The 57,671-nt window shown below is 42.8% G+C and carries 54 protein-coding genes and 1 tRNA gene (2 of these 55 cut by a window edge); 24 read left to right on the plus strand and 31 right to left on the minus strand.

The window, feature by feature from the left end; translation table 11 throughout:
- Window positions 1–239, plus strand: partial view of a tRNA dihydrouridine synthase gene (locus V6252_RS10125; protein WP_341610312.1) — the final stretch only. 796 nt of this gene lie to the left of the window's left edge; 239 of the gene's 1,035 nt are visible here — the last part of the coding sequence; its start codon lies off the left edge, out of view; it ends in the stop codon at window positions 237–239.
- 45 nt (window positions 240–284) lie between these two features.
- Here the strand turns inward: V6252_RS10125 and V6252_RS10130 are convergent, their stop codons facing one another.
- Both V6252_RS10130 and V6252_RS10135 read right to left on the minus strand, forming a co-directional pair.
- Window positions 285–713, minus strand: a complete 429-nt coding sequence (locus tag V6252_RS10130; protein WP_406947838.1) for an MAPEG family protein — start codon at window positions 711–713, stop codon at window positions 285–287.
- An 11-nt stretch (window positions 714–724) separates the two neighbouring features.
- Window positions 725–1,138 carry an OsmC family protein gene (locus V6252_RS10135; protein WP_341610314.1) on the minus strand — a complete coding sequence of 138 codons (414 nt, stop codon included), beginning with the start codon at window positions 1,136–1,138 and terminating at the stop codon, window positions 725–727.
- Window positions 1,139–1,613: 475 nt separating this feature from the next.
- Between V6252_RS10135 and V6252_RS10140 the strand changes: the two genes are divergently transcribed.
- The gene (locus tag V6252_RS10140) at window positions 1,614–2,132 is read left to right on the plus strand and encodes an RNA pyrophosphohydrolase (protein ID WP_057761956.1); all 519 of its coding nucleotides are present in this window, start codon (window positions 1,614–1,616) and stop codon (window positions 2,130–2,132) included.
- Between the two features lie 91 nt (window positions 2,133–2,223).
- On the opposite strand, the gene V6252_RS10145 is transcribed toward V6252_RS10140, so the two are convergent.
- Together V6252_RS10145 and V6252_RS10150 are read right to left on the minus strand one after the other, a co-directional pair.
- Window positions 2,224–3,045 (minus strand): NRDE family protein, encoded by an 822-nt coding sequence (locus tag V6252_RS10145; protein ID WP_341610315.1) that lies wholly within the window; start codon window positions 3,043–3,045, stop codon window positions 2,224–2,226.
- Window positions 3,046–3,154: 109 nt separating this feature from the next.
- Window positions 3,155–4,807, minus strand: a complete 1,653-nt coding sequence (locus tag V6252_RS10150; RefSeq protein ID WP_341610316.1) for a DUF4139 domain-containing protein — start codon at window positions 4,805–4,807, stop codon at window positions 3,155–3,157.
- A gap of 412 nt (window positions 4,808–5,219) precedes the next feature.
- Between V6252_RS10150 and urtA the strand changes: the two genes are divergently transcribed.
- The 8 genes from urtA (at window position 5,220) to V6252_RS10190 (ending at window position 14,186) form a co-directional block, all read left to right on the plus strand.
- Entirely contained in the window at window positions 5,220–6,572 is a 1,353-nt protein-coding gene (urtA, locus tag V6252_RS10155) for an urea ABC transporter substrate-binding protein (protein ID WP_341610317.1), read from the plus strand.
- A 352-nt stretch (window positions 6,573–6,924) separates the two neighbouring features.
- Entirely contained in the window at window positions 6,925–8,613 is a 1,689-nt protein-coding gene (gene urtB / locus V6252_RS10160; RefSeq protein ID WP_394125097.1) for an urea ABC transporter permease subunit UrtB, read from the plus strand.
- 10 nt (window positions 8,614–8,623) lie between these two features.
- Complete coding sequence (gene urtC, locus V6252_RS10165; protein ID WP_341610319.1) at window positions 8,624–9,694, plus strand: urea ABC transporter permease subunit UrtC; 1,071 nt, start codon at window positions 8,624–8,626, stop codon at window positions 9,692–9,694.
- 44 nt (window positions 9,695–9,738) lie between these two features.
- Window positions 9,739–10,548 carry an urea ABC transporter ATP-binding protein UrtD gene (urtD, locus tag V6252_RS10170; RefSeq protein ID WP_341610402.1) on the plus strand — a complete coding sequence of 270 codons (810 nt, stop codon included), beginning with the start codon at window positions 9,739–9,741 and terminating at the stop codon, window positions 10,546–10,548.
- 78 nt (window positions 10,549–10,626) lie between these two features.
- Window positions 10,627–11,325, plus strand: a complete 699-nt coding sequence (urtE, locus tag V6252_RS10175; RefSeq protein WP_341610320.1) for an urea ABC transporter ATP-binding subunit UrtE — start codon at window positions 10,627–10,629, stop codon at window positions 11,323–11,325.
- Window positions 11,326–11,646: 321 nt separating this feature from the next.
- On the plus strand, window positions 11,647–12,531 hold the full coding sequence (lgt, locus tag V6252_RS10180; protein WP_057761969.1) for a prolipoprotein diacylglyceryl transferase: 885 nt from the start codon (window positions 11,647–11,649) through the stop codon (window positions 12,529–12,531).
- Window positions 12,532–12,679: 148 nt separating this feature from the next.
- On the plus strand, window positions 12,680–13,549 hold the full coding sequence (locus V6252_RS10185) for a thymidylate synthase (protein WP_341610322.1): 870 nt from the start codon (window positions 12,680–12,682) through the stop codon (window positions 13,547–13,549).
- 64 nt (window positions 13,550–13,613) lie between these two features.
- Window positions 13,614–14,186 (plus strand): dihydrofolate reductase, encoded by a 573-nt coding sequence (locus V6252_RS10190; RefSeq protein WP_341610323.1) that lies wholly within the window; start codon window positions 13,614–13,616, stop codon window positions 14,184–14,186.
- 134 nt (window positions 14,187–14,320) lie between these two features.
- On the opposite strand, the gene uvrC is transcribed toward V6252_RS10190, so the two are convergent.
- Entirely contained in the window at window positions 14,321–16,165 is a 1,845-nt protein-coding gene (gene uvrC / locus V6252_RS10195) for an excinuclease ABC subunit UvrC (protein WP_341610324.1), read from the minus strand.
- 154 nt (window positions 16,166–16,319) lie between these two features.
- Window positions 16,320–17,843, minus strand: a complete 1,524-nt coding sequence (locus tag V6252_RS10200; RefSeq protein WP_290176746.1) for a DUF3360 family protein — start codon at window positions 17,841–17,843, stop codon at window positions 16,320–16,322.
- Window positions 17,844–18,355: 512 nt separating this feature from the next.
- Between V6252_RS10200 and V6252_RS10205 the strand changes: the two genes are divergently transcribed.
- Window positions 18,356–18,916 carry a DUF4442 domain-containing protein gene (locus tag V6252_RS10205; protein ID WP_201572241.1) on the plus strand — a complete coding sequence of 187 codons (561 nt, stop codon included), beginning with the start codon at window positions 18,356–18,358 and terminating at the stop codon, window positions 18,914–18,916.
- 239 nt (window positions 18,917–19,155) lie between these two features.
- On the opposite strand, the gene rplS is transcribed toward V6252_RS10205, so the two are convergent.
- From rplS to rpsP, 4 genes are all read right to left on the minus strand, one after another.
- Window positions 19,156–19,578 carry a 50S ribosomal protein L19 gene (gene rplS / locus V6252_RS10210; protein ID WP_057761981.1) on the minus strand — a complete coding sequence of 141 codons (423 nt, stop codon included), beginning with the start codon at window positions 19,576–19,578 and terminating at the stop codon, window positions 19,156–19,158.
- Between the two features lie 205 nt (window positions 19,579–19,783).
- Complete coding sequence (gene trmD, locus V6252_RS10215; protein WP_102092093.1) at window positions 19,784–20,548, minus strand: tRNA (guanosine(37)-N1)-methyltransferase TrmD; 765 nt, start codon at window positions 20,546–20,548, stop codon at window positions 19,784–19,786.
- Window positions 20,549–20,625: 77 nt separating this feature from the next.
- Window positions 20,626–21,159, minus strand: coding sequence for a ribosome maturation factor RimM (gene rimM, locus V6252_RS10220; protein ID WP_101205950.1), 534 nt, complete (start codon window positions 21,157–21,159; stop codon window positions 20,626–20,628).
- Between the two features lie 165 nt (window positions 21,160–21,324).
- Entirely contained in the window at window positions 21,325–21,594 is a 270-nt protein-coding gene (gene rpsP, locus V6252_RS10225; protein WP_021812802.1) for a 30S ribosomal protein S16, read from the minus strand.
- Window positions 21,595–22,011: 417 nt separating this feature from the next.
- Between rpsP and V6252_RS10230 the strand changes: the two genes are divergently transcribed.
- Entirely contained in the window at window positions 22,012–23,487 is a 1,476-nt protein-coding gene (locus tag V6252_RS10230; protein ID WP_341610328.1) for an ATP-binding protein, read from the plus strand.
- A 38-nt stretch (window positions 23,488–23,525) separates the two neighbouring features.
- Here the strand turns inward: V6252_RS10230 and V6252_RS10235 are convergent, their stop codons facing one another.
- The 13 genes from V6252_RS10235 to V6252_RS10295 form a co-directional block, all read right to left on the minus strand.
- On the minus strand, window positions 23,526–23,705 hold the full coding sequence (locus tag V6252_RS10235; RefSeq protein WP_341610330.1) for a hypothetical protein: 180 nt from the start codon (window positions 23,703–23,705) through the stop codon (window positions 23,526–23,528).
- 204 nt (window positions 23,706–23,909) lie between these two features.
- Window positions 23,910–25,607: an ATP-binding protein gene (locus tag V6252_RS10240; protein WP_341610331.1), complete on the minus strand. Its 1,698-nt coding sequence runs from the start codon at window positions 25,605–25,607 to the stop codon at window positions 23,910–23,912.
- A gap of 329 nt (window positions 25,608–25,936) precedes the next feature.
- Complete coding sequence (locus V6252_RS10245) at window positions 25,937–26,653, minus strand: response regulator (RefSeq protein WP_057761994.1); 717 nt, start codon at window positions 26,651–26,653, stop codon at window positions 25,937–25,939.
- A 600-nt stretch (window positions 26,654–27,253) separates the two neighbouring features.
- Entirely contained in the window at window positions 27,254–27,670 is a 417-nt protein-coding gene (locus V6252_RS10250; protein ID WP_057761996.1) for a F0F1 ATP synthase subunit epsilon, read from the minus strand.
- A gap of 114 nt (window positions 27,671–27,784) precedes the next feature.
- Window positions 27,785–29,218 carry a F0F1 ATP synthase subunit beta gene (atpD, locus tag V6252_RS10255; RefSeq protein ID WP_057761998.1) on the minus strand — a complete coding sequence of 478 codons (1,434 nt, stop codon included), beginning with the start codon at window positions 29,216–29,218 and terminating at the stop codon, window positions 27,785–27,787.
- Window positions 29,219–29,256: 38 nt separating this feature from the next.
- Window positions 29,257–30,138 carry a F0F1 ATP synthase subunit gamma gene (gene atpG, locus V6252_RS10260; protein WP_102093132.1) on the minus strand — a complete coding sequence of 294 codons (882 nt, stop codon included), beginning with the start codon at window positions 30,136–30,138 and terminating at the stop codon, window positions 29,257–29,259.
- Window positions 30,139–30,354: 216 nt separating this feature from the next.
- Window positions 30,355–31,899 carry a F0F1 ATP synthase subunit alpha gene (atpA, locus tag V6252_RS10265; protein WP_057762002.1) on the minus strand — a complete coding sequence of 515 codons (1,545 nt, stop codon included), beginning with the start codon at window positions 31,897–31,899 and terminating at the stop codon, window positions 30,355–30,357.
- A 93-nt stretch (window positions 31,900–31,992) separates the two neighbouring features.
- Complete coding sequence (locus V6252_RS10270) at window positions 31,993–32,616, minus strand: F0F1 ATP synthase subunit delta (protein WP_057762004.1); 624 nt, start codon at window positions 32,614–32,616, stop codon at window positions 31,993–31,995.
- 13 nt (window positions 32,617–32,629) lie between these two features.
- A complete protein-coding gene (locus V6252_RS10275; protein ID WP_101205956.1) occupies window positions 32,630–33,100 on the minus strand; it encodes a F0F1 ATP synthase subunit B in 471 nt (156 codons plus the stop codon).
- Window positions 33,101–33,217: 117 nt separating this feature from the next.
- Window positions 33,218–33,466 (minus strand): F0F1 ATP synthase subunit C, encoded by a 249-nt coding sequence (atpE, locus tag V6252_RS10280; protein ID WP_010197960.1) that lies wholly within the window; start codon window positions 33,464–33,466, stop codon window positions 33,218–33,220.
- A gap of 33 nt (window positions 33,467–33,499) precedes the next feature.
- A complete protein-coding gene (atpB, locus tag V6252_RS10285) occupies window positions 33,500–34,366 on the minus strand; it encodes a F0F1 ATP synthase subunit A (protein WP_101205957.1) in 867 nt (288 codons plus the stop codon).
- 676 nt (window positions 34,367–35,042) lie between these two features.
- Window positions 35,043–35,441, minus strand: a complete 399-nt coding sequence (locus V6252_RS10290) for an ATP synthase subunit I (RefSeq protein WP_057762011.1) — start codon at window positions 35,439–35,441, stop codon at window positions 35,043–35,045.
- 289 nt (window positions 35,442–35,730) lie between these two features.
- The gene (locus tag V6252_RS10295) at window positions 35,731–36,624 is read right to left on the minus strand and encodes a metal ABC transporter solute-binding protein, Zn/Mn family (RefSeq protein ID WP_341610333.1); all 894 of its coding nucleotides are present in this window, start codon (window positions 36,622–36,624) and stop codon (window positions 35,731–35,733) included.
- 210 nt (window positions 36,625–36,834) lie between these two features.
- Here V6252_RS10295 and V6252_RS10300 point away from each other — a divergent pair, with 210 nt between their 5' ends.
- The 6 genes from V6252_RS10300 (at window position 36,835) to gluQRS (ending at window position 42,512) form a co-directional block, all read left to right on the plus strand.
- The gene (locus V6252_RS10300; protein WP_341610335.1) at window positions 36,835–37,413 is read left to right on the plus strand and encodes a Fur family transcriptional regulator; all 579 of its coding nucleotides are present in this window, start codon (window positions 36,835–36,837) and stop codon (window positions 37,411–37,413) included.
- A gap of 72 nt (window positions 37,414–37,485) precedes the next feature.
- The gene (locus V6252_RS10305; protein WP_341610336.1) at window positions 37,486–38,283 is read left to right on the plus strand and encodes a metal ABC transporter ATP-binding protein; all 798 of its coding nucleotides are present in this window, start codon (window positions 37,486–37,488) and stop codon (window positions 38,281–38,283) included.
- A gap of 104 nt (window positions 38,284–38,387) precedes the next feature.
- A complete protein-coding gene (locus V6252_RS10310; RefSeq protein ID WP_341610337.1) occupies window positions 38,388–39,191 on the plus strand; it encodes a metal ABC transporter permease in 804 nt (267 codons plus the stop codon).
- Window positions 39,192–39,503: 312 nt separating this feature from the next.
- A complete protein-coding gene (locus V6252_RS10315; protein WP_341610338.1) occupies window positions 39,504–40,343 on the plus strand; it encodes a metallophosphoesterase in 840 nt (279 codons plus the stop codon).
- A gap of 492 nt (window positions 40,344–40,835) precedes the next feature.
- Window positions 40,836–41,273, plus strand: coding sequence for an RNA polymerase-binding protein DksA (dksA, locus tag V6252_RS10320; protein WP_057762021.1), 438 nt, complete (start codon window positions 40,836–40,838; stop codon window positions 41,271–41,273).
- A gap of 243 nt (window positions 41,274–41,516) precedes the next feature.
- Window positions 41,517–42,512, plus strand: coding sequence for a tRNA glutamyl-Q(34) synthetase GluQRS (gluQRS, locus tag V6252_RS10325; protein ID WP_341610340.1), 996 nt, complete (start codon window positions 41,517–41,519; stop codon window positions 42,510–42,512).
- A 133-nt stretch (window positions 42,513–42,645) separates the two neighbouring features.
- Here gluQRS and V6252_RS10330 read toward each other — a convergent pair whose 3' ends face one another.
- Window positions 42,646–43,842 carry an FtsW/RodA/SpoVE family cell cycle protein gene (locus tag V6252_RS10330; RefSeq protein WP_182176715.1) on the minus strand — a complete coding sequence of 399 codons (1,197 nt, stop codon included), beginning with the start codon at window positions 43,840–43,842 and terminating at the stop codon, window positions 42,646–42,648.
- A 280-nt stretch (window positions 43,843–44,122) separates the two neighbouring features.
- Window positions 44,123–45,547, minus strand: a complete 1,425-nt coding sequence (gene murD / locus V6252_RS10335; RefSeq protein WP_341610343.1) for a UDP-N-acetylmuramoyl-L-alanine--D-glutamate ligase — start codon at window positions 45,545–45,547, stop codon at window positions 44,123–44,125.
- A gap of 668 nt (window positions 45,548–46,215) precedes the next feature.
- Between murD and V6252_RS10340 the strand changes: the two genes are divergently transcribed.
- The 4 genes from V6252_RS10340 (at window position 46,216) to V6252_RS10355 (ending at window position 50,932) form a co-directional block, all read left to right on the plus strand.
- Window positions 46,216–47,715: a SulP family inorganic anion transporter gene (locus V6252_RS10340; protein ID WP_341610345.1), complete on the plus strand. Its 1,500-nt coding sequence runs from the start codon at window positions 46,216–46,218 to the stop codon at window positions 47,713–47,715.
- Window positions 47,716–47,889: 174 nt separating this feature from the next.
- On the plus strand, window positions 47,890–48,744 hold the full coding sequence (locus V6252_RS10345) for a universal stress protein (RefSeq protein WP_102092102.1): 855 nt from the start codon (window positions 47,890–47,892) through the stop codon (window positions 48,742–48,744).
- Window positions 48,745–49,223: 479 nt separating this feature from the next.
- The gene (locus V6252_RS10350) at window positions 49,224–49,562 is read left to right on the plus strand and encodes a P-II family nitrogen regulator (protein ID WP_010197981.1); all 339 of its coding nucleotides are present in this window, start codon (window positions 49,224–49,226) and stop codon (window positions 49,560–49,562) included.
- Between the two features lie 107 nt (window positions 49,563–49,669).
- Window positions 49,670–50,932, plus strand: coding sequence for an ammonium transporter (locus V6252_RS10355; RefSeq protein ID WP_057762031.1), 1,263 nt, complete (start codon window positions 49,670–49,672; stop codon window positions 50,930–50,932).
- A gap of 192 nt (window positions 50,933–51,124) precedes the next feature.
- On the opposite strand, the gene V6252_RS10360 is transcribed toward V6252_RS10355, so the two are convergent.
- From V6252_RS10360 to V6252_RS10370, 3 genes are all read right to left on the minus strand, one after another.
- Window positions 51,125–51,508: a DUF2147 domain-containing protein gene (locus tag V6252_RS10360; RefSeq protein WP_191114376.1), complete on the minus strand. Its 384-nt coding sequence runs from the start codon at window positions 51,506–51,508 to the stop codon at window positions 51,125–51,127.
- A gap of 261 nt (window positions 51,509–51,769) precedes the next feature.
- Complete coding sequence (locus V6252_RS10365; RefSeq protein ID WP_341610347.1) at window positions 51,770–52,033, minus strand: hypothetical protein; 264 nt, start codon at window positions 52,031–52,033, stop codon at window positions 51,770–51,772.
- A 71-nt stretch (window positions 52,034–52,104) separates the two neighbouring features.
- Window positions 52,105–52,953, minus strand: coding sequence for a DNA/RNA non-specific endonuclease (locus V6252_RS10370; protein WP_341610348.1), 849 nt, complete (start codon window positions 52,951–52,953; stop codon window positions 52,105–52,107).
- A 174-nt stretch (window positions 52,954–53,127) separates the two neighbouring features.
- Between V6252_RS10370 and V6252_RS10375 the strand changes: the two genes are divergently transcribed.
- Window positions 53,128–53,218 (plus strand) — tRNA-Ser (locus V6252_RS10375).
- Between the two features lie 348 nt (window positions 53,219–53,566).
- Here the strand turns inward: V6252_RS10375 and V6252_RS10380 are convergent.
- Together V6252_RS10380 and V6252_RS10385 are read right to left on the minus strand one after the other, a co-directional pair.
- Window positions 53,567–54,883 (minus strand): DUF3100 domain-containing protein, encoded by a 1,317-nt coding sequence (locus V6252_RS10380; RefSeq protein ID WP_341610350.1) that lies wholly within the window; start codon window positions 54,881–54,883, stop codon window positions 53,567–53,569.
- A 78-nt stretch (window positions 54,884–54,961) separates the two neighbouring features.
- Window positions 54,962–56,125: a M20 aminoacylase family protein gene (locus V6252_RS10385; protein ID WP_341610351.1), complete on the minus strand. Its 1,164-nt coding sequence runs from the start codon at window positions 56,123–56,125 to the stop codon at window positions 54,962–54,964.
- 571 nt (window positions 56,126–56,696) lie between these two features.
- Between V6252_RS10385 and V6252_RS10390 the strand changes: the two genes are divergently transcribed.
- Window positions 56,697–57,416 (plus strand): hypothetical protein, encoded by a 720-nt coding sequence (locus tag V6252_RS10390; RefSeq protein ID WP_341610352.1) that lies wholly within the window; start codon window positions 56,697–56,699, stop codon window positions 57,414–57,416.
- Window positions 57,417–57,511: 95 nt separating this feature from the next.
- Here the strand turns inward: V6252_RS10390 and V6252_RS10395 are convergent, their stop codons facing one another.
- A protein-coding gene (locus tag V6252_RS10395) for a hypothetical protein (RefSeq protein WP_341610353.1) crosses the window boundary here: on the minus strand, window positions 57,512–57,671 show its 3' portion. Its footprint extends 152 nt past the window's final position; the window shows 160 of its 312 coding nt (coding positions 153–312); its start codon lies off the right edge, out of view; it ends in the stop codon at window positions 57,512–57,514.

Consider the following 57,671-nt stretch of genomic DNA (forward strand, 5'->3'; position numbering starts at 1 on the left):
AAAGTACTAACAGCGTAGAGAATACGGCTACATTGTTATGGCAAGATTTGATTGCGCATCAGATTAAGTTCTTGGAAGGTGAGGCAAAGAACGATGTGGTGTTAGTCGGACGCTATAAGCAATGGTTAGGGATGCTCACCAAAGGCTATGTTGAGGCACAAACAGTGTGGGAAAGTATCAAACGAGAGAAAAATAAAGCGGTGATTATTAGCGCACTACAAGCAAGCGTACGAAATTAATCACCTGCTTGTATTTGAGCATTTTGGCAGTTACGGATATTTTTACTAGACGCTGACTCGTATCGCTAAATAAAATAGCATTAGACAGCATGCCATTGATAATACCCAGAGGATAGAGCGGAACATTGCCAAATTAGTAATATACGCCACACAAAAACCAATTCGTATCATCACATACAGCCAAGCCAATACGTTGATAATCGACTGCGGTACAAAGAAAAGCATAGCTACCAATACTGCTGCCAAGAATACTGGCAAGGTTTCATAGCTGTTTTGTTGTGCTGCATTAGCACGTGCTGCCATGCCTGTCGCATTTTGAAAAAATTCGCGAGGATGTGCATTATTTCTGATTCTAAAGCCACCAGATACTTTTGCAACGATTGACACCGCCCATGGCAATAGACTTGCTACCACCATGGCCAAAATGGCAGACGCCACTTTGTCAGTTACCAACTCAAAGAATGCACTTATCATTATATAAGTCCCTAGCCTGCAACCACTTCGAAATCATGGGTGATATTGACCCCACCTGCTACTAACATACGGCTGGCAGAACAGTATTTTTCTGCTGATAACTGGATGGCTTTTTCGACTTGTTTTTCTTTGACCTCTTGACCAGTGACAACGAAATGCATATGAATATCAGTATAGACCGCTGGTACAGTTTCAGCGCGCTGGGCGGTTAGCTCACAACGTACATCCGTCACTGCTTGGCGTGATTTCTGCAAAATCTCTACGACATCATAACTGGCGCAACCACCTAGTCCTAGCAAAATCAGCTCCATCGGGCTTGAGCCTTTTTCTTTATCAGCATCGATTTGTACATTATGTCCTGATGGTGACACGCCCATAAAGGCTTTGTTCTCTTGCCATATGACGCTTGCTTTTGATTCTGACATTGTAGATGTTCCTTATTTTAAATGGCGTATTGCCTATTATTATTGTGTGAATGATATATTGCCAAGCTAGTGTAGCATAAGCCAAAGCAAGATTTTATAGGCTCATTGTTTTGCTGCTAACTCACCAGTGAAATCTGTACTTTTATCACTTTATACATATCGAAATAGTGGAGTTCGATAGTTTACTGAATAATCGTATGTCCATACGCCTATTACGACTCTTCAACACTTGCCTAAAAACGCTTTATAAAAATCTACAAAAGTTTGCTTATAAATAGTTGATTTTAAAAGGTAAAACTCGTGAAACATTTTATAGCAAAATACTGTTACACATTTTGCTTGTTTCTTGGTTTAATAACGGTAATGAATCTTGTTTTGAGCGAATATCGATAACAATCACCTTATAATAATTACGATTGCTGTCACGGTTTCAAGTCAAAACAAGCTATTTTTAAACAAATTAAAAGGTTTAGTCATGATAGATGCAGACGGCTTTCGCGCCAACGTCGGCATCATCTTGGCAAATACACAAGGGCAGGTTCTGTGGGCAAAACGTATTGGTCACAACGCTTGGCAATTTCCGCAGGGTGGTATCGACCGCGGGGAGACGCCGATGGATGCAATGTATCGCGAGCTCTGGGAAGAGGTCGGCTTACATCCGCGTCACGTAGACTTATTGGCAGTCACGCAAGACTGGTTGCGCTATCGTTTGCCAAAACGTTATGTACGTCATGGTCAGCATCCCTTATGTATTGGGCAAAAACAAAAATGGTTTTTGCTACGCTTAGATGAGCCAAATACTCAACATATCCGCTTTGATGAAGGGAAACCTGAATTTGACCATTGGCAATGGGTCAGCTATTGGTATCCACTCGGACAAGTGATTCACTTTAAACGAGGCGTTTATCGTCGTGCCTTGCAAGAATTGGTACGCGAACTCCCGCTAAAGCAAGAGCTGATCATTCCTGAGCAAAATAATCATTTGCTTATGTAGTGAATCACTTAATAGTACAATGCAAAACACCCACGATAGTAGCTAGAATGTTAGCAATTACCGTGGGTGTTTTTTTATTATCTATTAACGCTCACTTTGAATGATTATCAAACTCTCGGCTAATAATATTAGCAATACAATCCGCATCGTCCTCTTTGCGCAACGTTAAGATGCTTTGAGTGCGAGTACCATACGTAGGTTTGCTGGTTTTGGTATCGCCAAAAGCGACAGGTTCAATATAAACAGACGATAACATCTGCTCCACTTCAAATGCTACGCCAGTAATAGGCAGTTTATCTTCTGGTGCTTTGGTACTATCTGACAAGACATTAAAAGCCGCCGCTTGCCAGTACGCAGGCGAGCTATCCTCCGCAATCAATGGCAGCACTTCTTGACGTAGTCGCCCGCGCAACCGCTCTGTCTTAAACCAACTGTCCTCTGGTTGTCCGTTAGAAATAACATGCAGACCTGAATATAATGGCGTGGGTGCATGACCACGATTATTGACGATCACAGCTTGCACAGCGTCACCAATGATCAGATTAAAACCCGCATAATCCTGCAAATCAATCTGCCGTGCAAAATCCATTGGACTTAAAGCCCCTGTTAAGAACTCAGTGACCAGTGCACCACGTGAGTGCTCATCACTGCTTGCTTGCACCCCATCACGAAAGTTCAACACCGCAGCCCAACGACCATTTTGTTCATAATACTCTGAACTCTGCGCTGGTGACGCTTGCTGATGAATGCCTAACCACGTGCCACCGCTTTGCTTATCACGTCCAGCATAAATAGGTTGGTCAGACCACTGGTGGAGCTGCTCAGTTGGGCGCTGCAAAAACTCATCACGGTTAGACAGTAGTACTAGCGGTAACTCATCAAATAATTGCCAAGCAATAGCGACAATACACATAGCTTTCCTTTTATAATAATTTTCTGTTATGTGGGTAACTCTTAATAAAGGCAAAGATATTATTTCAGACTTTACCTATTAATAAGGTAGCACTTACAGGCAGTACTTATTAATTGCCAGTTAGCAATTTATTTGCAGGATAACTGATTTGAGAGGTTGAACGTATTACTTGTGATTGCTTACTTGGTAAGTCAAATTCCCACGCTACCATGCCTTGATTGTCATTCCAATCTTGCTCAGTTACAGGCGGCGTATGAGTCACCGCAACTTTTAAACTATCGTCACGACTGATAGGCTCACTGCCCAGTACTTGCAAGCGTACGCTACGATTGTGCTGATTGGTAAATTGATAGGCTTTGGTGGTCGTCAGTGTTTGCGTACGGTTTAGCACACCTTTCTCACCTTGCTTATCTTCATTGGTCAGCTCTTTTACGAGCATATTTGAGTCACGACCAAATCCAATCCCCTGCTCTTTTAGCACTTGATAATTATAACGTGACTGACCTACATAGTTGTCATCACGGTACAACTGTAGCGAACCATCGACCCAGTCCGGTGTCAAAAACGGCGCTGACGCATACCAGTAGGCGGCAGTCTCAACACTTGGCGTACTGCGAATCCAGAGCTTACTATTACCTGTCTGCTCCCCAATCACTGTTCGTACGCGTCTCCCGTCACTCGGAATACTGACCAACTGCGGTAAACGATACTCGATGATGCCATTCTTGTTTTGGCTACTGACCGCAAAATTAGGTAGCGGTGCCATAGCTGCCCCTGCTCCTTTGTTATAAGCAGGCTCTTCCATCATAACAGGGGACGCATCCATCATAGGTAGCTCACGTCTTACTCGAGCATCTTCGCTCTCTTCATACAATGACAGACGCTGCACATACGGCAGTTGCCCCGTCGTACTTTGATTGGGATTAACGGTACTAAGTGTTAGTGGTACGTTTGTCCAGTTCTCGCCAGTTTGCTGAGCAATAATCGCAGAGGCTGTGATACTTAATTGGTCACTATTTGTGTTTAGACGAGCTTGATACGCAGGCTCCCAACCTGCACCTTGCACTTGATAATGCAACTTAATACTAGTTGGCGAGCGGCTTGCCGTACGTACACTCACCTGTGTCACCTTGTTAAAGGTCGATGTCGCGCTGCCTGCCATCAGTTGATTAAGTACGTCTTGGGCACGCGCTTGTCGCTGTTGAATCTCTAAAATTCTTTGGTTAATACTGGTCGCTTGAGTTTCTATATCGCGGGCATTATTGGCAATCGTGCTATCTGTATTGACTTGCGTGGCTTTGGTCAAATTCTGCAAGTAAGCCTTTGCTAACCGTGCCGCTTCTAACTCAGCATTGATATTGGCTAGGGTATTTTGTTGGGTCTGTACTTTGGCGTCACCTTGATATTGGCACTGGGCTGCCTGCTCACCTGTCAACTCTTCAATACTAACTTCCCCAACGTTGACACTACCTGTCGCTTGTACACTTAGACTTTCTTTATCCATATAAGGTGATAAGCACGAAAACACCACCGTTTGCTCACCGCTACCTGTGACTGGCAATGCGCGCGTCACGCTCGCCAGCCCTTGATAAATAGTCACTTGCTCTACGCTACTGGTTGCTGCTTGCGCCGAAGACAATCCCAAGACGGCACTACTACTAAGTACAAATGGAAGAATAGCAAATTTAGTTATTTGATTAAGCGGCAGTAATACGCTGCCATGGCCTGTTGAGACAGATGACTCTATTAATTGTGCGTTCATATATCATTCCTTAGCAGTAAAACCCCTCACGGCAGCCACGCATTGGCTCAACGCGCAAAATAGTAACTATCTTAGAGATATTACCGTAGCCGTTTTACAGGTCTTTGGCAATAAATGCTTTTGGCAAACAGCATTTTTAGTAAATAGCACCTTTAGCGATAAATCTCTTCATATGGCATCTGTTCAGTCTTAACAATTTGGTTTTTAATATTGCACCATTTTTTTGTTCCTCTCCCCTTTATGGTGCAATTTATTAACCATCCTGCACTAAATTAATGAATATATTAATCAGAACTTAATTATTGCTCAATTATTACTCGATTATTGGCTTTTTTAACTTGGCACGGAACTTGAACTCTTAATAGGTGTTCAGGAACATTATTTTACCTTTTGTATTTATTAGGAGATGTCCATGTTTTCGTTACCAATTTTAGCCAACACTCAAGTAGTAGACCCTCAATCACACGGAAAAATTAAATCACGTTTATCGTTACTAGCGGTAGCCGTCGTTGGCAGCTTAAGTCTTATTGGTTGTCAAAAACCTGCTGAAACTACGGCATCAACAGAGACAACCGCTGAAACCAGCACAGAAACGACCACCGAGCCTGCTGCTGATGGCGACACTATCAAAGTCGGCATATTACATTCGCTATCTGGCACCATGGCCATCTCTGAAACCTCTCTAAAAGATACTGCGTTGATGACGATTGATGAAATCAATGCCAATGGTGGCGTGCTCGGTAAGCAGCTAGAACCGGTCGTCGTCGACCCTGCTTCTGATTGGCCATTATTCGCTGAAAAAGCACGTCAGCTACTCACTCAAGATAAAGTAGATGTTATCTTTGGTGGTTGGACATCAGTATCACGCAAATCCGTGTTGCCTGTAGTTGAAGAGTTGAACGGGTTGATGTTCTATCCAGTACAGTACGAAGGACAAGAGCAGTCAGAAAACATCTTTTATACTGGTGCGGCACCAAATCAGCAAGCTATTCCGGCAGTAGAGTACTTGATGAGTGAAGAAGGCGGCGGTGCAGAGCGCTTTGTGTTGTTAGGTACTGATTACGTTTATCCACGCACCACCAACCAGATTTTAAAGGCATTTTTGAAATCAAAAGGCGTGGCTGATGCAGACATCATGGAAGAGTACACGCCATTTGGTTTCAGCAATTATCAAACCATCGTATCTAACGTTAAAAAGTTCTCAACGGGCAAAAAGACCGCGGTTATCTCGACCATCAATGGCGACTCAAACGTTCCGTTCTATCGTGAGCTTGCCAACCAAGGTATCAAAGCGTCAGATATTCCGGTCATGGCATTCTCAGTCGGTGAAGAAGAGCTACGCGGTATCGATACCAGTCTGCTACAAGGGCATTTAGCGGCGTGGAACTACTTTATGTCGATCAAAAACCCAACCAACAGTGCCTTCACCAAACGCTATAAGCAGTATGCATTGGACCAAAAACTACCAAATGCTGAAAAAGTCGTGACCAATGATCCTATGGAAGCCACCTATGTCGGTATCAACATGTGGAAGCAAGCTGTCGAAAAAGCAGGTACGACTGATGTTGATAAAGTACGTATTAGCATGGCGGGACAAACGTTCGATGCACCTTCTGGCTACACGCTAAAAATGGATGAAGAAAACCATCACCTATGGAAGCCTGTCATGATTGGTCAAATTCGTGCCGACGGACAGTTTGATACAATTTTCAAAACGCCAGAAGTTATCCAAGCCCAGCCATGGAGCGAGTACATTCCTAAATAGGCTATCCCTAAATAAATCAGTACTGAAAAGCACGTATATAGCAACTGAATAGTAGGCGGATGGATAAACGATACCAATAACCGTCCTAACGCCTACTTTTCACACTTATTCTTAACTTTTAAATAACACCAAACCTTATCAACTCTTCTATCGCTTAATCCTTTAAGTAGTAGTGGCTAAGGGTTTGTTGTCTGTGAAAAACAGGGAGCCGCACATGCAGCACCATACTTTACGCCCGTTTGTAGGGCCAACATCGTCCAAAAATGGTAATAACCCACAAGCATCAGCCAGTGAAGTCATGCCGTATGCGGCTCGTTTTTCAATTTATGCGCCTCTGCGATTACTTGCATTGATGGCATTATGCATAACAACATTCACCACCACGGCGTATGCGGATCATAATGGTCAGGTACATGACCACGATACGGATATCGCTCATAGTGAGCAATCCTTGGTCACACCTGTCAACGTAGCCACTTCCACTCAAGCTAGCACCTCAAGTATTTCAACAGCAACTACAAACTCAGATGATGCCATTCAACAATTTGTGGCAGGTGATTTTAGTAAACGCCAAGCCATGCTAAGTGATTGGCCAGGATCCGTTGAGAGTTTAGATAGTTTGGTTGAATTTATTGCCAATGATGAGCTATATCAAGGCAACGGTGGGCAAACGTATCTACTGAATAAAGATGACCAGCTGTTTACTTATCCTGATAAAAAAGAGACTGATGATTGGCCAAGTGATTTATCACAAATCACCCTGACCAATGCCCTACGTTCAGCGCTCATCTTTGGTCAAGCTAAGGTGAAACTAGCATCTGACAAGCCCGCACAGCGCCTACAAGCTGTAGAGATTTTGGCCGATAATATTGACCAAGTAGATCCATCTATTATCACCTCTGCTGCAGCAAATGAGGACAGCGCTAAAGTCAAAAAGGCACTAATTGCTCTACAGGCGCGTATTGATTTCAAAAACGGCGACCTGCCCACTCAGATTGCAGCGGTCAATCTACTTGCAGATAGTGATAACCCACAAGTTTTGGTCGATATTGAATCTGCCCTCGCTGCGGATAACTTAGATGCCTCGCTCAAAGCTGCACTTATCGATGCTGAATCTAGCGTGTCACGCCGTATCGAGATCAGCACATGGACGGGACATATCTTTACTGGTATGAGTACCGCCAGCATTTTACTGCTAGCGGCACTTGGTCTCGCCATTACTTTTGGTTTGCTCGGCGTCATCAATATGGCGCATGGTGAGCTAATCATGATTGGCGCGTATACCACTTATATGGTTCAAAATTTCTTTCAAGCTTATATACCGAATATGGCAGGTTGGTATTTGCTTGCTGCTATTCCGGCTGCTTTTTTAGTTAGTGCCATCATCGGTATGATTATTGAGCGCATTGTCATTCGCCCACTATATGGTCGTGAGCTAGAAACCTTATTGGCGACCTTTGGCGTCAGTCTGATTCTGATGCAATTGGTACGGATGATTTTTGGTGCGCAGAACGTTGAAGTCAGTAACGTGGCATGGCTCAGCGGTGCCTATCAGGTGTCATCAAGCCTCGTACTGCCTTACAACCGTATTGCCATTATTGGTTTTACCGTCATCGTCGTGGCACTCTTGGTGTACTTACTCAACAAAACCCGCTTTGGATTGTTTATACGAGCTGTCACCCAAAACCGTCAAATGGCACGTGCTGTCGGTATCCCCTCTGCACGTATTGATATGATGGCATTTGGGTTGGGCTCTGGACTGGCTGGTATGGCTGGCTGCGCCCTTGCCCAAGTCGGCAACGTCGGTCCTGATCTGGGTCAAACCTACATCATTGATACCTTTTTGGTCGTCGTTGTTGGCGGGGTCGGACAAGTATGGGGCGCAGTATTGGCCGCCTTGGGACTAGGTGTGAGCGGTACGGTACTTGAGATTGGTATCGGTGCAGTATTGGCTAAGATTGTGTTGTTGGTTCTTGTGATTCTGTTTATTCAGAAACGGCCACAAGGTTTATTTGCACTCAAAGGCCGCTTTGTCGAATAAGGAGACTTCTATGATACTGACCAAATTACTGTCTGATACGCCGCGTAGTGCTGTTTTGATTGGCTTATGTTTTGCCATACTACTCATACTGCCTTGGCTACATCTTATGCCGGAGACTTCAGCTTTTCACCTTTCAGCCTACTGGATTACCCTGATTGGCAAAATCATGGCTTTAGCCATGGTCGCTTTGGCACTAGATCTCGTCTGGGGCTATGCCGGTATTTTGAGCTTGGGACATGGCTTGTACTTTGCTTTGGGTGGTTATGCGTTTGGCATGTACTTAACACGTGAGACAGCAGGTGACGCACTTCCCGATTTTATGCGTTTCTTGAGCTGGACCGAGATGCCATGGTACTGGGCGGGCACGCAGCACTTTTGGTGGGCTGTCGCACTGGTCGTATTAGTGCCTGGCTTGGTTGCGTTTATATTTGGTTTCTTTGCTTTCCGCTCCAAAATCAAAGGCGTTTATTTTTCTATCATCACCCAAGCCATGGTCTATGCAGCAGCCTTGCTGTTCTTCCGTAATGAGACAGGCTTCGGCGGTAACAACGGTTTTACTGGTTTTACCACCTTACTCGGCTATGACATTACCGCTGCCTCTACCCGCTCAATGCTGTGTTTTGTCACGGCCTTAGCATTGTTAGTCTCTTATATGGGTTTGCGTCATTTAATGAACCAACCTTATGGGCGAGTACTTGGTGCGATTCGTGATAGCGAGAACCGCTTGCAGTATCTAGGCTACCGTACATTATGGTACAAGCTATCCGCTTGGGTGCTGTCCGCAGTCATCGCTGGTATCGCAGGTGCGCTATACGTACCGCAAGTAGGCATTATCAATCCGAGTGAAATGAACCCAGTGAACTCAATTGAGATAGCCGTCTGGGTAGCGACTGGTGGTAGAGGAAGCTTAATTGGCGCTATCTTAGGTACTGGTGTGGTGAATGCTGTGAAAACCTACTTTACGGTCGCCTACCCTGAGTTTTGGCTATTGATATTAGGCGGGCTATTCGTCGTCGTGACGTTGTTTTTACCCAATGGCATTATGGGCTTGTTCGATCGATTCAAAAAGGAGAAACAATAATGCTAAATGATAAATCACCATCGACCGAACAATCGACCAAAGCGCTGTCTGAATATGATCATACTGATGGACGTGACGGTCTCAGTCACCCCAAAAAATCAGGCGTCGATTTTAGCCATGGTATTGCTCTGTATTTAGAAGATGTGAGCGTTTGGTTTGATTCGTTTCGCGCACTCAACAACCTGTCGCTCTATATCGAAGAAGGCGAGCTACGCTGTATTATCGGCCCCAACGGCGCGGGTAAAACCACGCTAATGGATGTCATTACAGGTAAAACCCGCCCTACGGAAGGCAGCGTGTTTTTTGGTCAGACTCATAATCTTGCCAGCTTATCTACCGAAGAAATTGCCGAAGCGGGTATCGGCCGTAAGTTTCAAAAACCTACTGTCTTTGAAAATTTTACGGTGATGGATAATCTGTTACTTGCCGCGCCAAAAGACAAACGTGTGGTCAAAAGCTTGTTTAATAAACTCAATGCCGATACTCGCGATACCCTCGACTCGACCCTACAACAAATTCGCCTGATCGACAAAATCAACAAGCCAGCTGGTTTGCTCTCACATGGGCAAAAACAATGGTTAGAGATTGGCATGCTACTGATGCAAAGCCCCAAGCTTATTTTGCTTGATGAGCCCGTAGCAGGTATGACCGATGCCGAAACAGAACATACCGCTGAGCTGTGTCTACGGCTTAAAAAGAACCATACATTAGTAGTAGTCGAACATGACATGACCTTTATCAATGCCATCAGTGAAAAAGTCACAGTATTGGCACAAGGGGCGATTTTGGCCGAAGGTACGTTAGCTGAAGTGCAAGCCAATGAAGCAGTGATTGAGTCCTACTTAGGTCGATAGACGAACGAATCATCTAGACGAGCCAAACGAATATTCCCTTTGAAATATTAGAAAAGTTTTAGAGTTTAGGAGACAGCTATGTTACAAGTTAACGATATCAATCAATATTACGGCGGGAGTCATATTTTACGAGATGTCTCGTTCACAGCGCCTGTAGGCGCGTGCAGCGTGGTACTTGGACGTAATGGCGTGGGCAAAACTACGCTACTTAAGTGCCTGATGGGGATACTACCGATTAAATCAGGAGAAATTTTGCTTAATGATAAAGACATCAGCAAGATGTCTCCAGAGCAACGGGTACGAGCAGGTTTAGCTTATGTACCACAAGGACGCGATATTTTTTCGACACTGACTGTAGAAGAGAACATATTAATTGGTATGGCAAAGTTTTCACGCAGTAAGGCCAAACACGTTCCCAAACATCTATACGATATTTTTCCAGTACTCGATGAGATGAAGCATCGGCGCGGTGGTGATCTGTCTGGTGGTCAGCAGCAGCAGCTTGCTATCGCCCGTGCCCTAGTCTCCGAGCCGACTGTGCTCATTTTAGATGAGCCAACTGAGGGTATCCAACCTTCTATCATCAAAGATATTGGCCGAGTTCTACGAGACCTAGCAGATAAAGGTGATATGGCCATTGTACTGGTTGAGCAGTTCTATGAATTCGCCGAAGAGCTAGCTGACAATTACACGGTACTATCACGTGGTAAAGTAGTCTCGCAAGGCGCAGGCGATACAATGGTCGAAAATAACGTACAAGATCTGGTCGCCATCTAACTGCATTTACTTAGCTATATTTGCTTAACTGCGTTTATTTACGAACACTTGGTAGTGACCTCTTAAAACAACAGAAAACACGGTTTTATCTCAAGCTGCTAGCTACCAAGATTACATATCATCACGAAAACACTCCTTAATTAAAGTCACTTTTTTCACCTCACTTCTTATCTTTTTTGACGCTTAGCCTATACATTCTGTACCATCTCAAAAACTCAAATTACTCATATACTCTGATTGGCACCAGAGCAATTATGTATGCCCAGCGAACGAAATTTGCTATTATAGTCAGCATTTTATTATCAATATTATGATGCCCTTATGATGATTCATCCTCAGTACGATCCTGTAGCATTAGCAGTTGGACCTGTCGAAGTCCATTGGTATGGGCTGATGTATTTGTTGGCATTTGCCGCCGCCTACGGACTGGCATGGTATCGCAGTACCAAGCGTGAAGGCTGGACGACAGATATGGTCTCTGACCTAGTGTTCTTTGGCGCACTTGGTGTGATATTAGGTGGCCGTGTCGGCTATGTATTGTTTTATCAGTTCGGCGAGCTGCTTCAAAACCCTGCCTACCTCTTCAAAGTCTGGGAAGGCGGTATGTCATTCCATGGCGGCCTGATTGGTGTCATGTTGGGTATGCTGTATTTTGCCCGCAAATATAAAAAGACACCTTTCCAAGTGCTCGATTTTGTCGTTCCCTGTGTGCCAACTGGCCTATTATTCGGACGTATTGGTAACTACATCAATGCCGAACTATGGGGCCGCGTCTCTGACGGTGGCTATAACTGGTTGACCTACTTCCCGCAGGCCGCTAGTGTTGATATGCAGCAGCTACAAGCCAACCCTGCGCTACAAGATCTGATGACTGAGGTCAATGGTCAGTACCTGTTGCCCCGTCATCCATCGCAATTGTATGAAGCCCTTGCAGAAGGTCTACTGTTGTTTCTATTCTTGTGGTGGTACTCATCGAAGCCCCGTCCTCGTATGGCAGTGACTGGTGTCTTTATGCTTGGTTATGGCTTTAGCCGCTTTATCATTGAGTTTTTCCGCCAGCCAGACATCGACCAAGGATTCATCTTGCTGGGTTGGATGACCAAAGGTCAGATACTGAGTGCCCCAATGATAATTATCGGTCTGTTCTTGATCGGTTACGCTTACAAACGCGGCATCTACGACTGGGGTAAGCAAGCTGCTTACTAAGCCTACCTTTTTGTGATAAAGGTTGAGGACTTAAAATAGGGTAAGCTGTCAAAACGCTTATCCTAGCAATACTTTCAATAATGACAGTGTATATATCGACTACCCATTTAGCCTGTATGTACTGTCAGCAGTAACTAAAGAGCATTTTATGATCAATGGTACCCAAAGTAATAACGAGCAAGGCTATTTAGATTTGCTACGCCACGTTCTCGACAATGGCACCGAAAAAGGCGATCGTACTGGTACGGGTACGCTTAGCCATTTTGGCGCGCAGCTACGCTTTGACTTAGCAGAAGGCTTTCCACTGCTAACAACCAAAAAGGTTCACTTTAAATCTATCGCTTATGAGCTATTGTGGTTTTTAAGTGGCAGCACTCATGTTGACTATCTACAACAGAATAACGTTCGTATCTGGAATGAGTGGGCAACAGCAGAACAGACCGCGCGCTTTAACAGACCTGCTGGTGATTTGGGTCCTATCTATGGTCATCAATGGCGTAACTATGGCGCGACCAAAAATGAAGATGCCAGTTACAACGCTGATGGCGTCGATCAAATCGCACAAGTCGTTGAACAGATAAAGACTAATCCGAATTCACGCCGTTTGATTGTTTCTGGCTGGAATCCAGGTGAAGCAGAGCAAGTAGCCCTACCACCATGTCATACGTTATTTCAGTTCTTTGTCGCAGACAATAAGCTGTCATGCCAGCTGTATCAACGTTCTGCTGACTTATTCCTAGGCGTGCCTTTTAATATTGCGAGCTATGCACTATTGACTCATATGATCGCGCAGGTGTGTGGTCTAGAAGTTGGAGAGTTTGTTTGGACAGGTGGTGATTGTCATATTTATCAAAACCACCGTGAGCAGGCCGAGCTACAGTTGACACGCTCGCTATATAAATTGCCGATATTGTCTTTGAACCCTGAAGTAAAGGACATATTCGCGTTTGAATACGAAGACATTAATGTCAATGACTATGAGTCGCACCCTGCTATCAAAGCCAAAGTTGCTGTATAAAGTTAGTCTGGTTAACTACGCTAAATAAAAGCAAAATTTAAGAATACAATAAAAAGGATATATTATGAGCTATGCCCATACCGAAGTTGCCCAAATCGCTGCTATTAGTAGCAATCGATGTATCGGCAAAAACAATGAGCTACCGTGGCATATCTCAGCAGATTTGCAACATTTCAAAAGCATGACGACCAAAGAAAACGATAGTAAGATTCAAGGTATTGTGATCATGGGTCGTAAGACATTTGAGTCAATGGGTAGCAAACCATTACCAAAGCGTGTGAGCTTCATTGTCACGACACAGATGGACTATGCTGAGACAAATGGTCTCGCAGATAGCAGCAATGCTTATGTGGTACACAATCTAGACGATGCTCTGACACAAGCAGCTAGCCTTGCTCATGGCGCGCATCTCGATACGATTTGGGTGATTGGCGGCGAGCGAGTATTTAGCGACGCTCTGATGTACACCGACCGTATTGAGCTGACTCATGTAAATACTGATATTGCTGACGGCGACGCATTTTACCCTGAGCTGCCAGAACGCTTTAAAGTAGCAGACGAATCTGAGCAAATGCACGATGAGAAAAGCGATTTAAGCTTTAGATTTACCACTTATAAAGTAGAAACTGATAAGTAGTAAAAGCCTATTAAAAAAGGGGCAGTCTTGGATAATTTTACTTATCTGAAATTGCCCCTTTTTTTAATCTTCATACAGTCGTATTTATAGACAATGAAAAAGATAAAAACTGCTGCTTGATAATATCTAATCCATTACTCATGCAATACTTTATAAACCGTTTTTGCGAGTACTGGTCCGATACCTTGTACGCCTGCCAACTCCTGCTGTGAAGCGCCTAATAGCTGCTGCATACCACCAAAGTGATTGAGCAAGTCACGACGACGTTTTTCACCCAGTCCCGGTATTACCTCTAGCACTGATGATGAGCGACGCTTATCGCGTTTTTTACGGTGAGCGGTAATCGCAAAACGATGCGCCTCATCACGAATATGCATCAGTAAGTGCAATGCTTTGCTATCCATTGGCAGATCTAACGGCTCATGATCGATAAAGTGCAATACCTCAAGCCCAGCCTTGCGCCCTTCCCCTTTTGCCACACTAATGAGCAAGGTGTCACCAAGAATACCCAACTCAGTTAATACTTCTTTGGCAATACCAAGCTGACCTTTACCACCATCAACCAATAGCAAATCCGGTAACGGCTGCTTCTTATAACGTCGAGTCAGTACTTGTTTCATCGCCGCATAATCATCGCCACCTTGGATATCATGGATAGCATACTGACGGTAATCGCGACGGCGCGAGCCACCTTGGTCAAATACCACGCAGCTACCAATGGTCGCCTCACCCATCGTATGGGAGATATCAAAACATTCAATGCGATCAATCGTCCGATCTGTGACAGTCGCCAATACGTCTTTTAGCGCACCAAATCGTGCGTGCAGCTCTAGATAATCGCCAAGCTTGGTTTTTAGTGCATTACTGGTATTCAATGTGGCTAAGTCCAGCCACTCTGATCGGTGCTCACGTACATTGGTCTTGATGACTACTTTATTGCCAAAATGCGTTGCCAATGCTTCACTCAATGCCACCTGATCTGGTATCTGATGGCTCAATATGATTTCGGCAGGCAAATCATCGGTCACTTGGAAATAAAATGACGTAATAAAAGCCGATAAATTATCTGCTAACGACTCACTACTGTCCACATCTGGGAAATAATTTTTTCCGCCTAGTACACGGCCGCCACGTACCGTCAGCACATTCACACAGGTCATGCCAGCTTGACTGGCAATCGCAATCACATCTGCCTCACCTTGTACGGTATAGACCGCTTGCCTTGCTTGTACTTCACGTAGCATGGACAGCTGATCGCGATAAAATACCGCCTTTTCAAAATCTAGTGCTTCAGCTGACGCTTCCATCTTTTCAATCAGCGTACTATGAATATCACTAGAGTCGCCTTTTAAAAAACGGATGGTATTATTCACATCCTCTGCATACTCTTCTGGCGATACCAAACCGACACAAGGCGCACGGCAACGTTTAATCTGATACTCAAGGCAAGGACGCTGACGCTGCTTAAAAAAGGTATTGGTACATTGACGCATTTGAAACATCTTTTGCATTAACACCAATGTTTCTTTTGCCGCATGTGCAGAGGGAAACGGGCCAAAGAATCGACCTTTTTGGTGATTGCCTTTGCCGCGACCGTAAGCCAACCGTGGATAAGGCTTATCGGCTGAGATAAACACATAAAGATAGGATTTATCATCACGCAGCAGCACATTATAGGGCGGACGATGCTCTTTGATTAGATTCTGCTCGAGTAATAGCGCTTCGGTCTCACTACGCGTGATAATAGTCTCAATGTTATGAATCCGCGCCACTAGCGCCCGCGTCTTTGGATGATCAATCGTCTTGGCAAAATAGCTATTTACCCTGCTTTTTAGCGACTTAGCTTTACCAACGTATAATATATCGCCGTTCTTACCCAGCATCTTATACACCCCTGGCAAGTTAGGCAGGCGTTTAATCAGATGCTTAAGACGGGCTTTTTTATCATCGACAGGACTCGATTCTGAGACATTAACCATAGAATTTATTGCTCTTAAAAACCTTAGTAATACTGCTAGTTATGGGGCGGGAGTCATTGTTTTACAAGCCAATTATTATCGCAGTGCTACCAATAAAAAAGCCAGCTTTCGCCGGCTTAGTTTGTTCTATTATCGTTTATTCAAACACATACTATTAATGACGGAAGTTTGCCATCAGTGCTGGAATACCCGGCAGCATACCAACGATAGCCATCACGCCTGTCAGTACCACAAACATAATACCCGGTATGATCCAACGGCTCATTTTAGTCAAATTAGCACTACGTTCTTTAGAGCCAATCAAGCCCAAGTTATCAAGCAATAACGTGAGCGACCAACCAAAGGCTGGATTAACCAATGCCGACGCGAATACCACGATAGCAGCAGACTGCGTGGTTTTACCTTCACGCGTCATCTCCATACCAGCTTCTAGTAATGGAATAAATACCCCAACGATCAAGGCCACACACATCACTGGTTGCCAAATGGCCAAATCCATCGGATAGCCCCAAACCCCTGCGATAATACAAAACAATGCCGTCAATAAAGCGCCAGCAGGAATAGGACGTTTAGCAATCGCTGCAGGAACAATATACGTTCCCCACGATGACGCAAAGTTGGCGCCGCCCAATACAGAGCCGACTACCTGACGAAATGAAGCACTGGTCATCGTGTCATCGATATCCATAAGCACTTTTTCAGTACGTTTAGGATAGCTGATTTTTTGGAATACCTGATGGCCCAAGAAATCTGGCGACCACATTGCCACGGCCAAAATAGCAAACGGCAGTACTACAATGAAACTTTCAATCGTCGGCAGACCTAACATCCAACCTGTGTTCTCGCCCCACCAATACATTGGATTCATGTTTGGTAGACCTGGTGCTGTTTTGAACTCAAAAGGTGCGCCCAATGCAAAGGCAAGACCACCACCTAACACACAGCTTAGCGGAACCGCGAGCCAGCGTTTTTGCCAATGCTCAAGCAATGCATACAGCAGGATAGTCGCCAGAATAATAAAGAAAGCGATATGTGACATGCCAATCCCTTCTGCCCAAGCAAAGAGATTTTTGACCTGTGATGTAGTACCGATAAAGCCCAAGTAAATCAAGAGGCCACCGCAAACACCTTTACTGGTCAAATTAGCAAGCAGACTCCCCCCTTTACTAATCGCAAGGAGCAGACCAAAAGCACCGATAAGCAAACCAAAGGCCATCGGGTGCCCACCAGCTGCTACCACAATAGGAATCAGAGGAATAAGTGGGCCGTGAGTACCAGCAAGGTTGGCTGTCGGCAATAAAAAGCCCGAAAATAAGATAATAAAGAAGGAGACGATCAATAGCTCATAGCGCACGTTTTCTAAGACAAACGCATCACCTAAGCCGAGTGGACCTGCAAAGGTTGCTGCAATGGCGCCCACCATAACAACTTTACCGATGGTCGCGGCCATTGCTGGAATAGTATCTTCGTATTCAAAACGGTAATCACGGAATGGTAAATTAGGACGCCAGCGTTTCGGCTGCATGATTTGTAATTCATGGTTTAAGTAAGCGTCACGACTGTCGAAGCTAGAGCTGGGCTTATGCAAATCTACATAACTGCCTTGTACTTGATTGTCGTGGTTTATGTTCGAGGTCGGCGTATTAGACCCTGAAGAGGGGGTCTGAGGGTTACTCATCACATTTCCTTGTGTCGATTACGTCTTTGATTGACTACACACGCTCTGCTCTAATGTTATAGACCAAAGCGCCTATTACAAACTGCGAACTATTGTATGCCAAGACTTAATGAAATGCGAACCTAAAACCATTTAAAGATACTATGTATCTCATTATAATATATAAACTAAAGTTTCTATTTAAGACAAAATTAACCTTAATAGAAAACCATGAGGAAAAAATCTCTCTTTTATAGACTTTGAATTAGAATAAACGACCTTTTTATTGATAATGATTTACATCTAGATGATTTTTTATCACATAGATGAATAGCAAAGATAGTTATAATAAATAACGATCGTTACCTGTAAGTGGGCATAAATATGTCATTTTGGTTACGCTTTAAAGCTAGCAGGCTGAGTACTTTTTAATTATGATAAATAATTTTTATCGATTTATTTCTCAGTGACACTGTTTAAAACCGCATTATTGATACAATCAAAAAATTGAAAAAAGGCAATAGGACAAGTTTATGAGTGTATTACCAACCAACCTTGAGACTTTGAAACGTCGGGCCAAGCAAAGCATCATGCCATTGCTGACACCGCATTTATTAAAGCTGCGCCTTAATACTTATGCACCATACATTGGCGCAGGTATCAAAATCGATCATATCAGTCTCGATCAAGGTTTGTGCGTAGTAAGCATGGGATTAAATACTCTGAACAAAAATATCGTTGGTACTCAGTTCGGTGGTAGCTTATATTCGATGGTTGACCCTTTTTATATGCTTATGTTGATGCATCAATTGGGTAGCAATTACGTAGTGTGGGACAAAAGCTCGCACATTGATTTTGTTGCGCCTGGCAATAGCAAAGTCACTGCGCGCATGAAAATACCTAGCTCTGAAATCATTACCATTCAAGAGTTGGCAAAAGAAGGCGAAGCAGTATTCCGTGAGTATAAAGTCGACATCGTTGATGAGCAGCAAAAGCTCATTGCAACCGTTACTAAGACTTTATACATTAGACTGCGCAAATACAGTAAGTCCAAAGAGCAAGTAAATCGCATTGATACATTTGATGCTCAATAAGCTTTAGCTTATAACTGGCACTATTAAAGCTGATAATATCGGAGCTGATAAAACTCAAATTATTAATGCTATACATACAAAAACCCCAATCTAGCTTGCGCATAGATTGGGGTTTCGTCTTTTTTGGTATGGCCCGCTTATTTATAAATAAACCTATGAATAAGGGCTTGTATCTACTATTACCTTGTCTTGAGCCAATCCTAACATTATAGGACTAACTCAAAACGGCAAACTTGTGCTTAGATACCAGGTGCAGTATCAACTGCATCAGGTACGCCAGCGTCAGTTTTTTTCTTAGCAACTGGACGAGCACCAAGTTTTTCGCGGATACGTGCTGATTTACCAGAGCGCTCACGTAAGTAGTATAGTTTCGCACGGCGAACAGCACCGCGACGTTTCACTTCGATGCTCTCGATGATTGGTGAATGCAATTGGAATGCACGCTCAACGCCAACGCCGCTTGAGATTTTACGTACGGTAAACGCTGAGTTTAAACCGCGGTTACGCTTAGCAATTACAACGCCTTCAAAAGCCTGTAAACGCTCACGCTCACCTTCACGTACTTTTACTTGTACCACAACGGTATCGCCGGGTGCAAAGCTTGGGCGCTCAAGCAATTGAGCGTTTTCGATGACCTGAACCAATGGATGCTTGTTGCTCATGAGAGTTATCTCCTCACATTAGATAATAGAGGCTTGACGCATATCACCTGTTTGTAATAATTAATCGCATCTCTTTATAGTGAGACACAACGTAAATGGGTTATAACCAACGGCCACTATGCTATGACTCGTTTTATTATTGCTCAAAATTCTGTTTCTTAACTGTTTATCAAACTTAGTAACTATAAAGTCAGAGTTTAAAAATCTACTTTTTATCTGCTTTGGCCAATGCTTTCAACCACTTTGCTTGCTCTACCGTTGGGGTAAACGCTTGCCACAAGTCTGGACGACGCGTTTGCGTACGACTGACTTGCTGACTAAAACGCCACTTAGCGATATTGGCATGGTGACCTGAAAGTAATACCTCAGGAACCGCCATACCCGCAAACTCATGCGGCTTAGTATAGTGTGGACAGTCAAGCAAGCCATCGACAAAAGAGTCTTGCTCTGCTGACTTATCATCACCCATGATATCGGGCAGACGACGTATCACACTATCCATCAGCACCATTGCTGGCAACTCGCCACCAGTCAACACGTAATCACCTAACGATACTTCCATATCGACATATTGTGACAGTAAACGCTCGTCGATACCTTCATAACGACCGCATAATAAAATCATGCCATCGTAATCAGTCATATTGACTACGCTACTCTCACTAAGCGTCTGTCCTTGCGGCGACATATAAATCACCGGACAGTGCTCACTATCGACACGGCAACCATGTTGACTGGCACGCAATCGTGCATCCTCAATGGCTTTCGATAATGGCTCAGCCATCATCACCATCCCAGGACCACCCCCATAAGGGCGCTCATCAATACGGCGATAGTTATCGGTGGTATAATCACGTGGATTAATGCATTCAATCGTAACTTGCTCTTGAGTCACTGCTCGGCCCGTGATTCCAAATTCACGAATCGTGGCAAACATCTCAGGAAAAATACTAATTACGGCAAAATACATCTGATGTCTACTTGCGTTAAGGCTAAAACAATCGGTGTAAGTAATAACAACGTCTGACTAAAAAGCCAGAAACGCTATCAGTAATCACTCGGCCATGCCACAAGCACTGTTTTTTCAGTCATATTGACTTCTATTACAGTTTGCTTATGCCATGGAATCAGGCGTTCTTCATTGTCTAAACTGTCTGAATTTGCCGTTACACGCATGATGTCATGGGCACCGGTTTCAAACATTTCAGTGATATTACCTAGATACTCATCCTGCTCGTTCATCACGCGCAGACTGACCAAATCCGACCAATAATATTCGTCTTCAGCTGTTTCAGGTAGGACGTTTTGTTCAACCCAAACGGTAACACCGTTCATAGTCTCAGCAACATTACGATCAGGAATCTGCTCAAATTGAGCCACAATTCCTGTTCCTTGCTCACGCCAAGCCTTCACAGTCAAAGGCTTCATGCCAGTGGCAGTTTTCATCCACCACGGCTTCATGTCGAATATCGCTGTACGGTCATCCGTATCACTGAATACCCAAAGCCAGCCTTTAATGCCGTAAGGCTTCTTAAGCTGACCAATTTTCATAAGGGCACTAGCGTTTGGAACAGATGACATAGCAGCTAACCTAACAATGATTAAAACAGCAATTGCAAAAACAATTGCGTCAAAAGCGATAAACAGTTAATGGCGCACCCTGGTCAGACCAGTTACGCTATGTATTCTAAAGTCTACTGAGTCATATCATAGTTTTGCTACGAACGTCTCAGTAACAACCAAAACTTAAGCAGTTGCTTCAGTTTGAGCTGCAGACTTGTTGTAAGCTTTTGCTAATGAAGCAACGCGATCTGAAGGTTGTGCACCTTTTGCGATCCACGCATTGTACGCTTCCATGTTTAGGCGTACTGCTTCTTCAGACTCTTTAGCGAGTGGGTTAAAAAAGCCGATGTTTTCAATATAGCGACCGTCACGCGCGCGGCGTTGATCAGCAACAACTACTTGATAAAATGGGCGTTTCTTGGCACCGCCCCGTGCTAAACGAATAACAACCATGTGAATTCTCTCTTTCGCAGGTATACCAAAAAGGGCATAATTATATCACAGTCTTTATTTGTTGAAAACATAAACTGTGCATATTTAATTATTTATTAACAATAGCTTAAATGTCGACCTAAGTAAAATATAACTGATGATAATGGCTTATTTTTATAGTTTTTCTATAGATTACTATCGCTTTCTCTGAAAAATAGATGATTGTTAAATACGTTTATCCTTAAGCTTAACTTTATATCTATTCCAATAACTATTTGGCTCGCTCGTCGATTGCATACTGTATCAGTACTATTTATTGGTTATGCTATTCTATGATATATCGCTATAGATTGATGCACGGACTAGCTTTAAGACAATCATATTTAGAGAACTACACGCTATATCACAATAACTTTTCTTTTACTCTGTTGGACACATATGATTTCCCCAAACCCAAAGCCGCGTCGTAAAGGTTGGCTGCCACGCTCTTATTCCAACACTTGGCTAACGACCTTGATGGTTGCCTTTATCGTGCTTATCAGTGTGAGCTTATCAATTCTGTTCTTTTGGCGCAGTCTGTATCTGCCAGAGCTAAAAAACCATGCGCGTTATTTGACTAGTGAGTTGCAGCTGATCAATAGCGTTAATAAAGACTGGCAAAGTCGTCCCGAAGTACGCCAATGGATTTACCAGCACTCTCATGTCGTCGTGGTGAATAACCCTAGTGACTTCCCAGAAGTCGCTGACAAGCCATTCGTGAGCTTTTTTACTGACGTACTACAACGTGAAATCGGTGCGCAGCTCGGTCGCCCTGTAGAGGTCTATTTTAAATTTAAGCCAACGCCGCAGCTATGGGTACAAGATAGCCGTGATAACAGTTTTTGGGTACGTGAGCCAGTCGTTTACTATTCACAATATAGCCCAACGTTATTGGTGCTATTTTTGATTGGCCTGCCTATCCTATCGTTACTAACGATTATTCTATTAGCGCGTCAGTTAAATCGCCCACTACGCTACCTACAACGTGCAGCTACTAACTATATTAGGCTTGGTCATGCAACCACTCTGCCAACGCAAAAAGGCCCCACAGAGATACGTCAAGTTAATATGGCCTTTAACCGACTGTTTACGACATTGAACCAAGCTCAAAAAGAGCGAACTATTATGCTCGCGGGCATCTCACACGATTTGCGTACACCGTTGACACGTATGCGCTTAACCGCAGAAATGCTACCAGATGACTTCTTTCGTGAAGGGCTGATTTACGATATTGAGGATATGGATGCTATTTTGGAGCAGTTCATCTCTTTTATGAAAGATGGTTCTGATGAGCCAGTCAGCCTGACCAATCTAGATACCATATTTAATGAAATCATGGTGCAGTTTGCGCCAATGAAGTTTGTATATGAGTCAGAATGCGACAAGGTCGTTCCCGTACGTCCATTATCCATTAAGCGTCTGATTATCAACTTGGTCAATAATGCCAATCGTTATGGAAAGCCACCTATTTATTTATCGGCGACGGTTGTACCAACATTTATAGAAACTGTCGAAGACGAAGATACGGATGTGGTCAGCGAAAATGTGGTGAACAAAGAAGCTCAAGAACAGTTAGTGATTTGTGTACGAGATTGCGGTGATGGCGTCGCTGACGATCAATTAGAGCGGATTATGCAACCGTTTGAACGTGGAGAGACGGCACGGACTACTCAAGGTAGCGGACTAGGTCTTGCGATTGTTGATCGTATTGCACGATTACATCATGGTACCGTCGAAGCCATTAACCACCCTGAAGGTGGGCTACAAGTATGCGTACGCATTCCCCTACTCTCTAAAGTCGCTGGAGATACTACATTGGCGGCTGACGTAGAAAAGGTATCTGAGGTAGACAGTACGATGCCAAATTCAAAATAGCAATGAGACTTTAATCTGAATAAGCAAAGAGGTCAACGCTAGTCTTTGCTACCAATAGCCGGCGAAATATACTCAGCACTGTTAGTAAAAGCTAGTGGCTGGGTAATTTCAGCCTGAGCTGCTTGTAGTGTTTGGGTCGTTGATGGCTGTTTTAAGAATAAATAATAGCCTAGCGTAATGGCATTCAACACTACCAAGCCACCAAATAAATATGGCATCCTATGCCCTCCTATGACATTGTCCAACTGTCTTAAAAATAGCGACGAGCGCGTCACCTAGCTATAAATCTGTATCCTGTTATACCATTAAAATGGCGATGATTGTCTTTAGTATCATGACTAATAATTATGGCCTAGCCTGATAATTTAGTCTGATGATTTAGTCTGATAGCTTGCTCTTATAGCTTAGCCCTATAACTTGGTCTAATCTGACAACTTAGTATCGAAGTCGCGCTCGCTTTTCTCCTGCGTCAATTCATCAGCAGCAAGAATCTGCGTCAATGGTTTAATAGGCCATGTCATCACAAACCTTGCACCGCCTAACTCACGACTCTCATCTACTTTCATACTACCATTAAACCAAAAGGCGATACGCGATACAATAGACAAGCCTAGACCATAGCCACCTGACGCGCGTGTACGGCTGTCATCTAAGCGTGAGAATGGAATGAATACTTTTTCACGATCTGCTTCAGGAATACCATGTCCATCATCTTCGACACTAACGAAGGCATTACCTTTTTTGACACCAGCACTAATGATAATGGTTGTTTCTGCATAGCGTAACGCATTACCTGCAAGGTTCTGAATCACACGGTGTAAGTAGCGTCTATCTGCCACTGCTGTGACTTTTGCATTTGGCAAACTGGTTACTATTTTGATAGGTTTACCTAGTGCATTGGTTTCTCGCTCGATCTGCTCTAACAGCTCTCTTAAGTTTACTGGCTCTAAGTCTAACTTTGGTGATCCTTCCTCAAGCTTAGCATAGGTCAAAATCTCATCAATCAAACCATTAAGCGATTCAATATCTTCATCAATATAGTCACGCTGCATAAAACGTGAGTCTTCGTCATCCGTATCAGCAAGCATATCTACTGCAAATCGAATACGAGCCACTGGCGTACGAAGCTCATGTGAAACCGCTCGGGTAAGCTCTCGCTGTGATTCAATCAAACGCTTAATATGCGAGGTCATGGCATTAAAAGTCGCTGACAAACGCGCTATTTCATCTTGACCAATTACCTGTACTTGAATATCAAGGTTACCTTGACTGACCTCATTCACACCTACCTGAATCAATTGTAGCTTACGCTCAAGCGGGAAGATGAGTGCATATACACCTAAGCTAATTAGGAACATACTGATAAGAATCATACTAATAATTAAGTTAAGCGGGAACCAGTTAAATAACGGTATAGGCCCAATTAAAATTGCCATATCATTGATTTCAGAGGGTACTATTACCCTAATAGCAGAGTTACTCGTACTACTGTTAGTATCTTGCAGTGATATGACGACTTCGTCACGACGCAGACGAGCCATCTGATCTGAATCTAACTCAAGCGTATTGACTGCTTTGAACGCTAAAGGAAAAGAAAACTTTTTCTCCAATTCAGCCAAACGTGCGCGCTTGTCCGATAATGTCATGTGATAAGACAAATCATCTAATAAAAAGACAGCAATTGCTCGTACTTGCTGCTCGGTAACTTGAGAAATTCTCGCTGTTAAAACACTCTTGTTATCCGGCAAGCGATAATAAACATCTGCATATACAGGCTGGTTAAAATAACGTACAACGGTATTATCATTTTTAAAACGGCGTAGCTCACTGGCGCTAAAATCTACTTCGTCAATAGATAAGACTTTAAAAGTAGTACCAAATAAACTACTCGCATCTGACAACCAATATTCACGCTCTTCCTCGCTATTTTGGTGAGCAATTCCTTCACTCACCAAATGGAACGCCCCCATTGCCATATTTTCACGATAGGATTGCACACGCTCCTTATTAATGGTATCCATCAATAACTGCGCAAACAATGCCACACACAAGCAGACTATAAGTAGCCCAGCATAGATACGAACAAAAATACTGTGTTTTAAAGAAGAGACTAATGACATACGTGCCGTGACCAACTTAATAAATAGAGATTGCTAATATCATCAAACATATAGATAGTGCTATGTGTTTGATGATATCGAACATGATCGAATAGAAATAGACTTTAACTTTGACTTTTAATTACCGCATTTTAATTCATATGCAGCAATCATCCAAAGACTTATATGTATGACATATATTTAGTCAGCGTCTATAATAATGGGTTAATTAAACCACATAACACTGCATTTAAGTTTAAAAATTAGAATTTAGCCACAAAAAAACCAGCATCATCGCTGGTTTTTTCAAATAGTGATTAATAATTAATCAACCTATAGAAGCAACAATATTAGTTGCCTTCTTTTACAAATAGATAGCCTTTACTACGTACGGTCTTAATACGCTTTGGATTTTCTGGATCATCACCGATTTTTGGACGAATACGTGAGATACGTACGTCAATTGAACGATCTTGACCATCATACTCAATACCGCGTAGACGCTCAAAAATATCTTCGCGAGATAGAATACGACCTGCATTAGAAGCAAGTAACCATAGTAAATCATATTCAGCACTGGTGAAATCAACCAACTCATCACCTAGGTTAACTGAACGACCACCGTTGTCGATGACTAACTCGCCAAACTCTAGACGTTGTGGCACATCTTCTGATGGTGCATTTTCTGAGCGGCGCAGTAGCGCACGAATACGGGCAAGCAATACACGTGGCTGAGCAGGCTTAGCAACATAGTCGTCAGCACCCATTTCAAGACCCAATACCTGATCCATGTCTTCAGTACGTGCAGTCAACATCAAAATTGGATTCTGATAATGCGGGCGCACTTCACGGCAAACAGTCAGACCGTCACTACCAGGTAGCATGACATCAAGTACAACCATATCTGGTTGCTCATTGACGATACGGCGAATAGCACGATTACCATCAGTTTCAATTGCCACTTCTAAACCATTTTTGACCAAGTAATCTTGAGTCAACATGGCCAGACGCTCATCATCTTCAACAATCAAGATTCGGGGGGTGTTGTCTTCTTCATTCGTTGTCATTGTTATATCCTCTAATACATCTAATTTAAAAGCAGTAAAAGTAAGAGCGGTAAAATTAATAGCACCATATAGTGGCACAATTGATGTTCGTATAGCTGTTACAAACTTGGTAGCACAGTATACTATTAAATTATCAGCTTCCTATACTATAGCTTATAGTCGGTAACAAAACCTATAAACTACCCCTATCAAAACTTTAGTTTGCGTCCAGAAATTATGCCAATTACTTCGTTAGTACATCGCAATTTGTATTATCTATCGTTTGCTAACTATCCGAGCCATCGAGCCAACATTATTGCGTACAGTTACTGCTCGTTACTTATAATACGTTATGTCTAATATAACCATATATTATCGTTGTCGCCAGTGTCTTTTTAAGAAAATTCCAATAGGCGATGATTCATTGATAATAAAAGATTTTTCCTGAGAATAGATTGAGCTACCACAAATACTATCGAAGTAATAACCGTGTGTATTTACCGTAGAACCGTTAATTTCATAATGAATAGACATAAAAAAACAGCCCATATAATGGACTGTCTTTTTATTATTACTTTTGGCGGTAACTGTAAATGATTAGCTAGAGCTATCAGTAATAAATTACGCGCGGTTTTTGTACTTACGAATAGTCTGTAATTGTCCTACTGACTCTGCAAGTGAGGCCAAAGCCGCATTGGTTTGTAGTGTATCAGACTGGTTAACTAGCATTTGCTCAGCTTTTTTACGTGCTTCGACAATTTTGCTTTCGTCAAGATTGTGTGCACGCATGGCTGTATCAGCCAATACCGTAACCATCTTAGGCTGTACTTCTAGTACACCACCTGAGACGTAAATTACTTCTTCTTCACCGTTTGGTGTTTGCACTCGCATTGCACCTGGCTTTAGCAAAGTAATAAGCGGTGTGTGACCTGGCAATACACCAATCTCGCCTTCGGTACCAGTAGCTATTAACATGCTAATTTCGCCTGAATACAACTCTTCACGAGCACTTACGACGCGACATTGTAACGTTGCCATACTTAATTCCTTACCATCAAAGCGCGATCAAAAAACAGTAAAACTGCGATGCGTTACTGAAGAGTAGATACAAGGTTTATATTATATCTACTCGTTAGCTTATGCTCATACAACTTACGCTGACTTAGACTTCATTTTTTCAGCTTTAGCGACTACTTCATCGATGCTACCAGCCATGTAGAACGCTTGCTCTGGTAGGTCATCGTATTCACCAGCGATGATTGCTTTAAAGCTAGCAATGGTATCGCGTAGTGGTACGTATTTACCAGGTGCACCAGTGAAGACTTCAGCTACGTGGAATGGCTGAGACAAGAAGCGCTGAATCTTACGAGCACGATAAACAACCAGTTTATCTTCTTCTGATAACTCATCCATACCCAAGATAGCGATGATGTCTTTAAGCTCTTTATAACGCTGTAGAACTTCCTGAACACCACGAGCAACATTGTAATGATCTTCACCGATTACTTGAGGATCTAACTGACGTGATGTTGAATCCAATGGATCAACCGCAGGATAGATACCTTGTGATGCGATATCACGGCTTAGTACAACTGTTGCATCCAAGTGAGCAAACGTTGTAGCAGGTGATGGATCGGTCAAATCATCCGCAGGTACGTATACCGCCTGAACTGAAGTGATAGAGCCTGACTGAGTTGACGTAATACGTTCTTGTAGTAAGCCCATCTCTTCAGCTAGTGTTGGCTGATAACCAACCGCTGATGGCATACGACCAAGTAGTGCTGATACTTCTGTACCCGCTAGTGTATAACGGTAGATGTTATCAACAAACAATAGTACGTCACGACCTTTGCCAGTAACAGGATCTTTGGTATCACGGAAGTACTCAGCCATGGTCAAACCAGACAGTGCAACACGTAAACGGTTACCCGGTGGCTCATTCATCTGACCATATACCATGGCTACTTTAGACTTACTGAAGTCTTCAGTGTTTACAACGCCAGCTTCCTGCATTTCGTGATAGAAATCGTTACCTTCACGAGTACGCTCACCAACACCAGCAAATACTGACAAACCTTCATGTTTTAGAGCGATGTTGTTAATCAGCTCCATCATGTTAACGGTTTTACCAACACCAGCACCGCCAAACAGACCAACTTTACCACCTTTAGCAAACGGGCAAAGTAGATCGATAACTTTAATACCAGTCTCTAGTAGCTCAGTGCTGTTTGACTGATCCGCGTAGCTTGGCGCTTCACGGTGGATAGACCATTTTTCGTCAGCAACAACAGGACCTTCTTCATCGATAGGACGACCAAGAACATCCATGATGCGACCTAGCGTACCAGTACCGACAGGCACAGAGATAGGTGCGCCAGTATTAGTAACAGGTAGGTTACGCTTTAAACCTTCGGTTGAACCCATTGCAATAGTACGTACAATACCGTCACCTAGCTGTTGCTGTACTTCTAGGGTAGTTTCGGTACCGTCTACTTGCAAGGCATCAAAAATTTGAGGAACTTCATTACGGTTGAACTCAACGTCAAGAACCGCGCCAATAATCTGTACAATACGACCGCTACTCATTGCGTTCTCCTTGAACTTCTATATATAGGTGTAGTCAATTATGAAACAGCAGCAGCACCGCCAACGATTTCCGAGATTTCTCGGGTAATCGCCGCTTGACGCAGCTTGTTATAAACCAACTGTAAATCGTTAATAAGGTCACCAGCATTATCTGTTGCCGCTTTCATCGCAACCATACGTGAAGACTGCTCAGAGGCAATGTTTTCCATTACCGCTTGATAAACAATCGACTCAATATAGCGACCAAGCAATTCATCAATTAACGTCTTGATGTCAGGCTCGTAGATATAATCCCAGCTAAGTTCTGTCTGTAGACCACTGTCTTCATCATCAAATGACTGCTCTGGTAGAGGAACCAACTGATTGACTGTTGGTTTCTGAGTCATCGCATTGACGAATCGGTTATAGACCACATAGATACGGTCAATATTGCCGTTACTATAGTCTTCGAGCATTGCTTGAACCGGTGCATTTAATTGTTCAAACGTTGGTTTATCGCCATAATCGGTCACAGCCGACGTAACTTTACCACCAAAGTTCTTGAAGAAACTCACACCTTTGGCACCGATGACTGCAAACTCAGCTTGTACAGACTGATCTTGATAATCTTGGATACTTTTAGTTAGGGCTTTGAATAAGTTAATATTCAAACCACCCGCTAGGCCACGGTCAGAGGTAATGACAATATAGCCAACCTTATTGACTGGACGCGATACCATATACGGATGTTTGTAGTCTGATGAGGCATGCACCAAATGTGAAATAACCCGGCGCATACTATCAGCATACGGGCGACCCACTTCCATGCGCTCTTGCGCACGGCGCATTTTACTTGCCGCTACCATTTGCATAGCACGAGTAATTTTCTGGGTGCTTTTAATACTGGTGACTTTGGCACGTATCTCTTTTAAGCTTGCCATAATGATTCCAATATAAGAGGGTTAAAAAGCATTGGCGCATGCGACAATCGTTTGATATACAACATCAATCCTACAGAATAACATTTTATATCTTGTGGCATTACGCGATCTAATACCGATAATGGTTAAAACAGTGGCGCAAATATCTGGTCAGACAACGCGCCACTTTATCAGCTCTAAGCTACAGTTATAACCAATTCGGCTTAACCCGTTAAATTAATAACTGTGATTTTGTTTAAAGGTCTCTAGAGATGACTTTAAACGACCTGCGATATCGTCATTGTAGTTCGCAGTGTCATCAATTTCACGCATCAATTCACTTTGCTCATCATGCATATAACGTAGGTACGCTTCTTCGAAAGAACCAATCTTTTCGACAGGTACGTCAGCTAAGAAGCCTTCGTTTGAAGCATAGATAACGGCTGCTTGCTCAGAGATTGACATCGGCTGATACTGCTTCTGCTTCATCAATTCAGTCACACGCTCACCATGATCAAGCTGTTCGCGAGTTGCGTCATCAAGATCTGAGGCGAACTGAGCGAATGCTGCTAGTTCACGATACTGAGCTAGAGCGGTACGAATACCACCAGATAGCTTTTTGATGATCTTAGTCTGAGCGGCCCCGCCCACACGAGATACCGAGATACCAGCGTTTACTGCTGGACGGATACCTGAGGCGAATAAGCTAGACTCTAGGAAGATCTGACCATCAGTGATCGAAATCACGTTAGTTGGTACGAATGCAGATACGTCACCAGCTTGTGTTTCAATGATTGGCAATGCGGTTAAAGAACCAGTTTTACCTTTCACTTCACCGTTAGTGAACTTTTCTACATAATCAGCATTTACACGTGATGCACGCTCAAGTAGGCGTGAGTGTAAATAGAATACGTCACCAGGATAAGCTTCACGACCTGGCGGACGACGTAATAGTAGTGAAATCTGACGATAAGCAACTGCTTGCTTTGATAAGTCATCAAATACAATCAGTGCGTCTTCGCCGCGGTCACGGAAGTATTCGCCCATCGTACAACCTGAGTACGGTGCGATATACTGAAGTGCTGCAGGCTCTGATGCTGAAGCAACCACAACAGTGGTATATTCTAGTGCGCCAGTTTGCTCAAGCTTACGTACTACGTTAGCGATAGTCGAACGTTTCTGTCCGATAGCCACGTATACACATTTAATGCCTGACGCTTTCTGTGCGATGATCGCATCGATAGCCATCGCTGTTTTACCAGTCTGACGGTCACCAATGATAAGCTCACGCTGACCACGACCGATTGGGATCATGGTATCAACAGCTTTATAACCAGTCATTACTGGTTGATCTACTGATTGACGGTCGATAACGCCTGGAGCGATCTTTTCGACTTTATCAGTCATCTTGGCATCGATAGGACCTTTGCCATCAATAGGATTACCCAAAGCATCAACAACACGGCCTAACAGCTCAGGACCTACTGGTACTTCAAGAATACGACCAGTACAATAGGCTTTTTGACCTTCTTGCAGCTTTAGGTAATCACCAAGTACTACCGCGCCAACAGAATCACGCTCTAAGTTTAGAGCCATTCCGTAGATTTCGCCTTCAAACTCAATCATTTCGCCGTACATGGCATCTTCAAGACCATGAATCTGCACGATACCGTCAGATACTTTGACAATCGTGCCTTCATTCTTTGCAGTTGCACCCGCATCAAGGTCTTGAATACGCTGCTTAATCAGGTTACTGATTTCCGCTGGATTCAATTGTTGCATTGCCTTGTTTCCTTTAATTTATGATAACCCGCCCACTGACTTAATTGCTCTTATAATCATACAGACAATATTTGACTGTATTGATGATTGGCATTAGGCAGTTAGCTGTGTTTTTAACTGTTGTAACTTGCCGCGCATCGAATCATCAATGACTTTGTCACCGACTTTGATTGTAGCGCCTGCCAATAGACTTGGATCAACTGATTCGTGAATCACTACACTAGCATTTAGCGAGGCAGCAAGACGCGTTTGTAGCGTTTGACGCTGTTCATCAGTCAATGGGTAGGCAGAGGTCACATATGCGTCAAGCTGCTTTAAGCTTATTGCCTTGTGACGGCGATAATGCTCATAAACTTCAGGAAGCAGCGCCAGACGCTCTTGTTCTGATAACTGTTTAACGAAGTTACTAAGTGCTACTGATACTTTTGGATAGCTTACGTTACTGTCAAGGCTAGTCCCTTGAGCTTCGCTTAATAACTGCTTAAAAGCAGAATCATTAGCGCTAGCTACTTGCGTATCATAAAGATCGACCAAAGCAGCTGACTTATGCTCAGCAGAAACAGCTGGATTGTCTAGCCAAGTACTGAACGACTTGTCATTGACAACAGTGCTAGCAACAAGTAAGAAGTTTTCCCACTCGTTGACTGCGCCGTTTTCGTTGGCATAGTCAAACGCGGCTTTAGCGTACGGTCGTGCTAAGGTTGATAAGTCAGCCATTATATCCTCACAATTACAGCTTCGCCGCCAGTTGGTCTAACATACTGGCATGTTTTTGCACATCGACTTTGTCTTGCAAAATCTTCTCTGCACCAAGTACAGCCAGTTCAGCAACTTGGGCACGTAATGATTCACGCGCTTGATTGATTTCTTGATCGATAGATGCTTGCGCTTGTTGACGAATGCGCTCGCCTTCCGCTTGGGCTTGCGATTTTGCATCTTCGACGAGCTGATTGGCACTCTTGTTCGCTTGCTCGATTAGAGCGGCAGCCTTGGTCTTTGCAAGATCAAGTTCCTGCTGGACATTTTGCTCCGCGGTCGCCAAATCTGCTTTTGCTTTTTCTGCGGCATTCAGACCTTCAGCAATTTTACGCTGACGCTCATTGATGGCACCGATAAGTGGTGGCCACACGAATTTCATGCAAAAAATCACAAATATTGCAAAAGCAATGGCTTGACCGACGAGGGTAAAATTGATATTCACGTGATCACCTCTTTGTTAATGAAAAATCAGTTTCATTGATCATGTTTGGTAGTCAAATCTTGACTATATTTGATAGAAAGTCTCCGAATACCAAACATTTACAACTGAGCTTTCGGATTAACCTGCTAGAGGGTTAGCGAACAACAATAGCATAGCAATACCAACACCGATCATCGGAATAGCATCAAGAAGACCTGCTACGATGAACATACGAGTTTGCAATTGTGAGCCAAGCTCTGGTTGACGCGCAACGCCTTCTAAGAATTTTCCACCTAGAATAGCAAAACCAATACCTGTGCCAAGTGCGCCAAGACCGATAAGTAGTGCTACTGCGATAACTGTGTAACCACCTAATACTGGATCCATTGATGTATCCTCATTTACCTATTGAATGTCTAATTAATGTTCAGTTGATGATGCAAGCGACATGTAAACTATCGTCAGCATCATGAATACGAACGCTTGAAGTGTAATAACTAAGATGTGGAAGATAGCCCACGGTACCGATAACGCCCATTGAATCCAAAACGGCATTAGAGCAATCAGTATGAAAATCAATTCCCCAGCATACATGTTGCCGAATAGACGCAAACCAAGTGATACAGGTTTGGCTATTAGAGTAACTGCTTCTAGGATGAAGTTGATGGGAATCAAAATCGCTTGTACGATTGGGTTTTTGGCGCCAAACGGATGCAGTGTTAACTCACCGATAAAGCCGCCCAAACCTTTTTCTTTAATGCTATAAAAGATAATCAGTGCAAAGACAGAGAACGACATGCCAAGCGTGATGTTAGGATCAGTCGTTGGAACAATCTTAAAGAAAACATGATGTGGATCATGGCCCATAGCGGCACCGATTTGCCCAGCAATACCTGGAATGAAATCAACAGGTATCAAATCCATCAAGTTCATCAAAAAGATCCAGACAAAAATGGTCAACGCCAATGGCGCAATCAGTTTTGATGTACCACTGTATGAATCACGAACGTTGTTATCAACAAACTCAACGATCATCTCAACTGCTGCCTGAGTTTTTCCTGGCACGCCTGAAGTGACTTTTTTAGCAACCATCCAAAAGACGGCGCAAAATAAGATACCTAGACCAATCGACCATAGCATAGAATCAAGATGGATAGCGTTAAAGCCCATTGCCCCTGCTTCTTCAGCAGTATGAGCAACTTTCCAACCTTCGCCCGGCAGATAGCCATACGTCCAATTCGTTAAGTGGTGAGAGATATATTCTGATGATGTTTGCTCGGATGCCATAATGTAAGCTTCTTATTAATCAACGATTTAATCAACTACCAAAAATATGGTTGTCATCTGATGAGGTATAGTATTTATATCTATCTTGCTATTAAGCAAATAAATAAACCTTACTAAAACACTCATGTAACCAACAACATCCAACCCATAGTTCTATTACTAATATGCAGTATTTGATAGCGTGAGATAAATTTTAGCTATCAAAAAAGGGCTTATGATAACTCAGTAATAGCCCTTGCATTTTTATACGCAAAATTATTATATATGTGCTTGCCCACTGACCGTTTTTTACGATCGGCGCTTAATGTAGCGCTTATAAGCAAAATATTTAGCCGCCTATATTAATGCAGCGTTGTATTCGTGTAAAGTCAATTGTGATTTTTTTATCCACTGTATGAATAAGTTAGCCACCAGTTTTACTTGCTAATATAGCTACTAACCATAATTAGATAACAGTACTCTAATTATCAGCGATACAGATAGTTGAGTAACCCCTACCCTCTCACTGCATACTACGTCTAACATTGAGACTCATAGTGCGGTCTTTATAATCACTGGTGCTATCCTAAGACAGCGTTGTGCTTCGACTTTTCGAACTAGTCATAGAGAAGCTGGACGGCAGGGTGACTTGCCAGCACTATTAATAAACCATCTGTTTAGCGATCATTTATTAGCGCTAGCGTATATGCCACAACATCCAACTGTGACTAATTTGCATTACCATAAAACCGATAAACAGCGCTGGCGCAGATAGGGGTTGTACGGTAATAAAAATTAGTGCAAAACCAAACACGGTCAATAACCATTTTGACATCTGACCCCGATATAGCTGGCTAACGATGTGTTGGCGCGCGCGATATCCGGTGTACCAAAAAATAAAAAACGCAAATACTGCTTGAGTGATAAAACTTAGTAGCGCACCAATTGCAGCGCTTTTTGCTATCGTAAGCTCACTATGTAGCCAAATAGTATCTACTAACCAAGCAATGATAATAAGGATAAATAGTATCCATGCTTGTCGTTTAATATAGATGCCAATCTTGTCTTTTTGCGTGCGTTTGGCAGGCTTGGTCATCGGTATTCCTATAGCCCTTACAGCATTGGGACAATATATCATACTTATGATAATTTTATCCGTGAATGACTTACTCTACAGGCATTACCTTTCGGCCAAAATAAAACGCTACTTATTATAGGTAGAGCGTAACTATTAAGCAAGTAAAATATGACTTTTATCAGTCACCTAACGCATTTTGCTAAGATTATTATATTATTTAGTCTGTAATAAATGCTTTAAACGAAGCTATACAACCAACTTAAACAATCCTAGCAAATTGCTGTTTCTGGCTACATTAAGAGATACATTACGAGATACATTGATATATCTGTTTGGCCATATTCTGCCAACCGCTGATAAAGTCATCGCTACTACTCATATCTTCTGGCTGTAACGTACTCTTCACTGGTTGTAACTTCGCAAGTAAGCCTTTTGCTGGCTCACTTGGACTAATCAAACACATTTGCTTGGCTGGGCGTTGCTCATTTAACCAACGTAGTTGGCTTGCTTTAGGTGATAGATGATGATCCACGCTAAGGCTACCAACGAGCGTTAAGTGTAAGCTGTCTTCGATATATTGATAAGCATCATGATAAGCCCAATAAGGTCGTGTTTTTGAGGCGCTTTGAATAGAGCTTTGCTCCAATGCAGCAACTTCTTTGTCTAGTTGCTGAGCAAATTTTTTCGCGTTGGCTTGATATAAGTCCTTGTATTGTGGATTTGCATGACTATGAATCACAGCCAATGCACGGGTAATGGCTTTGGCGTTTTCAGGGTCTAACCAAATATGTGGATCTAACGTACCTGCGATAGTATCGCCTTTTACATCACGTAATGGATGTCGATTGAATGCATCAAACTCAAATAAAGCAATGGCATTTGAGGCTGTTTTTAGGCTCGCTGCTAGATTGTTTTCTAGCGGCTCACCGAACCATACGACGAACTTACTGTCTTTGATTGCCTTGATATCACCTGGGCTGATACTACCATGATGTCCCACCTCCCCTGCTTGCAATAGTCGATTGGCTGATGGCGCGCCTTCTGTTACTGCTTCACTTAACAAGAATAGCGGATAATTACTCACACTGACCGTTGCAGCTTGTGCATTCAGTGTGAAAGTGCCTAGAACTATCAGTCCTGTCACTAGCAAGCGCTGTAATGTGATAAGCGAACGTACGGAGTAAGTAAAAACAGCGTTCATAGTAAGCTCTTTTATTGTTAGATAGCATTGTTGGATAACGAACGTATAAGTAATAGTGTCCTGCCCTACTCCTGTAAAAAGGGTAGGCATACAAGACTACTATAAGACAATTCATTCAGTTCTTATTTTAGTATGTTATACTATAACAATAAAAAACGCTATCATAAAAAACGTCATGCGATTACCATGCTATTTTTAGGAGCTTGTACCATGTCTATTACTTCATCGATCTGCGAACATTTGCATGATGTGCAAGATCTAACTCCGCATGATATTCATGAACGCTTAGCAGCAGCTAAAGAGCATTGCCGTCTAAATGGCGCGCGATTTACGCCTTTGCGTCAGCAGATATACCAATTGGTTTTAGAGGCGGATCAGCCCGTCGGCGCTTATGACCTAATCACTCAGTTGCAGCAAATGCGACTATCTATACCTGATGGCAACGATATTCAAAAAGCAACGAGCTCACCCACACTATCAGTAGACACTAAGACAACTAAAAAACGTGCGCCGAAAAATGTCGCGCCGCCAACGGTTTATCGCAGTTTAGAATTTTTGCTAAGTGAAGGGTTGATTCATCAGTTAACCTCTATCAATGCTTATGTTCCTTGCTGTCATCCTCGTGCCCAGCATACAGCCGCCTTCTTGATCTGCGATCAGTGTCAACGCGTTCAAGAATGCAGCAGTCTACCCGTTCAAGAAATGATGAGCTTTGCCGAGCAAGATGTGGGGTTTGTGGTTGAGCGTAGTGTCATTGAGCTTAGCGGTCGTTGCCAAGCTTGCCAGTAGCGCTACTATGATTTGTGTAAACGTTTTAAGCAGGATTCGTCGATTGTCTATTTACCTATGCGTTGTCATATTATGAATACCTCTACCCTACCTTCTAATCAGTCAAATACTGCTATTACAAATGACAGTACTGTGAGTAATGCTGACAAATTATTGAGCTTAAACAATATCAGTTACCATATTGGGCCTCAACACCTGCTCTCTCACATAGATATCGACATTGCTGTTAATGAGACAGTCAGCCTTATCGGTCCCAATGGCGCTGGTAAGTCAACGCTAGTCAAACTTATCTTAGGTTTGATTGAGTCAACTGATGGCTCTATGACAGCACATCAGCCTCTACAGCTTGGCTACGTACCGCAGCGATTTGCTGTGCCACCGATATTGCCATTGCGCGTTTGCGACTTATTGGCGCAAGCAGATAAGAAACGTTTAACCCCTGAGCAGCAACAGTTTATCTTTGATAACTTATCATTAACCCATCTACTGTCACGGCAGATGCTACATTTATCAGGTGGTGAGACGCAGCGCGTACTATTGGCCAGAGCGCTACTAGACAAACCCAACTTGCTTATTTTAGACGAGCCGATGCAGGGTCTCGATCCCGATACTGAAGTTTGGCTATATCAGTTTATTGATGAGCTGCCTGATTTCTTACGTTGCGCCATGCTAGTGGTGTCTCATGATTTGCACTGGGTCATGAAAGGCAGCCGCCGCGTCATTTGTTTGAATAAGCATATTTGCTGTGAAGGACAACCAAGCGAGCTGGCCATTAGTACTGAATTTCAAAAGCTATTTGGTCATCATTATGAACAGCCATACGTGCATCAGCCTCATGCCTGTGAACATCATGCACCAAGCGAGCTGTAGTTTTAATAGACAAAGCTCGAAATCTAGCTCATTAAAGCCAAAACTATTAAACATATAAATAATACGGCTCTACTCTTTTATAAAAAATTTTACGGACATTCATTATGACTGCTTGGTTAGCCATCATTGCGCCTGCTTGGATCGCTGGCAGTATATTAGCATTATTATCAGCGCCGTTAGGTTGCTTGGTCTTATGGCGGCGTATGGCGTTCTTCGCTGATGCCTTAGCCCATGGCACGTTGTTAGGTGTGGCTTTAGCGGTGTGGTGGCAACTGCCAATGGGTATCGGCGTTGCATTAGTCAGTGTCATGGTCGTGCTGGGACTGGTCTTGATTGATGATGAGCGTCTGCCAGTGGATGCTGTATTGGCAGTCGTGTCAGTGTCGCTCTTGTGCCTAGGCCTGCTAGCCTTAACCCAATTGACTGACCAACAGGCCAATGTGCTCGGGTTTTTATTCGGCAATTTGCTAGACCTTGATTGGGCTGATTTGCCTTTGCTTGCTGGTAGCGTACTAGCTGGCTTGGGACTGCTTATCTATATTTGGCCTGCGCAAATCAAGCTTGCAACACATGAAGCATTGGCACGTATTCAAGGTATCAACCCAACACGGCAACGACTGTTTTTTATGGGTGTACTGGCAGGGTTTTGTGCGATTGCACTACAAGCAGTTGGAAGTCTATTAATTAGCGGATTATTAGTGCTACCTGCACTGACCGCACGTCTATGGTCAGCATCGCCAAAACAAATGGTGATTATAGCGTTGATAATCGCTCAACTGGGTGTGACACTTGGTGTGTGGGGCAGTATTTTGCTAGATATCCAAACGGGTCTTTCTATCGTCTTGATATTAGCTGCTTTATTTTTTGCTGCACTCATTTTTTCGAAGTTAATAAAGATAAAACTTTAGTTAGCGTCGCTGTAAATACGTTATAATAAATAAAACATGCCTGTTTTTCGCTACCTTTTTGTTCAACTTTATTTTATTAATATAATGAATACTCTAGCTCGATAATACTATAAGAAGGTAGCTCTAGCTTTGATATTACTAGTTGATAGTATAAATATCGTTGATTAGAGTCAAAGTAAGCTCAAGGCAAACGCTGTGCTCTTCTATAGTAGATTGATGATAATTATAAATACCCAGTGAAAAATAGTAGCTCATTTATCCATACTCGCGCTAACAATACTTATTGTTGTGATTCGATAAGGGACTGAACCAATGCCAAACTATCCTGCCAATAAGTTAAGCACCTCTGACCAAACGATAAATATCTTACAAATTACTGATTTGCATTTATCGACGCCTGTCTTTGTTGATGAGAGTAATACCTATAGTGATGACGTGGCTTGTCAGCTTAGTTTTGAAGCAGTACTTCAACAGGCGCTTAGTGAAGATATTCGCTGTGATTTGATTATTGTGACCGGTGACTTGGTCAATCGAGTAAAGTCCTCAATTTACGATCATATTTTTACTGTATTACAAGCGACTCAGATTCCGTTTGCTTGTATTGCTGGTAATCATGATGTAACGGATGAAAATGGTAAAGACTTGCCATTTTTTCAGCGAGAGCTTGTCGCTCAACCTGCTGACTCACGTTTGTTAAGTCGTCATGTCATTGAGACTGAATACTGGCAGCTGTTGTTATTAGACTCGTCCATTTCTGGTAAGGTCGCAGGCGAGATCACGCCCACTGATATCAACTGGTTATGTGAGAGACTCAGCACCTGTGATAAGCCCGCATTAATCGCCCTACACCATCATATTGTTCCAGTTGATTCTGACTGGATTGATACCCATATGGCAGAAAACACTGAGAGTTTTTGGCAGCATATGGCACCATTTGAACAGCTACAAGTGGTGATCAGTGGGCATACTCACCAAGAGCAAGTTCGACTGCGCCAAGGCGTCACGGTGTATAGTACGCCATCTACCTGCTATCAGTTCAAACCTTATGAAGACGATTTCTCTTATGATGAGCATGCACTACCAGGATATCGCTGGTTGCAATTAGCCAACAATGGAACAGTTGCAAGCTGGGTTGAAAGACTGGATACTTGATGCCCAGAATTATTGGTACTAGTAAAAGCTATAGCCATTTATACTTATAGCTTTCGTCAATAATTTTTAATGAAAAATGCAATGATAAACAAATAAAATATGCATTCAATATAAAAAATCACTTCATTATTATTACAAACAATGATACAACTTATGAAATAAAGCAAGGGTGGCCCAATATCTGATATGAAGCCACTGCACGATAGCTAGGATGGCCCATTAACCACAAGCTCAGTTTTCACAATCAATGACCTACGGCATGCTTTAGACAGTATTATTCAAACCGAAGTTTGTATAACAACCTATCTAACAATCGGTATATAACTGTCAAGATATAAAGTCTACGATATTATTTGATCAGCTGTGTTACTTGTATTACCAAGTGGTGAAACGTTTGATAAAAGGACAAATTGTAGCGTTTGTAGCATTAATAACGTCTTGTCTTTTGTTACGTCGTTTTATTGAATTAATTTGAAAAAGTAGGATACCCATATGAGCACCCTGACCACGAATCCGAGTGAAGTTAAATTTACTCCTTATGTGCCGGCCAAAGACGAAGAATATATGTCTGATGCGCAGTTGGAGCACTTTAAGGCTATTTTATTGGATTGGAAAAACCAACTGATTGGCGAAGCGGATCGTACCAAAAACTACATCCAAGATGAGTCAAGCGCCATGCCAGATATCAATGACCGTGCCACTCAAGAAGAAGAGTTTGCATTGGCATTACGTACTCGCGACCGTGAGCGCAAACTTATCCGCAAAATCGACAAATCTATGTTAGAAATCGAAAATGACGACTATGGATTTTGTGAGACTTGTGGTGTAGAGATTGGATTACGTCGCCTTGAAGCACGTCCAACCGCTACTCAATGTATCGACTGCAAAACCTTATCTGAAATCAAAGAACGTCAAAACCAAGGCGCTTAGATCAGATATTACAGATATGAATGTAAGCAGAAGCGACCTTATAATAGGTCGCTTTTTGTATTTTAGACTGTCACTATTTTGCTGCGTTACTGACTTTATTCTGAATAAATATAATCGCTTGAATAATGACATGACTAACAAAACAATCTCATTTAATGAATATCTTTTGTTACTCATATTTATTATTCTATCTTTATTACCTTTTATAGACAGCCATTTATTTTGAAAACAATGCTTACCGCCATGCCGACTCAAACGCCACCATCACAGCCCATTGGCCGCTTTGCGCCTTCACCAACGGGTGAGTTACATCTTGGCTCTCTAACGACTGCGCTTGCCAGCTTTTGCCATATCAAATCAATCGGTGGTAAGTGGCTGTTGCGTATGGAAGATACCGATACTGAACGCTGTGATAGACAGTTCACTGAGCAAATTTTGATGGATCTTGAGGCACTTGGATTGCATTGGGATGGTGATGTTATTTATCAGTCTGAGCGCATTGATATCTACAACGATTATCTATCATCATACCTAGGGCCGTTGACCTATGGCTGCCAATGCTCCCGTAAGGACTTAGAGCAGTACTGGGCGCAAGAAGAGATAAGTAGAAACAATAGTCGTGCTAGCTTAGCTGAGGCGACCGACCAAAAATTATTAAACGAACAGATTTCATCAATTGACCAAGTACAGCCAAATAGACAGCGGTATCCGCGTCGCTGTGTGGCAGCTGACCTTGATAGACAGCAGCATAAGCTACGTATTCAACTACCAGACTATCGGATTGGGTTCAATGATGGTATTCAAGGACTACAATGGGATAATCCGCAGCAGACATTAGGCGATATGGTTGCTCGCCGTCAGGATGGCATGATTAATTATATACTGGCAGCCAGCCTCGATGATGGTCTACAGCAGGTTACTCATATCATGCGTGGTCTCGATATTCTACCTATGACGACTGCACAGATCGGCATTATGCAAGCCGCGCGCCTACCTATTATTGACCAATGGTATCATCTGCCATTGATTAAGAATGCTGACGGTCAAAAGCTTTCTAAGCAAAATCTTGCTCAACCCATCGATACATCAGACCCGAGTCAACTTATTGCTGAAGCCCTATCGCTATTACAGCAACAAAAGGTCGATATCGATACCCCAGAAAATATGCTTAAACAAGCTATTGCTCAATGGGACAATACCCCGCTACAAGGCAGGCAACAGTTAAACTTGTCCTATTAATAAGAGTTCAAAAGCTATAAATAGACAATAAAAAGCGCCACTATGAGTGACGCTTTTTATTGCAATAGTACTGCACACTATTTACCGAAATCTTAAAGTTACATTATGCCAAGCCAATTATAGGCAGAGCCTATTAGTAATAACGGCATTGGCTTTTTTCTATTTCAGGGCTTTCTTTATATATCTTCAATAATAGCGCGACCATAACCAAGCTAATCAACATAGACGATCCACCATAACTAAAGAACGGCATAGTGAGACCTTTGGTTGGAATGGCACCCATATTCATCGCAGCGTTAATAATCGTCTGGGCAATAAATACTACACCGATTCCGAAAGCAGTATAGCTCATGCGCATTTGACGACGTTTCAGCGCGTTGTAACTGATCCGCATCGCACTACCGATGATCAGCGCTTCAAGTATCAGTACCATGCTGACACCGACGAACCCCAACTCTTCACCCGTAATGGCCAATAAAAAATCCGTATGCGCCTCAGGCAAATGCGACAGTTTCTGTACACTTTCGCCATAGCCAACACCCGTGAACTGCCCACGACCAAAGGCGATCAAACTACGTGCGAGCTGATAATCAGTATCTTGTACATCGTCAAATGGATCCATAAACGACATCACACGTACCAATCGGTACTCTGCCGTAGTCACCATCAACACTGCACCGCCAACAGCAGCAGCACCCAAGGCTAAGAAGTGCTTATAAGGTGCTCCAGCAATATAAAAAATCGCAAACAGCGTACCAATAATGACGACAAAAGAACCAAAATCTGGCTGTGACAATAGCAATATCGTTATCAGCGCCACTACCAGCATAATTCGCAAGAAACCGTCTAGGCCATTACGAACTTCAAAAGATCGGCGCACCACAAAGTCAGATACAAACACAATCATGACCAGTTTAGCTAACTCGGCTACCTGAAAGTTAAAACCACCTACCGTAAGCCAGCGTTTGGAACCATTGATTGGTGTGCTAAACAATGTGGCAACAAGTAATAGACCTGTGATGCCTAACAAAGCAAACTGGGTCTCGGTCTTATATAGGGTGCGCAAAGACACGCCATAATAAGGAATAACCGCAACAATTAAACCAATCGTCATATACAACAGCTGGTTTTTGAAAAAATACAGCTCAGTCATACCGCGGCTAAGCGCAAAAGGAATAGAAGCAGAAGCAACCATCAGCAGACTAAGCACCATCATACAGCCGACGCTTGATAATAAAATTGCGCGCGCTGACGGCATAGACAGAACACCGTCTGAGCCAGAGGTTTGCTTGGTTTGGGGCGAGGAACGAAAAAAAGAAGAGAGCGCCATAATTTTATATACACTAACAAACGAAAAAACACGGCGTCTATGAAACGCCACCGTTTAAAAAATCATAAAATAAATCGTACTAAATAGATGGTGATAGAAAACCTGTAACCATCGGCAAACGCCTTAGCTAGCACCTATTTTAGCAATCAGGATTATATGCTTGACAGTAGCAGCAATCTATAAGCAAAACAATCATTTATCCAGAAAATACTGGCTGTTGCTAGAGAATAGACATCTGCTATGCCAACCTATATAGCTGCTTAATATATTCGACTACCTATCAAGCTTCTGATTGTGCGGTGTCTAATTGATTGACCAGTTGGCTAAAGTGTTCACCGCGCGCCGCATAACCACTATATTGGTCAAAGCTGGCGCAGGCAGGTGACAGCAATACAGCCTGTACTTGCGATAAGCTACTGGTAGTGACTTGTTGGATAGTCGCAAAGGCATTCTCTAACGTCTGACACTGATGTAGCGCAACATCATCACTCAATTTCGCAGCTTTTAGGTGTTGTTCAATCTGCGGACCATCTTCACCAATAAACAAAACTTGGCTCACATATTGATTGATAAAAGGCGTTAATTCACCAAACTGTTGCCCTTTGCCTTGCCCGCCTAAGATCAATAATAGCTTACCATCTTTTGGCGCATAGACTGCACCCAAGCCTTCGATAGCGGCCATGGTCGAACCAATATTAGTGCCTTTAGAATCATTGAAATAATCAATACCAGCAGCATTGGCCACATATTGGCAGCGGTGCTCAAGACCTGTGAACTGCTGCAAAGTGGTCAGCATACTCTCTAGAGGCAATCCTGCAAGCTCACCGAGTGCCAAAGCCGCTTGCGCATTCAGTAGATTATGACGACCTTTAATCAACAGTTTGTCTGCCGACAGTAATCGTTCTGTACCACGAGCAAGATAAGTTTGGCCTTCTGTGTCGGTAATCAGACCATACTGACCTTTATCAGGGGCATGAATACCCGTACTAACTCTCGGTAGGTTGTCTGCGACCAATGGACGAGTAAGTGCATCTTCGCGGTTAATCATCACCGATTTAGCACCTTGGAATATACGGTGTTTGGCTTGATGGTAGCCAAGCATATCTCCATGACGATCTAAGTGATCAGGCGACATATTGAGCACAGTTGCTACTTTTGCGCCCAAGTTGGTGACGGTTTCTAACTGAAAGCTAGACAGCTCAAGCACCGCAAGCTCCATATCAGGATTCGCTAGCAATGTTAAAGCTGGTACACCGATATTGCCGCCGACACCCACGTTAACGCCAGCATCTGCTGCCATTTGGCCAACTAACGTAGTGACCGTACTTTTAGCATTAGAACCTGTAATCGCTACGATGGGTACGGTACACGCTTCACAGAACAGTTGAATATCACTAACTACAGGAATATTGGCTTGGCGAGCAGCAGCCACAGCGGCAGTCTCAAGAGAAATACCTGGGCTAATAATAATACGTGCCGCTTGCTGCAATAAATCGGCATCTATCTCACCGAATTGACGAATCTCAATCTCGGCTGGCAACTGATCGGCCAATTTAGGGGTAACTTGAGCATCAGTGACTGCGACTTGATAGCCTTGCTTGGCCAGATAATGCGCGACTGACAATCCAGACTGCCCCAAACCCACTACGACTTGTAGACCACTACCCTTATGAAGTAAGGCTTCTGTTGCTGTATTAGTGGTCATATCTATTCCTTCTATTAAACGAGAAAAATTGCATCAAATAAGTATGCTGTATAGCGACTCTAATCGACGCCGCTAAGATGTGCAGCATCTTAACGCCATCGTTCAGATTTCGGTACTGATTTTTTATGACTTTATGCTATTATTCGCCTGTTTTTATATTAAGTGGCTAATGCTATAATAGTCAGCTTGATTAATATTTATCAGTATTTTGCTGAGCACATTGCTCAAGCATTTTAGTTTAGCATGTTGTCACATTTATCGCGCTATTGTCACGCCTCTTCATCAACGATTCTTGTTGTGATAAGGGTGTATCAGACAATTTTGATAATTTGACGAGTGATATATCACCTTCTACTACAGCAAGTGATTGCTGACTCTATATATTATTGTAGGTACATCTATCTAGTTGCCTATTTTAAGCAATCTTTTAAAAAATATTTTTAGGTAATTTACTGCCCTTATCATCGTATTGATTATTGATGAGCGTATTTTTGATACCAAAAAAATCAGTAGATACCTCGGTTATTAGTTTCTCACAATTCAACACAGCAACATGACCTAGTGCATGTTGAAGTAAAAGAAAAATGAATAGCTATTATTAGCGACGCGATCATTTTATAAATGAGTAATGATTACTTTTTTTGCCTCTAACCCTATGTAGTTTACTTATGACATCTTTTATTGATAACTTGCGTGACGAGTGGTTTTCCAATGTTCGCGGTGACGTTTTATCGGGTTTGGTTGTAGCCCTAGCCCTCATTCCAGAAGCCATTGCCTTTTCCATTATCGCTGGTGTTGATCCAAAGGTTGGCTTATATGCCTCATTTTGTATCGCGGTAGTGATCAGTTTTGTTGGTGGTCGTCCAGGTATGATTTCGGCAGCAACTGGCGCTATGGCATTGGTCATGGTCGATTTGGTTGCTGACCATGGTCTGCAATATTTGCTTGCCGCAACTTTGCTTTGCGGTGCCATTCAGGTCGTGATGGGCATTCTAAAGCTTGGTAACCTGATGCGCTTTGTCTCCCGCTCAGTGGTTATCGGTTTCGTCAACGCTTTAGCAATATTGATTTTTGCTGCGCAATTACCAGAACTAAACCCCATGACTGAGCGTGTTGGCATGACTGTTTATATCATGACGGCAGCTGGTTTGGCGATTATTTATCTGTTTCCACTTATTCCTAAAATCGGTCGCATCGTTCCTTCACCGCTTATTTGTATTGTAGGTTTGACCGCTGTTGCAATGTATATGAATCTTGATATCCGTAATGTTGGCAGCATGGGTGATTTGCCAGATTCATTGCCAGTATTCTTGTTACCTGACATTCCATTAAACCTAAATACCTTGCTGATTATTGCACCCTATTCTATCGCGCTTGCCATCGTTGGTCTTTTAGAATCTATGATGACAGCGACGATCGTCGATGAATTGACCGATACCCCAAGTGATAAAAACAAAGAGTGTCGTGGTCAAGGTATAGCCAACGTCGTGTCAGGTTTCTTTGGTGGTATGGCAGGCTGTGCGATGATTGGCCAATCAATGATCAACGTCAAATCGGGTGGTCGTACGCGCTTGTCTACTTTGATGGCCGGTGTCGTCCTTCTGATTATGGTCGTGTTCTTAAGTGAGTGGGTCAGTCAAATTCCAATGGCAGCCCTAGTTGCAGTCATGATTATGGTATCGATTGGTACATTTAACTGGCAATCTATTCGCGAGTTTAAAACGCATCCAATGTCATTTAATATCGTTATGCTGGCGACTGTATTGACTACTGTCTTTACTCACAACTTAGCTTACGGTGTCGGCGTAGGTGTCTTGCTATCTGCTTTAGCATTTGCTAATAAAATTGGTCAGTTCTTAACGATCTTTAGTGAATATGATGATAGCAGCAATACCCGTTACTATTATGTTCAAGGGCAGGTATTCTTTGCCTCGACCACCCAGTTCCTAAATAGTTTCGATACCAAAGAAGCTGTAGACAGTATTCAGATTGATGTAAGCCAAGCGCATTTTTGGGATGTCAGCGCTGTTGATACCTTGGACAAGCTAGTGATGCGCTTGCAACGTGAAGGTATTGATGTCAAAGTGGTAGGACTCAACAATGCGAGTCGAACACTGATTGATCGCTTCTCTATTCATGACCGCCGAGACATTGGCTTGTTAGATTAAGCGACACTGCTAAGCGAATCTAAGTAGTTGTCATGTGGCTGTATTATTAGTCCATGGCAGATGTATCGGATATCAATAGACAGTTATATTGGTAAAAGGGTTGGATGTATTTTTTATACGCCAACCCTAAACTAAGATAGCAGATTTTTATTATTAAAATGATGTGGTCGTTTTATGAGTAATTTAAAACCAGATAGTGTGATTGCTTGCTTGGACTGTCCTGATCATGTTCAAGCAGTACTAGAGGCCAGTATGTGGGCTTCTATTCGCCTGCGCGCGCCTGTTGGCTTATTGCACTCGATGCCAAGCTTGCAGCAAAAAGCCGCTATTAATTACTCTGGTTGCCTCAATATTGATGACGAAAATGCTTTGCTCGAACAGTTCACATCCAAAGAGCATCTAAGCAACTGTGAGCTAAAGGCACAGGGGCGATTGCTATTGTCTCAAGCAACTTCGTATTGTGAACAGCAACGCCATAAGCTAAAGACATATACACTACATCGTCATGAGAACCTCAACCAAAGCATTGATTACGTCGATGACCAAGCACAATTGATCGTTATAGGGCATCATGTCACTTGCAAATCAACATTGAGCCAACTCATTCGAGTCAGTCACTGCCCCATTTTGGTGACACATGCACCATTTTTGCCCCCTACTACCGCTTTATTTGCGTTTGATAACAGTCCAACGTGCCATAAACTACTAAATTGGCTGTGTAAAACGCCACTGGTGCGTGCACTAACGGTTCATATTGTGATGGTTGGCAAGGAAACTTCTGATAACTGTGATGCGTTGCGTGAAGCCTACGCCAAACTCAAACAGGCAGGTATCAAATCCAAAAAGACATTGCTTGACTGCCGAGATGTCGCGGCAGCTTTGAACTACTATCAAAATCAGCATGATATCGGTTTGCTTATGACAGGGGCTTTTGGCCAATCTCGTCTACGCGAATTACTACAAGGTAGCGACACAAAGAAGCTATTGGTCAGTACAAAAACCCCTTATCTACTATTTCCTAAAGCATAACGACATATATATAAACACGCCCAAACCCTTTATCTACCTAGGCGCAGGGGTCTGACTACTATGTTAGGCTCTGCCGCTTATCTCTATTTTCTCTCTACCTTCCCGCCATTCATCTTTGATACGCTTGCATGAAAAGGCCAAGCTAACGACCAAACTCAAGTTAGCAAATCGTCACATGAAATACAGGGATAGCCTCCCCAAGCACTCAAAAAGTTGGTTATAATAAAGTTTTCATTAACCAAACGCTAAAGATTGATTCACCTTTATTATGCTTGTAGCGATGGCTCTAATCGTTGCATCGTAGCCCATATTCTATGTTACTACTGTCATTACTTTTTAATGAACAATGCCAATTCTACCTCCCCCCTTGAGTAGGTTGGCACGGTTCTTGAATAACTTACAGTAAGCAAGGCAGAGATATGATGATGCACCATAGTACTTCTATCAATCTGCGGCATCACACAAATAAGGAATTTTTTATGAAGCTAATCACTGCGATCTTAAAACCGTTTAAGCTCGACGACGTGCGTGAAGCGCTTTCCGACATCGGTGTTAAAGGTGTCACTGTCACTGAAGTCAAAGGTTTCGGTCGTCAAAAAGGTCATACAGAGCTCTATCGCGGCGCAGAATACGTGGTGGACTTTTTACCTAAAGTAAAAGTCGAAGTCGCTGTGATCGACGAGATGGTTGAGCCTGCTATCGAGGCAATCACTCGTATCGCTAGCACTGGTAAGATTGGTGATGGCAAGATTTTCGTCACTGCACTTGAGCAAGTTATCCGCATCCGTACGGGTGAAACGGGACCTGACGCTATCTAAATTTGAAGACCTACCTACGGGCATAAACTTATAGGTACAGACTCTTACAGCATTTTTATCTATCGGTAATGCCGATATCTATATTATAAATTCAAGGGGGAATTTAAATGGAAAGTCAAATCTTTGAGCTCCAATATGCGCTCGATACGTTTTACTTTTTGATATGTGGTGCGTTGGTCATGTGGATGGCAGCAGGCTTCACTATGTTAGAGGCCGGACTGGTCCGATCAAAAAATACAGTCGAAATCTTAACCAAAAACGTCGCACTATTTGCAACGGCTAGCATCATGTATATGGTATGCGGCTATGCGATTATGTATGGTGGCGACCTATTCTTAAGCGGAATTGCAGGCGGTGATACGTTAGTAGAAGACGCCTTAGCAGCCTCTGCTGAAAACGGCTTCGGTGGCGACTCTGTCTACTCTGCCGCATCAGACTTTTTCTTCCAAGTGGTCTTTGTAGCGACCTGTATGTCAATCGTATCAGGTGCTGTTGCTGAGCGCATGAAGCTATGGTCATTCTTATTGTTTGCTGTGGTCATGACTGGTGTTATCTACCCACTAGAAGGTAGCTGGACATGGGGCGGCAACGATGTCTTTGGTCTATTTAACCTAGGCGACATGGGCTTCTCTGACTTTGCAGGCTCTGGTATCGTACATATGGCAGGTGCAGCAGCAGCTTTAGCAGGTGTACTACTATTAGGTTCACGTAAAGGTAAATATGGCCCTAACGGCGAGATACGTGCTATTCCTGGTGCCAATCTACCATTGGCGGCACTCGGTACACTAATCTTGTGGATGGGTTGGTTCGGTTTTAACGGTGGTTCAGTGCTTAAATTAGGCGACATCGCTAGTGCTAATGCTGTTGCAATGGTATTCTTGAACACTAATGCTGCTGCTGCTGGCGGTGCTGTCGGTGCCTTAATCTTAGCTCGCATCATCTTTGGTAAAGCGGATCTAACCATGCTCCTAAACGGTGCACTAGCTGGTCTAGTAGCCATTACTGCTGAGCCTTCAACCCCTTCTGCACTACAAGCCACTATCTTTGGTGTTATCGCCGGTATCATTGTAGTGTTATCAATCTTAGCCTTAGACAAAATCAAGATTGATGATCCAGTTGGTGCAATCTCAGTTCATGGTGTGGTCGGTCTATTCGGTCTACTAATCGTACCTATCACTAACCCAGCATCTACCTTTATCGGTCAGATTGTGGGCGCTGCAACCATCTTTGCTTGGGTATTCATTGCCAGCCTAGTGGTTTGGTCTATCATCAAGCTGGTTATCGGTCTACGTATCTCTGAAGAAGACGAGTATGAAGGTGCTGATATTGCAGAATGTGGTATGGAAGCTTACCCAGAATTTATAAGATAAGCTCCTTTCCAGTAAGCTAAAGATTGCTGTTAAACACGCTGATACTACCCACTGTAGTATCGGCGTTTATAATTTTAGTGTTTAAAGCTCCCCCCTGTTGAAGCCATAAGCTTAAATCTAAAACGTAAAAAATCCCGCGAGACCTTTCGGTAACGCGGGTTTTATGTATTACGCTGAAACTAGTTTTTTAGTTTATTTCTTTTTCCACTCTTGGCTACGAGAGAATGGCCCGATATAGCCTTTTAGCTTTAATGTGTTGCCGCTTAAGCTTGCAGTCATACGATAGTCTTTACCTTTTGCTGGATCAGTAATCGTACCACCACTATATTTACCACCACCGTCAGCTTTTAGACCTCTAATAACGGTCGTACCAACGTGCTTTTTGCCTTTCGCAGTATTAGCAGCAATAAGAGTACCGGTCAGAACACCATTTGACTCAGTGATTTTTACCGTACCTTTTGGTTCACCATCATCATATGTCTGCCAAGTAGTGTTGGCTAATGGGTCAGCGGCGAATGCCATGCTAGCAATACCAATACCAGCAACTGCTAAAGTGGTCTTTGTAAATAATTTCATAGATTGACTCCCTTCATACAATGATTACTCGAAACGTTATGTTTCTGTTGTCCTATGCTTATCCTTTGCTAGAACCTTTCATTACGAGCTTTACGGTTTCGACCTTTTTAAATGATAGTTACCATGACAACTTATAAGCTTTTGGTTAAAGATTCGAGCGACACAAGCGATGTCTTAACTCATTATAAGCAATTTTTAGGTTTTGCCTAGTAATTTTTTTACAGTTTATTATTTCTATAAAAATAAAACCATATCAAAGACTTATAGGAAAGGATTGTCGATATCCTTATCTAATTGGTCATCATTTTCCTTTGACTTAGCATCGTTCTTACTATATAGATTTTTATCTGTAAACGCTTGTACGATTTTCCCCGACAGCTCATGCAGCTGTTGGGCTTGCGCGTATCCTAACTCATCAAAAGTGAGATCAATATCACCATATATAATAACCTTGTCTTTTTGATTTTCAATGACAAGATCACCAATCTGCATGCTTTGATGGTCGTTGGCGAATGGCTCAATCATTCGATTATCCTTATTATCAGTAACATTTTATTTTTTTCGAAATGTGGCTATTTTAGAGGCTTACTTTCAGCTTAAGCCTGCAATTGTGCAATTAACCACTCTAAAATAGCCCAGACAAACAGCATCCACTCAGGCTCTTCTACTGGTGCCTCAGGGGTATCTGAGCTCTCACCTGCCTTCAATGGTAAGTCAAACGCTTGAGATTTGGACTGACTATCAAGCATGGGTAATACATCGATGCCAATCTTAGTGGTCAGCTCATCGATACTAATAACATCGATGCGTTCTGACTCATCATTTGGTGCGTAATACACGCCTGCTTGATTGGTTGCTGGGATATATACCGCTTTAAAGAAATGGCTAGGCACAAGGACACGATTAGCGAGCTGCTTGGTTTTTTTATCAGTAAATGCCACACCTGTGATGGTATACACCTCACCGTATTGCTGCGTTAAATACCGAGTGGCAGATTCGATATTACGCCAGATATAGCGATTGTTACGTGGTGACTGCGGAGCGATATTGGCTAGACTAAAACTATCGTACTGCTGGCTGCGATTGGCCATATTGGCATTGGGTGCCAAATGCCCTCGATCATAGCCAGAGCCTGAATAATCAGATAATGAGGCTCGTGCTGACTTTGGTAGTTTACTCTCTTCGTGGAAGCTATCTTCACGATCGATCTGCTTAGCTTGTTGTAGCCGTGTACGATCGAGATGCTCTGCTGACCAAAGCGGTGTACGCGATACCCCTGAATACATAACCGCAAAGCCATCCATGCATAATGCTTGTGTGTCTTTTTTTAGCTTGATATTGGTAAATTCAGGATAAACACCACCATAAAAAGACTGGCTACACTGGGTCAAATCATCAGCGTGTGTTTGGGTAATACCCATCGTGACAAGCAATGCTGCCATCATCGCACTATTCTTACATCCGTACTTAAGCCTACTAAAACTTATCATTCAACTCTCAACCATTTATACTTGCCGTTACATACTTGCTATCCTAGCAGGCGCTTACCAATAAAGAAAGATAGCGCGCAAGTCGTGACATTCTAAATGGTATCCGCTATACTTAGGCGTTCAAAAAACGGTGAAGTGGGTGAGTGGCTGAAACCGCACGCCTGGAAAGTGTGTATACGTTCATAGCGTATCGAGGGTTCGAATCCCTCCTTCACCGCCAATCTTATTCTGCGTAAGCAAAGCCTTTGTTTTTCTATCTTGTTCTACCCTTCTTTAGATATTTTTTATACTTTTTAATAGTAAGACTTTCAGTCTATACTTATCCTATACTGCTGTCTGAAACATTCCTTTTGAGCCTTAATTCCGTGTGTTGTATGAATCTAATAAATATATATCCAATCGAATACCACGTTTATTGGCCAAGCTCAAAAACTCGTATCATGGACTGAAAGTGACTCATAAAAGGTTATAACACAAGATAACTATGTCCCCTGCTGTAGGATCAAATAACAAAAACCCCAGTTGATCAACTGGGGTTTTCTACTATCTTCAAATACCAATCTAATTTTTAGAGCATGGCTTGTGCAATCATCGCTGATCCGATAAACGTACCTGTAAAGGTTAATACCGCAACGATGGCAATTTTAAAGCCAGACTTCTTAAACAAATCGACTTCCATTTGCGAGATGGCAAAACCAGCGTAAGCAAGTACTGGTGTTAATAATTGCAGAACGCCCAGTTTGGCGGTTTCTTCCAAAACATAAGCATTAAGTGGAAACTGTGGTAGAGAGATTAAAATAGCTACAATAGATATCCAAGCAATCGCTGGTACATTGACTGGGATAAATCGCTTTAACAGCATGCCGATCACGCAACATGCAAATAAAATGAGCATGGCAGGTAATGCTGCTAATGGATTTACATCTTGCCCTACCCAATTGCTTAGTAGCAAGACTACGCAAATCACAGCCAATAAAATAAAAGACTGCATGATTGACAGACTGGCAGGCTCTTCCATGACTGCATTAAGATTGGTTTCTGTCGTAGTGACTGTCTGCTGGTTCTTTTTAAATTTACTGACTACTTTATACAAGAACTCTGTAAAAGGCAGCGCCACGAATAAACTAACAAATAAGCCAGTGGCATACGTTAGCAGGTTAGAAGTGGCGGCAAATGCAGTAATGGTTTCTGCTTGGGCAGGCACCGTCTCTGCCAATGCTGCTGAACAAGCGCCCATCATACTACCGCTACCAATACCGCATGCCATAGCAAGTGCGCGTACATCCATGATGTCCATCGAAGCAATGATACCTGCCATTAGTGAGAAGTAAATCGCACCAAACAAAGTACCCATGACATAGACGCCCATGACACCGATGCCTTCTGGGCTTTGTAAACCATATTTATCAGCAATCAAAGCAACGTTGGGTTCACGAGCAACAGAGTGCGTGGCACCGATGGCTTCTCGGCCCATACCAAAGACAAGCACTGCAACGGGTAGCGCAATCAAAACGGTCGCTACATTCCCTAATTCTTGCAACAGTAGTGCTGGACCAGCAGCGATGATTTCTTCGATATTGGGACCAACACCAACACCGAATTTGGCAATGAAAGGCATAATACTTAACAGAATGGCATAACTGGCGAACTTGGCTCGTTGTTTGGTTATAACCGCTTTCATCGAAGGCACGACATTAGGGTTTAATAAAATCGCAAAGATAAAAGCATAAAGTAATGGCAGTAACACCAAAATGCCAATACCAATAGGAATTTTGATAATGCCTATCCATTCTGCTAATAACGACACAGCAATCACTAATAAATGCAGTTTCCAATCAAGCAGGTGCTTTGTCATGGTAGGTGACAGCACGCTATTGTTGTTCATATGAATTCCCTTTGAGTATGATGATGACTCTATTGATTGAACTTGGTCTGTTGAGTTTTATCTGTCGATAATAAAATTTTATTCAGCGCTCTTCGGTAACTCTGACTCAACCAAAGAAACCCATACTTTGATACCTGTCTCGATAGCATCATCATTGAAGTCATAAGAAGCATTGTGCAGCGGCTTAGAAGGTATGCTGCCATCAACGCCCAACCAAAAATAGGCGCCTTTAACTACCTGACTCATAAATGAGAAGTCTTCAGAAGCCATAGAAGGTTCTACATCGGTATTGACTTTATCAGCGCCCAACGCCTTAGTAGCCGCTTCTTTAATCTCAAGGTAAGCCTGACTGTCGTTGGTGGTTACTGGATAACGAATGTGGTAATCCATCTCGCCTTTGACACCATATAAAAGCGGCAGAGTGGCGACCATTTCTGTGAGCATCTCTTGCATAGATTGGCGTACATCCATATTAAAACTACGAACCGTACCTTTTAAGATGGCGACATCTGGAATCACGTTGGTGGTATCGCCGCTGTTCATTTGCGTCACGCTGATAACGCCAGACTGCAATGGCGAGACGCGGCGAGAGATAATAGATTGGATATTAGTGATTAGTGCAGCACCTGCGGCGATAGGGTCAGCGCCCAAGTGCGGCATAGCGGCATGCGTGCCTTTACCCGTCAATGTAATCTCAAAAGTATCAAAAGAGGCCATCATAGGCCCATTGTTTACAGCGATTTCTCCTACTGGCAGCCCAGGCCAATTATGCAAACCATATACAGCGTCCATCGGAAATTTATCAAATAAGCCATCATCAATCATGGCTTTTGCACCGCCTAACACCTCTTCTGCCGGCTGAAAAACAAAGTGAATGGTGCCACTAAACTCTTTATGTTGGCTTAAGTATTTTGCCGCTCCTAGCAGAACAGAGGTATGACCATCGTGACCACAGGCGTGCATACAGTTTGCATGGGTAGATTTATGCTCAACGTCGTTTTGTTCTGCGATTGGCAACGCGTCAATATCGGCTCTTATACCGATAGTAGGGCCTGCACCGTTCTTTAAAGTGCCCACCACACCAGTGCCACCCAAGCCTTGATGAACTTCAATACCAAAAGATTGTAATTTATCTACGATAAATGAAGAGGTCTTAAATTCTTTGAATCCGAGCTCAGGCTGGCTATGAATCTGTTTGCGCCATTGTTTGACTTCATCTAATAATGCTTCATTAACTGACATTTATTTTTCCCTTTGAGAGTATGTATTGATATACCGACGTTGGCATTGATACGCGCTATCAACTTTTGGACAGCGAAAAACCATCTAATATTTTTGCACTCTTTTATTTTTACCAATAAATAAGCCACTTAAAGTGGCTTATTTATGATGTACTAGAGATATGTTTTCTTGAACAGCTATTGTAACCTATTTTCACGCATACGAATAAAGCCGAGTCGTATTAGCAAGCTTCGTCTTTATCTCTTTTTGAATAGACTTTTTACAGTCGTGCAGATTATAAGCATCTTTTCAGTCGTGTTTGGCCATATAAAACTACCGTCAAATGAGTAGATACTCTATTACGATTCGTTTTGTTATCAGCTTGATTTTATTCCTAGACCCTTATATGAGAAGGCTTTGAGTTTTTCTGTGGCGCTCAATCTAGCTTTATATCTATATTTACCATCATTGCTATACCGTACAAAAATGTAATAACAGTAGAGTCACTGATACTCGGCAGATGCCATTGTCCAAAAATTGGATTATAGTAGATATTAGTAATATTTATTTAAATAACCTAAAGGATACAACGATGAAAACACTAGGAATGTGTATCGTAGCAGGACTCGGATTGAGTGCTTGCGCTACTGGTATGGGTGGCATGGCAACAGGTAATACCAATCAAAATAACAGCTCTGATAACGTCGTCACTCAATACCCAGTTGAGACGGCCCTACTCAATATCTATACCAAACAACGTAGTGAAAAATTGGTCGCTACTGTCGGCGGACAGAGTGTAGCGGCAGATATTCAAATCACTCCTAAAGGCAGCATGCGCTTTAATAATAAAACGGTACAAGGCGCAGAAGTCAGCACAATCAACACAGTGAATCAGCAGATTACGGATCAGTCAGTCGCTATCAATTACTTTACGCTAAATCCGTTGGTGTTCCATGGTTTTACGGATAGTACGGGTGAGTATTCAATCGCTAACCAAACGACAAGTATCCCTAAAATGGCTACTGTAGGCGACTCAAGTCAGCTTATCACTGAAAACGTATATGCTGACAGCAGTATGCGTCAGAAAACCGCCACTTATAAGCAGGACTGGTCGCTCACACAAGATACAAATAGTACAGCGTGGCTCTGTATAGAAACCTCAGGCAATCTACTTTTGACTTCTGATGCTGCAGGTACGTCTTCAGAATGCTATAAAATCAATGCCAAAGGCGATGTTTTGAGTAGTAAAGTCACACTCACTCAGCCTAGTAAAAATGGCGTGTCCAAATCAATGACGTTTATCAGTCAGTAGTGTTCACCTAACTAGTAACGATCAATAGTGTCATATAAAAACAAAAAAAATAGCGCCTCATTAAGGCGCTATTTTTGGATGCTAGGATTGTATTTTTACGAGCGACGGTCATGGTTGTTTCTGTCGTGGCTGTTTTTATTATGATTGTTTTTATTATGACTATTTTTAGCATGAACATTTTTGGCTATTGCTTTGTGCTTAGCAGCCACTACGTTCGCTTTGTGATGTGACTTTGCTGCCTTAACTTTGGCATGC

It is taken from the genome of Psychrobacter proteolyticus (assembly GCF_038155145.1).
Taxonomy (GTDB): domain Bacteria; phylum Pseudomonadota; class Gammaproteobacteria; order Pseudomonadales; family Moraxellaceae; genus Psychrobacter; species Psychrobacter proteolyticus_B.

What these genes read in the sequence shown, in the direction of transcription:
- V6252_RS10130 (WP_406947838.1), bottom strand. Translation starts at nt 713, where the DNA reads ATGATAAGTGCATTCTTTGAGTTGGTAACTGACAAAGTGGCGTCTGCC.
- V6252_RS10135 (WP_341610314.1), bottom strand. Translation starts at nt 1,138, where the DNA reads ATGTCAGAATCAAAAGCAAGCGTCATATGGCAAGAGAACAAAGCCTTT.
- V6252_RS10140 (WP_057761956.1), top strand. Translation starts at nt 1,614, where the DNA reads ATGATAGATGCAGACGGCTTTCGCGCCAACGTCGGCATCATCTTGGCA.
- V6252_RS10145 (WP_341610315.1), bottom strand. Translation starts at nt 3,045, where the DNA reads ATGTGTATTGTCGCTATTGCTTGGCAATTATTTGATGAGTTACCGCTA.
- V6252_RS10150 (WP_341610316.1), bottom strand. Translation starts at nt 4,807, where the DNA reads ATGAACGCACAATTAATAGAGTCATCTGTCTCAACAGGCCATGGCAGC.
- urtA (WP_341610317.1), top strand. Translation starts at nt 5,220, where the DNA reads ATGTTTTCGTTACCAATTTTAGCCAACACTCAAGTAGTAGACCCTCAA.
- urtB (WP_394125097.1), top strand. Translation starts at nt 6,925, where the DNA reads ATGGCATTATGCATAACAACATTCACCACCACGGCGTATGCGGATCAT.
- urtC (WP_341610319.1), top strand. Translation starts at nt 8,624, where the DNA reads ATGATACTGACCAAATTACTGTCTGATACGCCGCGTAGTGCTGTTTTG.
- urtE (WP_341610320.1), top strand. Translation starts at nt 10,627, where the DNA reads ATGTTACAAGTTAACGATATCAATCAATATTACGGCGGGAGTCATATT.
- lgt (WP_057761969.1), top strand. Translation starts at nt 11,647, where the DNA reads ATGATGATTCATCCTCAGTACGATCCTGTAGCATTAGCAGTTGGACCT.
- V6252_RS10185 (WP_341610322.1), top strand. Translation starts at nt 12,680, where the DNA reads ATGATCAATGGTACCCAAAGTAATAACGAGCAAGGCTATTTAGATTTG.
- V6252_RS10190 (WP_341610323.1), top strand. Translation starts at nt 13,614, where the DNA reads ATGAGCTATGCCCATACCGAAGTTGCCCAAATCGCTGCTATTAGTAGC.
- uvrC (WP_341610324.1), bottom strand. Translation starts at nt 16,165, where the DNA reads ATGGTTAATGTCTCAGAATCGAGTCCTGTCGATGATAAAAAAGCCCGT.
- V6252_RS10200 (WP_290176746.1), bottom strand. Translation starts at nt 17,843, where the DNA reads ATGAGTAACCCTCAGACCCCCTCTTCAGGGTCTAATACGCCGACCTCG.
- V6252_RS10205 (WP_201572241.1), top strand. Translation starts at nt 18,356, where the DNA reads ATGAGTGTATTACCAACCAACCTTGAGACTTTGAAACGTCGGGCCAAG.
- rplS (WP_057761981.1), bottom strand. Translation starts at nt 19,578, where the DNA reads ATGAGCAACAAGCATCCATTGGTTCAGGTCATCGAAAACGCTCAATTG.
- trmD (WP_102092093.1), bottom strand. Translation starts at nt 20,548, where the DNA reads ATGTATTTTGCCGTAATTAGTATTTTTCCTGAGATGTTTGCCACGATT.
- rimM (WP_101205950.1), bottom strand. Translation starts at nt 21,159, where the DNA reads ATGTCATCTGTTCCAAACGCTAGTGCCCTTATGAAAATTGGTCAGCTT.
- rpsP (WP_021812802.1), bottom strand. Translation starts at nt 21,594, where the DNA reads ATGGTTGTTATTCGTTTAGCACGGGGCGGTGCCAAGAAACGCCCATTT.
- V6252_RS10230 (WP_341610328.1), top strand. Translation starts at nt 22,012, where the DNA reads ATGATTTCCCCAAACCCAAAGCCGCGTCGTAAAGGTTGGCTGCCACGC.
- V6252_RS10235 (WP_341610330.1), bottom strand. Translation starts at nt 23,705, where the DNA reads ATGCCATATTTATTTGGTGGCTTGGTAGTGTTGAATGCCATTACGCTA.
- V6252_RS10240 (WP_341610331.1), bottom strand. Translation starts at nt 25,607, where the DNA reads ATGTCATTAGTCTCTTCTTTAAAACACAGTATTTTTGTTCGTATCTAT.
- V6252_RS10245 (WP_057761994.1), bottom strand. Translation starts at nt 26,653, where the DNA reads ATGACAACGAATGAAGAAGACAACACCCCCCGAATCTTGATTGTTGAA.
- V6252_RS10250 (WP_057761996.1), bottom strand. Translation starts at nt 27,670, where the DNA reads ATGGCAACGTTACAATGTCGCGTCGTAAGTGCTCGTGAAGAGTTGTAT.
- atpD (WP_057761998.1), bottom strand. Translation starts at nt 29,218, where the DNA reads ATGAGTAGCGGTCGTATTGTACAGATTATTGGCGCGGTTCTTGACGTT.
- atpG (WP_102093132.1), bottom strand. Translation starts at nt 30,138, where the DNA reads ATGGCAAGCTTAAAAGAGATACGTGCCAAAGTCACCAGTATTAAAAGC.
- atpA (WP_057762002.1), bottom strand. Translation starts at nt 31,899, where the DNA reads ATGCAACAATTGAATCCAGCGGAAATCAGTAACCTGATTAAGCAGCGT.
- V6252_RS10270 (WP_057762004.1), bottom strand. Translation starts at nt 32,616, where the DNA reads ATGGCTGACTTATCAACCTTAGCACGACCGTACGCTAAAGCCGCGTTT.
- atpE (WP_010197960.1), bottom strand. Translation starts at nt 33,466, where the DNA reads ATGGATCCAGTATTAGGTGGTTACACAGTTATCGCAGTAGCACTACTT.
- atpB (WP_101205957.1), bottom strand. Translation starts at nt 34,366, where the DNA reads ATGGCATCCGAGCAAACATCATCAGAATATATCTCTCACCACTTAACG.
- V6252_RS10290 (WP_057762011.1), bottom strand. Translation starts at nt 35,441, where the DNA reads ATGACCAAGCCTGCCAAACGCACGCAAAAAGACAAGATTGGCATCTAT.
- V6252_RS10295 (WP_341610333.1), bottom strand. Translation starts at nt 36,624, where the DNA reads ATGAACGCTGTTTTTACTTACTCCGTACGTTCGCTTATCACATTACAG.
- V6252_RS10300 (WP_341610335.1), top strand. Translation starts at nt 36,835, where the DNA reads ATGTCTATTACTTCATCGATCTGCGAACATTTGCATGATGTGCAAGAT.
- V6252_RS10305 (WP_341610336.1), top strand. Translation starts at nt 37,486, where the DNA reads ATGAATACCTCTACCCTACCTTCTAATCAGTCAAATACTGCTATTACA.
- V6252_RS10310 (WP_341610337.1), top strand. Translation starts at nt 38,388, where the DNA reads ATGACTGCTTGGTTAGCCATCATTGCGCCTGCTTGGATCGCTGGCAGT.
- V6252_RS10315 (WP_341610338.1), top strand. Translation starts at nt 39,504, where the DNA reads ATGCCAAACTATCCTGCCAATAAGTTAAGCACCTCTGACCAAACGATA.
- dksA (WP_057762021.1), top strand. Translation starts at nt 40,836, where the DNA reads ATGAGCACCCTGACCACGAATCCGAGTGAAGTTAAATTTACTCCTTAT.
- gluQRS (WP_341610340.1), top strand. Translation starts at nt 41,517, where the DNA reads ATGCCGACTCAAACGCCACCATCACAGCCCATTGGCCGCTTTGCGCCT.
- V6252_RS10330 (WP_182176715.1), bottom strand. Translation starts at nt 43,842, where the DNA reads ATGGCGCTCTCTTCTTTTTTTCGTTCCTCGCCCCAAACCAAGCAAACC.
- murD (WP_341610343.1), bottom strand. Translation starts at nt 45,547, where the DNA reads ATGACCACTAATACAGCAACAGAAGCCTTACTTCATAAGGGTAGTGGT.
- V6252_RS10340 (WP_341610345.1), top strand. Translation starts at nt 46,216, where the DNA reads ATGACATCTTTTATTGATAACTTGCGTGACGAGTGGTTTTCCAATGTT.
- V6252_RS10345 (WP_102092102.1), top strand. Translation starts at nt 47,890, where the DNA reads ATGAGTAATTTAAAACCAGATAGTGTGATTGCTTGCTTGGACTGTCCT.
- V6252_RS10350 (WP_010197981.1), top strand. Translation starts at nt 49,224, where the DNA reads ATGAAGCTAATCACTGCGATCTTAAAACCGTTTAAGCTCGACGACGTG.
- V6252_RS10355 (WP_057762031.1), top strand. Translation starts at nt 49,670, where the DNA reads ATGGAAAGTCAAATCTTTGAGCTCCAATATGCGCTCGATACGTTTTAC.
- V6252_RS10360 (WP_191114376.1), bottom strand. Translation starts at nt 51,508, where the DNA reads ATGAAATTATTTACAAAGACCACTTTAGCAGTTGCTGGTATTGGTATT.
- V6252_RS10365 (WP_341610347.1), bottom strand. Translation starts at nt 52,033, where the DNA reads ATGATTGAGCCATTCGCCAACGACCATCAAAGCATGCAGATTGGTGAT.
- V6252_RS10370 (WP_341610348.1), bottom strand. Translation starts at nt 52,953, where the DNA reads ATGATGGCAGCATTGCTTGTCACGATGGGTATTACCCAAACACACGCT.
- V6252_RS10380 (WP_341610350.1), bottom strand. Translation starts at nt 54,883, where the DNA reads ATGAACAACAATAGCGTGCTGTCACCTACCATGACAAAGCACCTGCTT.
- V6252_RS10385 (WP_341610351.1), bottom strand. Translation starts at nt 56,125, where the DNA reads ATGTCAGTTAATGAAGCATTATTAGATGAAGTCAAACAATGGCGCAAA.
- V6252_RS10390 (WP_341610352.1), top strand. Translation starts at nt 56,697, where the DNA reads ATGAAAACACTAGGAATGTGTATCGTAGCAGGACTCGGATTGAGTGCT.